Here is a 53921-nt window from a genome sequence, read left to right as displayed (position 1 = left end):
AGCCTGCTTGCCTGGAAGTCAGGCGATGCTACGGTGCCACAACGCGTAATACACCCGCCCGGACTTCTGTTCCCGGTGCAGGCGCCACGCACCCGGCAGCCCGAGGGTGGAAGGCGCGGTCTCGCTTTCAGTGTAGATCCACGCATCCGGCGCGAGCCATTGGCGTTCTTCCAGCAGGGCGCACACGGTCGGCAACAGGTTCTGGTTGAACGGCGGGTCGAGGAACACCACGTCGTATTCGCTGGCCGGCTGGGTTTCCAGGTAGCGCAACGCATCGGCGGTTTGTACCTGGCCGGTGGTGCAGCGCAGGGTGCCCAAGTGTTCCTTGAGGCTGGACACCGCGATATTGCTGGCGTCCAGCGCCTGGCCCTGGGCCGCGCCACGGGACAGCGCTTCGAGAAACAGCGCGCCGCTACCCGCGAACGGGTCGAGAACCTTGGCCCCGCCGATGTACGGCGCAAGCCAGTTGAACAGGGTTTCACGCACACGGTCCGGCGTCGGGCGCAGGCCTACGACGTCGGGGAAGCTCAGCTTGCGGCTGCCCCATTCGCCGCCAATGATGCGCAGCTGGCCCACACCGTTATGCACGTTGTGGACGGGTTTTTTCGGGCGAGATGAACTGGCCATTAATGCTCCGGAACCCCGAGCGGCTGCTCGGCGGGTTTGTCAGTGGGGGGCGGTAGTGGCTTTTGCGCAATCGTCGGGCCGGCGGTCACGATGACCATCTTGTCGGCGCTCAAGTGTTTATTCATGGCAGCCTTGACCTGCTCTACGGTCAGGGCCTGGGATTGTTTCATGAAATCCTCAAGATAGCTCAGCGGCAGGTTGTAGAAACCCATGGCGCCCAGCTGCCCGACGATGTCAGCGTTGCTGGCGGTAGACAGCGGGAAGCTGCCGGCCAGCTCACGCTTGGCGTCATCCAGTTCCTTTTGCGTCGGGCCGTTCTTGAGGTAATCGGCCAGCACGTCTTCCACCAGGCGCAGTGTACCGCCGCTCATTTCGGCGCGGGTCTGCAGGTTGATCATGAACGGGCCGCGCACTTGCATCGGCGAGAAGCCGGAGTAGACGCCGTAGGTCAGGCCGCGTTTCTCGCGCACTTCGCTCATCAAACGGGTGCCGAAGCCGCCGCCGCCGAGGATCTGGTTGCCCAGGGACAAGGCTGCGTAATCCGGGTCGGCGCGGTCGATGCCCAATTGCGCGAACAGCAGGTGCGTTTGCTTGGACGGGAATTCGATATGGCTCAGGCCTGCTTTCGGCTCGGTTGGCTGCGCGATCTTCGCCAGCGCCGGGCCCTTGGGCAGTGATGCCGACACCTTGGCGGTCATGGCTTCGGCTTCGGCGCGGGTCAGGTCGCCGACTACCGCGATCACGGCGTTGCCAGCGGCATACGCCTTGGCATGGAACGCCTGCAATTGCGCCAGGGTAATCGCCGGAACGCTGTCCGGCGTGCCTTCGCTCGGGTGGGCGTAAGGGTGGTCGCCGTACAGGCGCTTGAACAGCTCAAGGCTGGCCAGTTTGGCCGGGTTCTGTTTCTGGTACTCAAAACCGGCGAGGATCTGGTTCTTGATGCGCGCCAGTGAGTCGGCGGGGAAGGTCGGCTTGCCGATCACCTCGTCGAACAGCGCCAGGGCGGCATCGCGCTTGTCGCTGTCGCTCAGGCTGCGCAGGGAGACCAGTGCCATGTCGCGGAACGCGCCATTGCCAAAGTCCGCGCCCAAACCTTCGAAACCGCTGGCGATCTGGCTCACATCCTTGCCCGGCACGCCTTCGTTGAGCATGGCGTTGGTCAGCAATGCTACGCCGGGCGTGTTGCCGTCCTGGCTGCTGCCGGCGGCGAACAGAATGCGCATGTCGAACATCGGCAGTTCATGGGCTTCGACGAACAACACCTTGGCGCCTTCGGCGGTGGTCCAGGTTTGCACGTCGAGCTTGCGGTTGGTCGGCGCCTTGCCGTCCAGTTCCGCGAGGGATTGCAGCGTGTTGCCCGACTGGGCCTTCTCCAGCGCAGGGCTGGCGACGGACTCGCTCGGGCGCAGGAAGTACACGGCGCTTGCGGCGATCAGGGTGACGACGATCAGGCCGGGGAAGATCAGGCGGCTGCTGTTGCGATCACTCATGAGCGGTCTCCTCAGGCAAAACATGGGCGACGCTGAGACGTTCGCGGGTGAAATAGGTGCGCGCGGCTTTCTGGATGTCTTCCGGGGTCACGCTTTGCAGGTCGGCAAGCTCGGTGTCCATCAGCTTCCATGACAGGCCGACGCTTTCCAGCGAGCCGATGGCCGTGGCCTGGCTGGTGATGGAGTCACGCTGGTAGACCAGGCCGGCGATGACCTGGGCGCGGATACGCTCCAGTTCTTCGGTGGTCGGCGGTTTGGCTTTCAATTCGTCCAGCAGGCGCCACAGGCCGGCTTCGGCTTGGGCGATGGTCTTCTTCTTTTGCTGGTTCGGCGTGGCCGAGAGGGTGAACAGGCTGTCGCCACGGGTGTAGGCGTCGTAGCTGGTGGAGGCGGCGGAAACCAACTCTTCACCCCGTTCGAGCTGCTCGGAGATGCGCGCGCTGTAGCCGCCGTCCAGCAACGCCGAGAGCAGGCGCAGGGCTTGCACCGAGCGTTTGTCTTCGGCGGTGGCAAGGCCCGGTACGTTGAAACCGAGAATCACGCTCGGCAGCTGGGTTTGCACATGCATCGTCAGCAGGCGCTCGCCGGGCTCGGCCAGCTCCAGGGGGACCTTGGCCGGTGGCACGTCACGCTTGGGGACTGGGCCGAAGTAGCGCTGGGCCAGGTTCTTCACCTCGTCCGGAGTCACGTCGCCGACCACCACCAGCGTGGCGTTATTCGGCACGTACCAGGATTGGTACCAGTGACGCAGTTCTTCGACCTTCATGCGTTCAAGGTCAGCCATCCAGCCGATGGTCGGCGTGTGGTAGCCGCTGGCCGGGTAGGCCATGGCCTTGAAACGCTCAAACGCCTTGGACATCGGGTTGTCGTCGGTGCGCAGGCGGCGCTCCTCCTTGATCACCTCGATTTCACGGCTGAACTCGTCAGCCGGCAGGCGCAGGCTGGCCATGCGGTCGGCTTCCAGTTCGAAAGCAACGCCCAAGCGGTCACGGGCCAATACCTGGTAGTAGGCGGTGTAATCGTCGCTGGTGAAGGCGTTTTCTTCGGCGCCCAGGTCGCGCAGGATCAGCGAGGCTTCGCCTGGGCCGATCTTGGCGCTGCCCTTGAACATCATGTGTTCCAGGGCGTGGGACAAACCGGTCTGGCCCGGGGTTTCATAGCTCGACCCAACCTTGTACCAGACCTGTGAAACCACCACCGGCGCGCGATGGTCTTCGCGCACGACCACTTTAAGGCCGTTATCCAGGGTGAATTCATGGGTGGGTTGAGGGTCGGCAGCCAAGGCTGAAAGGGGCAGACAAACTGTGCCGAGCAGCAGGCCTGCGGCGCGGCGGGCTAGAGCATTCATTCGTTTTTTAACCTGTTGGGCTGCCCGCTTGGTCTTAGCGTCGGCGGGCGAGAGGGTGCTAGGATACTGATCGGATTTGGACACGGCCACTGCGGCTGTCATCTTGTCCCGGATCCAGTCGTAGGAATGTAGGATTTGGCGTCAGTTTTCTCCGACGATCTTCCGCTTTTCGACGATTTTATCGCTTCAGTCCTTTATTGAAACGATTCGTTAAGGCCCTTATTTACGCCTTACAAAATGTTGCGCATGAACAAGCGAGCGTTAAAGCAGTCTGTTCTGCATCGAATTTATTTACCGAAGCGCCTTGGCGCATCGCCACTTTGAGATAGCCGTCCTCCATGTTTGGTTCCAACGACGACAAGAAGAACCCAGCTGCGGCTGGCGAGAAAAAAGGCCTGTTCGGATGGCTGCGCAAAAAGCCGCAGGAAACCGTCGTCGAACAGCCGCAGGCTCAACCTGAGCCGATTCCAGAGCCGGTCATTGAAGCCGAACCCGCCGCTGAAACCCCGGCGCCGATCGTGTTGACGATGGCTGAGCCCGTATTGCAGCCGGTCGCCGAGGTTGAGCCAGAGCCTGAACCCGAGCACAAACCGTGGCTGGAACTGCCGGTGGCTGAGGAGCCTGTGGCGCTGGTGGAGGATGTACAGGCTGAGCACGTGGTGCCGCCGATTCCGTCTGTGGTCGAGCCGCTTGTAGTAATGGTGGAAGCCGCGCCGATTGTTGAAATCCCGGCACCGGTTGAGCCTGTTCCTGCTCCCGTGGTGGTTGCAGCGCCTGCCGTTATCGAGCCAGAACCCGTCGCCGTTCCTGCTGAAACCAGCAAAACCGGCTTCTTCGCCCGCCTCAAGCAAGGCCTGAGCAAAACCAGCGCCAGCATCGGCGAAGGCATGGCCAGCCTGTTCCTCGGCAAGAAAGTCATCGATGACGAATTGCTGGAAGACATCGAAACCCGTCTGCTCACCGCTGACGTGGGCGTCGAAGCCACCGCCGTGATCATCCAGAGCCTGACCCAGAAGGTCGCGCGCAAGCAGCTGACCGACGCCGACGCCTTGTACAAATCCCTGCAGGCCGAACTGGCCGCGATGCTCAAGCCTGTAGAAGCCCCACTGGTGATCACGCCGAACAAGCCGTTCGTGATCCTGGTGGTGGGCGTCAACGGCGCCGGTAAGACCACCACCATCGGCAAGCTGGCCAAGAAGCTGCAGTTGGAAGGCAAGAAAGTCATGCTCGCCGCCGGCGACACCTTCCGCGCCGCCGCTGTGGAACAGCTGCAAGTCTGGGGTGAGCGCAACAAGATCCCGGTCATCGCCCAGCACACGGGCGCAGATTCCGCTTCGGTGATCTTTGACGCCGTGCAAGCCGCCAAGGCGCGCAACATTGACGTGCTGATCGCCGACACGGCCGGTCGCCTGCACACCAAAGACAACCTGATGGAAGAGCTCAAGAAAGTGCGCCGCGTGATCGGCAAGCTCGACGCCGACGCCCCGCATGAAGTGCTGCTGGTACTCGACGCCGGCACCGGCCAGAACGCCATCAGCCAGGCCAAACAATTCAACCAGACGGTGCAACTGACCGGTCTTGCATTGACTAAGCTCGACGGCACGGCCAAAGGCGGCGTGATCTTCGCCCTGGCCAAACAGTTCGGGTTGCCGATTCGTTATATCGGCGTCGGTGAAGGCATCGACGACCTGCGCACCTTTGAAGCCGAACCCTTTGTACAGGCACTTTTCGCCGAGCGGGAGCGTTCATGATTCGATTCGAACAGGTCGGTAAACGCTACGCCAACGGGCATGTGGGCTTGCATGAGCTGAGCTTTCGAGTGCGGCGCGGCGAGTTCTTGTTTGTGACCGGTCATTCGGGCGCCGGCAAAAGTACGTTGTTGCGCCTGTTGCTGGCCATGGAACGCCCGACCACCGGCAAGCTGCTGCTGGCGGGCCAGGACCTGGCCACCATCAGCAACGCGCAGATTCCGTTCCTGCGCCGTCAGATTGGCGTGGTGTTCCAGAATCACCAGTTGCTGTTTGATCGCACAGTGTTCAACAACATCGCACTGCCGTTGCAGATTCTTGGGCTGTCCAAGGCTGAAATCGTCAAGCGTGTGGATTCGGCGCTGGAGCGCGTGGCGCTGTCGGACAAGACCGACTTGTACCCCGGCGACCTGTCCACCGGCCAGCAACAGCGCGTCGGCATTGCCCGCGCCATCGTCCACCGCCCGGCCTTGCTGCTGGCGGACGAACCCACCGGTAACCTCGACCCGCGTCTGGCGGCCGAAATCATGGGCGTGTTCGAAGACATCAACCGCCTGGGCACCAGCGTGCTGATCGCCAGTCACGACCTGGCGCTGATCGCGCGTATGCGTCACCGCATGCTGACCCTGCAACGCGGCCGCCTGATCGGTGACGGGGAGGCGGGTGTATGAGTGCTACCCGCAGCCCTAAAGTCTCCGAACGCGTGGCGCCGAAAGCCGCCGACCCGCAGCCGCAGAAAAAGAAAAAACATGACGATGACGATGGCCCGGACTTCGGCACGCTGCTGCGCGCCTGGATCGAAAGCCATCGCGCCAGCCTGCTCGACAGCCTGCGCCGCCTGGGCAAGCAGCCGATCGGCAGCTTCTTCACCTGCCTGGTCATGGCCGTGGCGTTGAGCCTGCCGATGGGTCTGTCGCTGCTGCTGAATAATGTGGAGCGCCTCGGCGGTTCCTGGCAGCGCGCAGCTCAGATTTCCCTGTACCTGAATATCGACGCCAGCTCCAAAGACGGCGAGTCGCTGCGTGATGACATCAAGAACCTGCCGGGCGTGGCGGATGCCGAGTACATCAGCCGCGATCAGGCCCTTGAGGAGTTCCAACAACAATCCGGCCTGGGCGAGGCGCTTAAAGAGTTACCGCAGAACCCGCTGCCGGGCGTGGTGCTGGTGACGCCGAATGAAGTCGACAAGCCGGCGCTTGAGGCCCTGCGACAAAAACTCGCAGAAATGCCCAAGGTGCAACAGGCACAGCTTGATCTAGTCTGGGTAGAACGCCTGGCGGCGATCCTTAAGCTGGGCGACCGCTTTGTGTTCGGCCTGACAGTGCTGTTGGTGTCTGCATTACTTTTGGTGATAGGTAATACCATTCGTCTTCATATTGAAAACCGTCGCACCGAGATAGAAGTGATTAAACTGGTCGGCGGCACGGACAGCTATGTGCGTCGTCCCTTTCTATATATGGGCGCGCTTTACGGCTTGGGTGCCGGGATTTTGTCCTGGGGCGTGTTGGCATTTGGCCTGGACTGGCTGAACGACGCGGTTGTCGGGCTCGCCGGACTCTACGGCAGTGATTTTGCCCTGGCCGGGGTGCCGGTCGCCGACGGTTTTAGCCTCTTGCTAGGCGCGGTCTTGTTGGGGTATATCGGTGCTTGGATTGCGGTCGCTCGTCATTTACGCGAGTTGGCACCGAAGTAGTTTGAAAGCGTTAATGTCAGATTAATGTGGTTTCGATTGTATTGACCGTATCAGTGGTTTAGGGAACTTGTCCTACGGTTCCCGGTCAATTTTCGCAGTGCTGAACTGCACGAGTTATGTGAGTCGGAGGTTTTTTCGTATGACCACTTCTTTGCAACCTGCTTATGCCTTGGTCCCGGGTGCGAACCTGGAGGCCTATGTGCACACGGTCAACAGCATTCCATTGCTGACGCCCGAGCAGGAGCGTGAACTGGCCGAGAGTCTCTACTATGAGCAGGATTTGGGGGCGGCTCGGCAGATGGTGCTCGCCCACCTGCGTTTTGTTGTACATATCGCCCGTAGCTATAGCGGCTACGGCCTGGCCCAGGCTGACCTGATTCAGGAAGGCAACGTCGGCCTGATGAAGGCGGTAAAGCGCTTCAACCCGGAAATGGGCGTGCGTTTGGTGTCGTTTGCCGTGCATTGGATCAAGGCGGAAATCCACGAGTTCATCCTGCGCAACTGGCGCATCGTGAAAGTGGCGACCACCAAGGCCCAGCGCAAGCTGTTCTTTAACCTGCGCAGCCAGAAGAAACGCCTGGCGTGGCTGAACAACGAGGAAGTCCACCGCGTGGCCGAAAGCCTCGGCGTGGAACCGCGTGAAGTGCGCGAGATGGAAAGCCGCCTGACCGGGCACGACATGGCCTTCGACCCGGCCGCTGAAGCGGACGACGACAGCGCCTTCCAGTCGCCGGCCAACTACCTGGAAGATCACCGGTACGACCCGGCGCGTCAACTGGAGGATGCGGACTGGAGCGACAACTCCAACCACAACCTGCATGAAGCGCTGGAAGTGCTGGACGACCGCAGCCGTGACATCCTCTACCAGCGCTGGCTGGCGGAAGACAAAGCCACGCTGCATGACCTGGCGCAGAAGTACAATGTGTCGGCCGAGCGGATTCGTCAGCTTGAGAAGAGCGCGATGAACAAGCTGAAGTTGTCGATAGCTGCTTAAAACACAGCAATAAAAAATGCCCCGATTGAAAGATCGGGGCATTTTTGTATGTGCTTAACGCGGCCCAATGTGGGAGCTGGCTTGCCTGCGATGAGGCCCTGTCAGCCAGCTTATTTGGAAACTGACCCACCGCTATCGCAGGCAAGCCAGCTCCCACAGGATCCGGGTTGTGTCAGTCGGACCATGGAGCTTTGCGCGAGTTGTTCAGCTCCACGAGGTAACCATCCCCACCCAGTTGGCTCATCTGCTGCCGAATCCACGCCGCCCGCCTTGCCACATACGCCGTCGGATGGCTGGCACTCCACACCCGCGGGTTAGGCAGCACCGCCGCCAGGTAGCTCGCCTGTTGCCGCGAAAGCCCTTTGGCACTCACCCCAAAGTGATGCCGCGCCGCTGCTTCCGCGCCAAACACCCCTTCATCCCACTCAACACTGTTGAGATACACCTCAAGAATCCGCTGCTTGGGCCACAGCACTTCAATCAAGCCGGTAAACCAGGCTTCCAACCCTTTGCGCAGATAACTGCGGCCGGTCCACAGGAACAGGTTTTTCGACACCTGCTGGCTCAACGTGCTGGCGCCGCGAATCGAGCCGCCGCGCTCGTTGTGCAGGATCGCCGCCTGGATCGCGCCGAAGTCAAAGCCCCAGTGTTGCGGGAAGCGCTGGTCTTCACCGGCCATCACCGCCACTTTAAGGTCGTCGGAGATGTCTTCCCACGGCACCCAGCTGCGCTGCAGGTCAATAGGCTCACCGTCGAACCATGATTCGACCTTGCGCTCCACCATCAAGGCGGTGAACGGCGGCGGCACGACGCGAAACAGCAGCACCAGCAGCACACTGCCGATGGCAAACCATTTCACGACGTTGAGAAAGCGTTTGAAGAGGAGACGCAGCATAGAGATGGCTTGGCCGAACCCGTTGAGCGGGCCATTATACAGACCCTGCCCCGCGAGTCTGACTGGAGTTCCACATGCTGCGTAGCTTTCTGATGCTGGCTGCCTTTTTCGGCTTTACCGGCGTTGCGCTCGGCGCTTTCGCTGCCCACGGCCTGAAAAACCGCCTGAGCGCCGAGTACCTGGCGATCTTCCACACTGGCGTTACTTACCAATTGATACACGCACTGGCGTTATTCGGCGTCGCGCTGCTGGCCGCGCACATTCCTGGCCGGCTGGTCAGCTGGGCGGGTATCTCGTTTACCGTCGGTATCCTGCTGTTCTCCGGCAGCCTGTATGTGTTGACGCTGACAGGGTTCAGCAAGCTCGGCATCATCACGCCATTTGGCGGTTTGGCCTTCCTGCTCGGCTGGTTTTTCCTCGGTCTGGCAGCATGGCGTTTGCAGGCCATCTGACCGAGGGGCTTGGGCCCGCAGCGGCAATCGGGCTAGAATGCGGGCCCCTAAAAACGATGGCGGCCCGTGGCATGCGCATTCTGTTGAACGGCGAATCCTTTGAACTGCCCGACGGTGAAACCGTTGCGGCCCTGCTGACCCGTCTGGACCTGACCGGGCGTCGTGTCGCAGTGGAACTCAACCTGGATATCGTCCCGCGTAGCCAGCACGCCGAGACCGCGCTCACCGAAGGTGACCAGGTCGAAGTGGTCCACGCCATCGGCGGCGGTTAGTCGCCCGCCTGAATTCTGCAGAACCTCACCCCATTTCGAGGATTTCCCATGAGCATCGTTCGTAGCGACAAGCCCTTCGTCCTGGCCGGTCGTACCTACCAGTCCCGCCTGCTGGTCGGCACCGGCAAGTACCGCGACATGGAAGAAACCCGCCTGGCCATCGAAGCCTCGGGTGCCGAGATCGTCACCTTTGCCGTGCGCCGCACCAACCTTGGCCAGATCGAAGGCGAGCCGAACCTGCTCGAAGTGCTGTCGCCGGACCGCTACACCTTTTTACCGAACACCGCCGGTTGCTACGACGCGATCGAAGCCGTGCGCACCTGCCGCCTGGCCCGTGAGCTGCTCGACGGCCACAACCTGGTGAAGCTGGAAGTGTTGGCCGACCAGAAAACCCTGTTCCCCAATGTGATCGAAACCCTCAAGGCCGCCGAAACCCTGGTCAAGGAAGGTTTTGACGTGATGGTCTACACCAGCGATGACCCGATCATTGCGCGCCAACTGGCGGAAATCGGCTGTATCGCGGTGATGCCGCTGGCCGGTCTGATCGGTTCCGGCCTGGGCATCTGCAACCCGTATAACCTGCAGATCATCCTCGAAGAAGCCAAAATCCCGGTGCTGGTGGATGCAGGCGTGGGCACTGCCTCCGACGCCACCATCGCTATGGAACTGGGCTGCGATGCGGTGCTGATGAACTCGGCCATCGCCCATGCCCAGCAGCCGATCATGATGGCCGAAGCCATGAACCACGCCATCGTCGCAGGCCGCCTGGCCTACCTCGCTGGCCGTATGCCGAAAAAACTCTACGCCAGCGCCTCCTCGCCGCTGGATGGTCTGATCAAGTAAGAGCCATTGATGACTGAATCAAACGAAACGCCGAACACCGTGGAAGAAGGCGACGAGTCCAAGCACCGCCGCATCAAGAGTTTTGTGATGCGCGCCGGTCGCATGACCGAAGGCCAGCAAAAGGGTCTGGAGCAAGGTACGCCGCTGTTCGTGCTGCCATTGGCCGATGCGCCGGTGGACTACGACCAGGTGTTCGGCCGTTCGGCCCCGCGCTCCCTGGAAATCGGTTTTGGCATGGGCCACTCCCTGCTGGAAATGGCCGCAGCCTCGCCGGAACAGGATTTCATTGGCGTTGAAGTGCACCGCCCAGGTGTCGGCGCGCTGCTCAACGGCGTGCTCACTCAAGGCCTGACTAACCTGCGGGTTTACGACTGCGACGCGATCGAAGTGCTCAATCGCTGCATCGCCGACAACAGCCTCGACCGCCTGATGCTGTTCTTCCCCGACCCGTGGCACAAATCCCGTCACCACAAGCGCCGAATCGTCCAGGCCTCCTTCGCGGAGCTGGTGCGCAGCAAGCTGAAAGTGGGCGGCATTCTGCACATGGCCACCGACTGGGAACCGTACGCGGAATACATGCTGGAAGTGATGGACGTCGCGCCTGGCTACCGCAACCTGGCCGAAGACGGCAAATGCGTGCCACGCCCGGCCGAGCGCCCGATCACCAAGTTCGAACGCCGCGGCGAGCGGTTGGGGCATGGGGTGTGGGATTTGAAGTTCGAGAAGGTCGACTGACAGCTGCTAGCTTGAAATGCAATCAAATGTGGGAGCTGGCTTGCCTGCGATAGCATCACCTGGGTATCACTGATACACCGAGGTGTCTGCATCGCAGGCAAGCCAGCTCCCACAGTTGTTATGCAGTGTGGTCAGGATCAGCGGCGGTCTGCCACAACGCCAATCAACACCAGCACCACCACCAACACCGGCGCCAGGCTGTAGTTATTGAACTGGCTCAAGCCCCGAACGATCCACGGCGTGGCGTAGATCAGCGCCGCACCGCTGCCGATCATGCATACCAGCGCCATCAACGGCACGCGCAATGCGCCGGCGACACTGCCCAGCCGCGCTTCGACCCAGCCTTTGATGTCCGCGCCGAACAGCACCAGCAAACAGCCGACAAGGGCCAGGGAAATTTCCGACAGGTTGCTGCGGCTCCAGCGGGATACGGTGGCGAGCAGGTCGAGTACCAAATCCATTCGAATTCCTTAAGAGCGATCAGCTCAAAAACGTCTGCAACAGGTCATTGAGAAAGAGTTGCCCACGGTCGGTGGCCGCCAGGCGTGACGGTTCGACCTGCATTAGGCCACTTTGTTCTGCCTCGCGCCGGCCTTCGTCGAGGCTCGCCAGATCGAGGCCGGTGCGCTCGGCGTAAAGCCTGGCTTCGACGCCTTCGGTGAGGCGCAAAGCGTTCATCAGGAACTCGAACGGCAGCTCTTCGTTAGTCAGCTCTTTCGCGCCAGCCTGGAAGCTTTTGGCCGGGTTGAGGTAGTCCTTTGGCGCGCGAGTCTTCCAGGTGCGCACAATACGCCCGTCCGGGTGGCTCAGCTTGCCGTGGGCGCCCGCGCCGATACCGATGAAGTCGCCGAAACTCCAGTAGTTCAGGTTATGCCGTGCCGGGCGACCCGGTTGGGCATAGGCCGACACTTCATATTGCGCGTAACCATGCTCGGCGAGCAGCGCCTGGCCGGCTTCCTGAATGTCCCACAGCGTGTCGTCTTCCGGCAGCACAGGCGGCTGGTTCCAGAATACGGTGTTGGGTTCGAGCGTCAGTTGGTACCACGACAAGTGCGTCGGCTTCAGCGCGATGGCCTGGCGCAGGTCACTCAGCGCATCGTCCAGGGACTGATCAGGTAACCCGTGCATCAGGTCCAGGTTGAAGTTATCGAACCCGGCCTGACGGGCCATTCCGGCGGCGCGCACCGCTTCATCGCCATTGTGGATGCGGCCCAAAGCCTCAAGTTTTTCCTGCTGGAAGCTCTGGATTCCGATGGACAGGCGATTAATGCCCAGCTTGCGGTATGCAACGAACTTCTCTTGCTCGAACGTCCCGGGGTTGGCTTCCAGGGTGATTTCGATGTCACTGGCAAACGGGATGCGCGCTTCCACGCCCTTGAGCAAACGGCCCAGCGCTGCGGCGCTGAACAGGCTTGGCGTGCCGCCGCCGAAGAAGATCGAACTCAGTTCACGGCCGTAAACGGCGTGCAGGTCCTGGTCCAGGTCGGCGAGCAACGCGTCCACATACTCTTCTTCCGGCAGTACTTTGCTGGCGGTGTGGGAGTTGAAGTCGCAATACGGGCATTTGCGCACGCACCACGGAATGTGGATGTACAGCGCCAGGGGCGGCAGCACAGGCAGTGCCGCCCGAGGAGTTTGCGCGCCGCCGTGAATCAGCGGCTGCGCAGAGGTGTTCTGGGTCATTTCAGTTCAGGCCCAGGCGCTGGCGCAGCAACACCATGGCGCGGGCGCGATGGCTGATCTGGTTTTTGTCGGCCGGGCTCAATTCGGCGCTGGAGACATTGCGCTCCGGCACCCAGAACAGCGGGTCATAGCCAAAGCCGTGCTCGCCACTGGCCGCGTGCAGGATGCGACCGTGCCACAGGCCTTCGCAGAGGATGGGCAGCGGGTCGTCTGCATGGCGAACCAGTGCAAGTACGCAGACGAACTGTGCGCCGCGTTCGGCGTCCGGTACATCCTTCAGGGCGTCGAGCAGCTTGGCGTTGTTTGCCGCGTCGCCTTTGCCGTCGGCATAACGCGCGGAGTAGATGCCAGGGGCGCCGCCGAGGAAATCCACTGCCAGGCCCGAATCGTCGGCCAGCGCCGGCAGGCCGGAGATGCGCGCAGCATTGCGTGCCTTGAGGATGGCGTTCTCGACAAACGACAAGCCGGTCTCTTCCGGCTCCACCTGGCTGAACTCGCCAATCGAGCGCAGTTGCACGGACTCGCCGAGCATGGCCTGGAGTTCTTTGAGTTTGCCGGCGTTATGGCTGGCGAGTACGAGTTGGGTGAGGTTCATCATTCGGCCGGAAACAGTTCTTGGACAAAACTGAAACCGTGGGCTTTGCCGCCGGTTTCAACGTTGATGGTGAAAGTCTTGAATTCCTGTTGCGGCACGGAGTAAGGCGCGAGGTAGTTGGTCGCGCCTTTTTCGGTGATTTGCTTGAACGTCAGCACTTCGCTCTTGCCGCTCAGGTCCTTGATGGTACCGGTCACTTGCGCCACCACCGGGGTGACGCCCTTGAACACCGACACGTTGATCAAACCCTTGTTCTTGCTGCGCACCACGCCGACGGCCTGGGCCGTTTCCGGTTGCAGGAAGCTGGAGGTAAAGGTGTTGTAGCGCACGGTGATGTCGCCAAATTCCTTGGTGCGGTTAGGGTCGATAACGTCGGCGGCCATGGCGTTGGCGCCAAGCAAGGTGGTCAATAGAAAAATAGCCAAACGACTCATGAGCGTCCCTCTTGAAAATGATTAGACGGCAATCTTGTGGTCGGTCAGGCCAGGGCTGCTGACCCGGTAAATACCGATTTCGCCCAACAGGTTGGGCCATAGCTTACTCGCCCAGCCGTGGCGGTGTTGTTGATCGACGGCAAGGCGATTGATGACTTTGGCTTCACGCTCGCCGCACAAGGCTTCGAAGTCTTCAAAGGTGCAGAAGTGGATGTTCGGTGTGTTGTACCAGGTGTACGGCAGGAAATCCGACACCGGCATGCGGCCCTTGGTGGCCAGGTACCAGCGGCAGCGCCAGTGGCCGAAGTTGGGGAAGGTGATGATGCACTGGCGGCCCACGCGCAGCATTTCGTCTAGGATACGGTCCGGGTAGTGCACGGCTTGCAAGGCCTGAGTCATCACTACGATGTCGAAGCTGTTGCTGGCAAAGTTGCCCAGGCCCTTGTCCAGGTCCTGTTCGATCACGTTGATGCCCTTGGCCACGCACTGGGCGATGTTGTCCGGGTCGTTTTCCAGGCCGTAGCCGGTGACTTGCTTGTTGTCGCGCAGCCAGCTCAGCAGTTCGCCATCGCCGCAACCCAGGTCGAGCACGCGGCTGCCGGCGGGGATCCAGTCTTGGATGATTTCCAGGTCGGCTCTCATGGCGTTCTCACAAAGTTATGCGGTTCATGTAGTTGCTGAAAGCCTGCAGGTAGCGCGGGATCGGAATCAGGAAGGCGTCGTGGCCTTGTGGCGCGTCGATCTCCAGGTAGCAGACGTCTTTGCGCGCGGCCATCAACGCGTCCACCAATTCACGCGAGCGCGCGGGTGAGAAGCGCCAGTCGGTGGTGAACGACATCACACAGAATTTGGCGGTGGCGTGCTCAAAGGTTTTCGCCAGGTCGTCGTCGTGGTTGGCGGCCGGATCGAAGTAGTCCAGCGCCTTGGTCATCAGCAGGTAGGTGTTGGCGTCGAAACGCCCGGAAAACTCCTCGCCCTGATAGCGCAGGTAGCTTTCCACCTGGAACTCGACGCTGTGGAAGTCGTAGTTGAGCTTTTCACTCTTGAGGCCACGGCCGAATTTCTCGCCCATGGAGTCATCGGACAGGTAGGTGATATGGCCCACCATCCGCGCCAGCATCAAGCCGCGCTTGGGGATCACACCGGCTTCCTGGAACGAACCGCCGTGGAACTCGGGGTCGGTGAGGATGGCCTGGCGTGCCACTTCGTTGAAGGCGATGTTCTGCGCCGACAGTTTTGGCGCCGAAGCAATGGCCAGGCAATGGCGCACGCGATCCGGGTAGGTGATGGTCCATTGCAGCGCCTGCATGCCGCCCAGGCTGCCGCCGATCACTGCCGCCCACTGATGAATGCCCAGCAAGTCAGCGAGGTGGGCCTGGCTGTGCACCCAGTCTTCCACGGTCAACACCGGGAAGTCGGCGCCGAACGGCTTGCCGGTTTCCGGGTTGAGGCTGCTCGGGCCGGTGGAACCGTTGCAGCCGCCGAGGTTGTTCAGGCTGACCACAAAGAATTTGTTGGTGTCGATGGGCTTGCCGGGGCCGATGCAGCTGTCCCACCAGCCGGGCTTGCGCTCGTCAACGGAGTGAAAACCGGCGGCGTGATGATGGCCGGACAGGGCATGACAAATCAGCACGGCATTGCTCGCCGTGGCGTTCAGTTGGCCGTAGGTTTCGTAGATCAGGTCGTAGGCTGGCAGCGAACGGCCGCAGGCCAGGGCCAGCGGTTCGCTGAAGTGCGCCACTTGGGGCACGACCAGTCCAACAGAATCGGGGGGGAAGGCAGCTGGCATCGACCCTGCTCTCGTTTAAATGAGGCGTAAGTCTAAAGAGCGGGGACCCTAGCGGCAAGCAAACCCGCAGATACACAATGCGGGAGTGAGCTTGTGTGGGAGCCGGGCTTGCCCGCGATGCAGGCACCTCGGTGTGCCAGTGACACCGCGGCGATGCAATCGCAGGCAAGCCAGCTCCCACACAAGCCGGCTCCCGGATTCGATTTGTGTCAGATCAAACCGAACAGCTCTTTGGGCATGTACGCAAAGTACGCCAAACGCGGAATCACCCAGCTTTGCAGCAGCTGGATCGCGATAAACGCGAAGATCGGCGAGATATCCAGACCGCCCAGGTTCGGGATCAACCGACGGAACGGCGCCAGCACCGGCTCGGTGATCTGCGCCACCAGTTCGGCGCCCGGGCTGCGGCTGCCCGGTGCGACCCACGAGAGGATCACGCTGATGATCATCGACCAGAAGATGATCTTCAAAAACAGCGAGAAAATGCCGATCAGGCCCCATGGCAACAGCAGCACGGTGTTGGCCTGGTAGCCGTTGAGCAGCAGGATCACCGCGAACAGCAGAATCTGCAGCAGCAGCGCCAGCACCAGCGACGACATGTCCAGGCCGAACATGCTCGGGATCACCCGGCGCAGTGGCTTGAGCAGCGGTTGCGTGGCCTTGACCACGAATTGGCACAGCGGGTTGTAGAAGTTCGCCCGCACCAGTTGCAGGATAAAGCGCATCAGCACGATCAGCAGGTACAGGCTGCCCAGGGTCTGGATGATGAAAATGGCAGCGTCATTGATTCCGAGCATGTTTGTTTCCTATCGGGTCCAGTTGCAGGGGACGACTATTTGCCCAGCTGTTCGGCCATCTCAGCCGAACGATGTGCCGCGGCACCCAGTGCTTTTTCCACCAGGGCTTCAAAGCCCCCGGCTTGAAACGATTCGATGGCCGCTTGCGTGGTGCCACCCGGAGAGGTCACGCGACGGCGCAACTCGGCAGCGTCCACATCGCTGGTGACCGCCATTTTCGCGGCGCCCAAAGCTGTTTGCTCGGCCAGTTGCTTTGCGATTTCCTGCGGCAGGCCCAGTTTCACACCGGCGGCGGTCATGGCTTCGATCAGCAGGAAGAAGTACGCCGGGCCACTGCCGGAGACGGCGGTGACCGCGTCCAGCTGTTGTTCCTGTTCCAGCCACAGGGCGATGCCCACGGCGGACAGCAGTTCCTGGGCCTGGTCACGCTGTGCGGCGGTGACGTCGGACGTGGCATACAAACCACTCACGCCCTGGCGCAGCAGTGCCGGGGTGTTGGGCATGCAGCGTACGATCGGCTGGGCGCCGAGCCAGTTAGTCATACTGGCGCAGGTGATACCGGCAGCAATCGATACCACGAGTTGATGCGGCTGCAGGCTTGGGCGCAGGCTTTCGCACACGGCCTTCATGGCTTGCGGCTTGACCGCCAGCACGATCACGTCAACGCCCTGAATGGCCTCGGCGTTGTCGGCAAAGGTTTCGATACCGTGTTCGGCACTGACGCGGGCGCGGGTGTCGGCGCCCGGGTCGCTGGCGCGGATCTGCCGGGCTTGCAGGCCCTTGGCCCGCAGGCCGCCGATCAAACTGGCCGCCATGTTACCGGCGCCGATAAAGGCAATACGCGTGTCGCTCATGACAGGTCCTTACTCAGATGGAAGTCAGCCATTTCACGGCTGGCCGTAGTCGCGGGCGCCAAACAGCGCGGTACCGATCCGCACCCAGGTGGCGCCTTGGGCGATGGCCGACTCGAGGTCGTGGCTCATGCCCATGGATAGTGTGTCCAGCGGCAGGTTCAAGCTGGCTTGCAGGTCGCGCACGGTGGCGAATGCTGCGTCTTGCTCGGCGCGGTCTTCAGTCGGCTCGGGGATTGCCATCAAGCCACGGAGTTTCAAACGCGGCAGGGCGCTGATCGCCTCTGCCAGGGCCGGAAGGTCGGCGGGCGTGCAGCCGGACTTGCTGGCTTCGCCACTGACGTTGACCTGGATGCAGATATTCAGCGGCGGCAGGTCGGCCGGACGTTGTTCGGACAAACGTTGTGCGATTTTCAGGCGGTCCACGGAATGCACCCAGGCGAAGTTCTCGGCGATCGCACGAGTCTTGTTCGATTGAATGGGGCCGATGAAGTGCCAACTCAAGGGCAGGTCGGTTAATTCGGCCTGTTTGCCCAAGGCCTCCTGCAGATAGTTCTCGCCAAAATCGCGCATCCCGGCGGCATACGCCTCGCGCACGGCTTGCGCCGGTTTGGTCTTGCTCACGGCCAGCAGGTGGATGCTGCTTTCGTCGCGCTGCACGGCGTGGGCCGCGGCGCGGATGCGCTGGCTAACCTGGCCAATGTTGTCTGCTATCGTCGACATTCAAGATGCACCCGTGGATATGGAGTCCGCGGCATTCTACTGGAAATGGAAAGCCCTATGGATATCACTGAATTGCTGACGGCAGGCGTGCGCCGTGGCGCGTCCGACCTGCATTTGTCGGCCGGCCTGGCGCCGATGCTGAGAGTCGATGGCGAGGTCTGGCCGCTGGATGGGCCGGTGCTGTCCCCTACGCAAGTAGCGGACTTGTTGAGCCCTCTGCTCAATCAACACCAGCAAAAGGATTTCGAAACATCTCTTGAAACGGATTTTGCCTTCGAGCTGCCGGGCGTGGGGCGTTTCCGCGCCAACGTGTTTCAGCAGGATCGCGGCATGGGGGCGGTGTTTCGCACTATTCCGTCCGAGGTCCAGAGCCTGGAAAACCTTGGGCTGGGGGAGGTTTTTCAGCGTATTGCCCAGTTGCCCCGCGGGCTGGTGCTGGTGACCGGGCCTACGGGCTCCGGCAAGTCCACGACGCTGGCGGCGATGATCGATTTTCTCAATCGGCATCGGCGCCAGCACATCCTCACGCTGGAAGACCCTATCGAATTTATCCACAAGCCGAAAACCGCGCTGGTCAACCAGCGCCAGGTGCACCGCGATACCCACAGCTTTTCAGCGGCACTGCGTTCGGCACTGCGTGAAGACCCGGACGTGATTCTGGTGGGTGAGTTGCGCGACCTCGAAACCATTCGCCTGGCGCTGACAGCGGCTGAGACCGGGCACCTGGTATTTGGCACCCTGCACACGTCGTCGGCGGCAAAGAGCGTGGACCGGCTGGTGGACGTGTTCCCGGCCGGAGAAAAAGCCATGGTGCGCACGATGCTGTCGGAGTCGCTTCAGGCGGTGGTGTCACAGGTGTTGGTGAAGAAACTCGGCGGCGGGCGGGTCGCGGCTCATGAAATCATGCTCGGCACGCCGGCGATTCGGAATTTGATCCGCGAGGACAAGGTGGCGCAGATGGTCTCGGCGATTCAGACCGGTGGGGCATTGGGGATGAAGACGCTGGATATGAGCTTGAAGGCGTTGGTCAGCGAGGGGCTGATCAGCCGGGAGGATGCGCGGGAGAAGGCGAGGGTGCCGACAGATATCTAAAGGGTATAGAGATCACTGTGGGAGCTGGCTTGCCTGCGATAGCTGTCTGTCAGCTTGCACAGATGTTGCCTGACAGTCCGCTATCGCAGGCAAGCCAGCTCCCACACTGGACTGCATTCCACATGAGGGAGCCGGGTGCTTGTCAGATCAGCGCTGAACGACTCGCAGGTTGCTCTGCTCTTTCGGCAGAACCCGCTTGGCGATCACGTAGTTCTTGTCCCAAAACGGCTTCTTCAGCGTGTCGATGCTCACCGACTTGCCACGACGCGGTGCGTGGATAAAGCGGTCGTTGCCAAGGTAGATGGCAACGTGGTTAACCTGGCGGCTCTTCAACTTGAAGAACAACAGGTCGCCCGGCTTCAGGTCTTTTCGATCAACCTTCAACCCGTGGCCGGCGGCCATGGCGTTGGAGGTGCGTGGCAAATCCACCGCTTTTACGTCGTTAAACGCATATTTCACCAAACCACTGCAGTCGAACCCTTTACTTGGGCTGCTGCCGCCCCAACGATAAGGGGTACCGAGCACGTTAACGGCGCGGCTGAGGACATTGCTGCTTTGTTTGGTGTTGACGGCCATCAGGCCTGGGGCTGTTTTACCGTGCTTGCCGTGAGTGTTGTTCACTACAGTCGGGCGGTTGACGGTCAGCTTTACCGATTTGGCGGTGCCGGGTGTGCTGTGAACCTTGGGGGTGAAACCGTTAACGTTAGGAAGACGTTGCTCACGATTGGTGGCGTGGGCGGCCAGTGGCATTAATAGGCAGATGGTTAGCCATGTCTTGAAAAATGGTCGCATTAGGCGTGGCTCTTTTAGGTTTGCGCGCAACTTTATAACAGCTTTTAGTGTCGTTCTCAGGCCGTTTGTCGACTGAACCCTGGGGTCAACTTCAGGAAAAACGCGGCGAATCGCCGCAATTGTCCGACAGAAGTCAGGTGGCATAAGGCTTTGCGGGAAGGAAGATACCATTGGCCGTACGTCGGGCGCCCGTAAAAAAGTCACAAAGAAAATGAAAAATTTTATCTATCAGGGCAAAAGAGGTAGTTCATGAACACCTATCGACAGGATTATTCGCAGCAAGACACCCACAGCAAAGTGATCGGTTACTTGCTCTGGATTTTCGGTTTTACCGGGGCGCATCGCTTCTATTACGGCAAGCCGGTGACCGGGACGATCTGGTTTTTCACCTTCGGGCTGTTTGGTATTGGCTGGCTGATCGACCTGTTTCTGATTCCGGCCATGGACCGTGAAGCAGACCTGCGTTTCACCGCCGGGCCGATTGAATACAACGTGGCGTGGATTCTGTTGGCGTTTCTGGGGGTGTTCGGGGTGCACCGCATGTACCAGGGCAAATGGATCACTGGCCTGATTTACCTGCTGACCGGCGGTTTGTTCCTGGTGGGCGTGTTGTATGACTTCTGGACGTTGAATACGCAGGTGTCGATCGGTAATTCCGAGCGCAACGCTGGGCGGTAAGCAAAGAAAATCCACCAGGTGACCTGGTTTCTGTGGGAGCTGGCTTGCCTGCGATAGCATCACCTCGGTTGTCTGACAGACCGAGGTGCCTGCATCGCAGGCAAGCCAGCTCCCACATTGACCGTGCCTACATTAGAGGTACGGTGTCATCAGGCCTGGTAGCTGATTCTTCCGTCGACCAAGGTGTACCGCACCGCCGCCGGCAAGCTATGGCCAATGAACGGGCAGTTTTCACCCTTCGACAGCCAGTGCTCACCGGCAACCGTAGAGCTGGCCAGGTCAAACAGCACCAGATCCGCCGCCGAACCCACCGCCAACTTACCCGCAGGCAAGCGCAACGCCTGGGCCGGGCCTGAACTCAGGCGCGCCAGCAGCGTCGGCAAATCCAGCAAACCGTCTTCCACCAACGTCATCGCCAACGGCAACAACAGCTCAACGCTGCTGATGCCCGGCTCTGTCGCGCCAAACGGCGCCAGTTTGGCATCGCGCTCGTGAGGCTGGTGATGGCTGGAAATCGCCGACACCACACCCGACTTCACCGCCTCACGCAAACCATCACGGTCGGCGCGGGTGCGCAGTGGCGGCTGCACGTGGTACAGGCTGGAGAAGTCGATCAACGCTTCATCCGTCAAAATCAGCTGATACAGCGCCACATCCGCCGTCACCGGCAAACCACGCGCCTGTGCCTGGGCGATCAATGCAACGCCACGGGCGCTGGTCAGTTGGCTGAAATGCGCGCGCACGCCGCTTTGTTCGACCAACAACAGGTCACGGGCCAGGGCCACGGTTTCAGCGGTTTCCGGAATGCCCGGCAAACCGAGGAAACTGGCGACGGCGCCTTCATGGGCCAGGCCGCCTTCAGCCAGGTCGCGGTCCTGGGAGTGGAAAATCACCGTCAAATCGAAGGTGGCTGCGTATTCCAGGGCACGGCACAGCGTGCGGGTGCTGCGAAAGCTTTCCAGGCCGTTGCCGAAGGCTACGCAACCGGCGTCGCGCAGGGCGATCAGCTCGGCGAGTTGTTCGCCTTCCAGGCCTTTGCTCAGGGCGCCGATGGGGAACACTTTGCAATTGCCGGCTTCGCGGGCGCGGTCGAGGATCAGCTCGGTCACGGCCGAGGTGTCGAGGATCGGCTTGGTGTGCGGCGGGCAGCACAGGCTGGTCACGCCACCGGCCGCAGCGGCGCGGGTTTCGCTGATGATATTGCCTTTGCGGCTGTAACCTGGCTCGCGCAGGGCGACGTTCAGGTCGACCAGGCCCGGCGCGGCGACCAGGCCTTTGGCGTCGATGGTTTCGCTCGCGCTGAAACCTGCCGGGGCAGCGCCGATGGCGATGATCTTGCCGGCTTCCAGGTGCAAATCGGTAACTTGATCCAGGCCACTGGCCGGGTCGATGACGCGGGCGCCGAGGATGCTGAGCTTCACTGGGCGTTCTCCTGCTCGAATTGACGTTGCGCGGTTTGCCCGCTCATGGCCATGGACAGCACCGCCATGCGGATCGCGATGCCGTACGTGACCTGATTCAAAATGACCGATTGCGGGCCGTCGGCCACTGCCGACTCAATCTCCACGCCACGGTTTATCGGGCCCGGGTGCATCACGATGGCATCCGGCTTGGCGCCGGCCAGACGCGCGGTGGTCAGGCCGAACAGGCGGTAGAACTCGCCCTCGCTCGGCAGCAGGCCACCCGACATGCGCTCGCGCTGCAGGCGCAGCATGATCACCACGTCCACATCCTTGAGGCCTTCGGCCATGTCGGTGAAGACCTTCACGCCGTACTGCTCAATGCCGACGGGCAGCAGGGTTTTCGGCGCGATCACGCGAATGTCCGGGCAACCCAGGGTTTTCAGGGCCAGCATGTTCGAGCGCGCCACCCGCGAGTGCAGGATGTCGCCGACAATGGCCACCGAGAGGTTTTCAAAGCTGCCCTTGTGCCGACGGATGGTAAGCATGTCGAGCATGCCCTGGGTCGGGTGGGCGTGGCGGCCGTCGCCGCCGTTGATAATCGCGACCTGCGGGCATACGTGCTCGGCGATGAAATGTGCGGCACCGGAGTCACCGTGGCGTACCACGAACATGTCGGCAGCCATGGCTTCCAGGTTGCGCAGGGTGTCGAGCAGGGTTTCGCCCTTGCTCGCCGATGAGGTGGACACGTTCAGCGTGATCACGTCGGCCGACAGCCGCTGCGCCGCCAGTTCAAACGTGGTGCGGGTGCGCGTCGAGTTCTCGAAGAACACGTTGCAGATGGTCTTGCCGCGCAACAGCGGGACCTTCTTTACCGCGCGGCCGCCGACTTCAAGGAACGAGTCGGCGGTGTCGAGGATTTCGGTGAGCAGTTCGCGGGGCAAACCGTCGAGGGACAAGAAGTGTTGCAGCTGGCCCTGAGCATTGAGCTGCAGCGGGCGCTTGGCATCTAGAGGCGTCATCGCGGGGACTCTGTACAAGGCGGTTTAAAGGGCAAGGTCTTGCAGTTCGAGTTCGAGCGGCGTGGGACCGGACAATTTTACCCGTTGATGGGCGTCCAGTGACAGGGTCGCGCCGACCACATCCGGGCTGATCGGCAATTCGCCGGCTTCCAGGTCCAGCAGGCACACCAGGGTCACACTGGCCGGGCGGCCGTAGTCGAACAACTCGTTCATGGCGGCGCGGATGGTGCGGCCGCTCATCAGTACGTCGTCGATCAGCACCAGGTGCTGGCCTTCGATTTCAAACGGCAGTGCCGAGGGGCGCACTTGCGGGTGCAGGCCGTTCTGGCTGAAATCGTCGCGGTAGAAAGACACGTCCAGCGTGCCCAGTGGCGAGTCGCTGCCCAGCGCTTCCAGCAAGGCCTGGGCCACCCACACGCCGCCGGTGCGGATGCCGATAAAACGCGGCTCGCTGATGGCGCGCTGTTGCAGATGGGCGGTGAGGCTCGTCGCCATCTGGCTGATCAGTTCGGCGGGGTTGGGCAGGCTCATGGTGGCTCCTTCAAGGCCTCGCGCGGCGGGGTGGCGGCAAGGTCCGGGCTCAAACGTAAAAAAACGCGGCAAGCCGCGTCAGTCAGGATTCAAATAAAGCGGTGTTTTCATCCAGCCAGCCCTGCAACAGCAAGGCGGCGGCGATGGCGTCCACGGGGTTGTCGCGGTAGCTGCCTTTTTGTCCGCCACGGTCGCGGCGCTCACCCTTGGCCTCAAAGGTGGTCAGGCGTTCATCGTGGGTATAGAAGGGCAGGTTGTAGCGGCCATTGAGGCGGCGGGCGAACTTTTCGGCGCGCAGGCACATCTCGCTGGGGGTGCCGTCCATGTTCAGGGGCAGGCCGACGACAACGGCGTCAGGCTTCCATTCTTTAATGAGGGCTTCAACCTGGTTCCAGTCCGGCACGCCGTTCTGGGCTTTCAAGGTGCACAGCTCGCGGGCCTGGCCGGTAATCACCTGGCCGACCGCCACGCCGATCTGTTTGGTGCCGTAGTCAAAACCGAGGATTAGACGCAAGGCCATCAGGCGTGCCCCGCCTGGCTGGTCAGCAGGCTGAGGTTCACCCGCAGCTTCGCGGCGGCCGCTTCCAGGCGCAGTTCGCTGGCGGTATTGAAGAGGATGTCGGCGTCGAACGGGCAGGTCAGCCAGGCGTTACTCGCCAGTTCAGCTTCCAGTTGCCCGGCTTCCCAACCGGCGTAGCCGAGGGTTATCACGCTTTGCTCAGGGCCCACGCCGTCGGCGATGGCGAACAGCACGTCCTGGGAGGTGGAGAGCGACACACCCTCAAGGTCGACCGTGGCCTGGAACTTCGGCCCGGTGGGGTGCAGCACAAAACCGCGATCGGTCTGCACCGGCCCGCCGATGTAGATCGGTACGCTCTGACAACGGGCCGGCGGATCGATCTCCGGTCGCAGCTGCTCAAGGATATCGGCCAGGTTCAGCTCTTGCGGGCGGTTCACCACCAACCCCATCGCACCATTGGCCGTGTGCTCGACGATATAGGTCAAGGTTTGCGCAAAGTTCGGGTCGGCCATATGCGGCATGGCGATCAGGAATTGGTGCTTGAGGTAGGTCGGGCTGACATTTTTCATGTCCACTAGTGTGGCGTTGGAGGGGCGAACTGACAAGCTGCGAAGGTGAAGATCGTTCCCACGCTCTGCGTGGGAATGCCGCCCTGGACGCTCTGCGTCCGCTTTTATCAATTGCTCGACAGCCGATCACCCCGGGCGAATTTCCAGGTGCGGATGATTTCCAGGCGGTCAATGTCGTTCAGGTCGCCGGTAAACGGCGCGAAAGGTGCGGCCAGGCGCACGATGCGCTGGGCGGCCTGGTCCAGCAGCGGCTGGCCGGAGGACTCCAGTACCTGCACTTCATACAGCGTGCCGTCGCGGTTGATCGACACCAAAAGACGCAAATTGCCGTAAATCTGCTGGCGCCGCGCTTCGTCCGGGTAGTTGAGGTTGCCGATGCGCTCGACCTTCTTGCGCCATTCGTCCTTATACCAGGCGCCTTTGTCGCGCATCGTCGAGGCCGCGTTCAGGCGGTAGATGCGCGGGCGCTTGGCATACAGCTGTTGTTCGTTGGCCAATTCGGCTTCAAGGCTGGAAATCTGGTCGGACAGCTGCGAGCTGTCGAAGGTTGGCGCAGGCTTGACGGGTTCGGGCGTCGGCTCGGTCTTGGTTTTTTCGCGCTGGGTCGGGGCTTTTTGCGGTTTCGGCGCGACGGTGGTCACCGCAGCTTTCGGCGCGGCCTGTTTCACTTCGGGCTTGGGTGTAGGCGGCGGGGTGACCTTATTGACCTTGTTGTCCTGGAATGGCGCCACTTCGGTGGTCTTGGGCACGGCTTTCTTGTCGAGTGTACCGCTGCCTTGCTGATTGTCCTGGGCGAGAAAGTCAGCCTTTTCGGGCTTTTTTTCGCTCTTGAACGTGGCGAGGGTGATTTCCAGGGTTTTGCTGATTTGCTTGGGTTCGGCAAAGGTGAAACCCAGGCCGAGGATCAAGGCGAGGTGAATCAATGCGGCGAGGAACAGGGTAAAACCGAGCCGATCAGCCGGGCGCACGCCGCTGTGGGAGAGTTCGGGGGGCAGTTCGGACGGGAGTGTCATGACAAAAAAACCAACATCGCGCGTTTCACAGGTGGCGCATGATAACGCAATGTTGGTTCGTGTCCGGCTGTTCTATGTCACTTGGCTTGTAGCTTGCGCTCAATGGCTGCCATCAGCATTTCGCCGATGTTCGTGCCAAATGCGTTGTCAATCTCGCGAATACAGGTCGGGCTGGTGACATTGATTTCAGTGAGGTTCTCACCAATTACGTCTAGTCCTACAAACAGCAGGCCTTTTTCCCGCAGGGTAGGGCCGACCTGGGCGGCAATCCAGCGATCCTTGTCGGTCAGTGGGCGGGCTTCACCCCGGCCACCCGCGGCCAGGTTGCCACGGGTTTCGCCCGCCGCCGGAATGCGCGCCAGGCAATAGTCCACCGGCTCGCCGTCGATCATCAGGATGCGCTTGTCGCCGTCCTTGATCGCCGGAATGTACGCCTGGCCCATGATCTGCTGGGTGCCCAGCACGGTCAGGGTTTCCAGGATCACCGACAGGTTCGGGTCGCCCGCGCGGTGGCGGAAGATCGAGGTGCCGCCCATGCCGTCCAGCGGCTTGAGGATCACATCACCATGTTTGGCGGCGAATTCACGCAGCACGTCGGCGCGGCGGCTGACCACGGTCGGCGGCGTGCACTGCGGGAACAGCGTGGCGAACAGCTTTTCATTGCAGTCGCGCAGGCTTTGCGGCTTGTTGACGATCAACACACCGGCGCGCTCGGCCTGCTCCAGCAGGTAGGTGGAATAGACGAATTCCATGTCGAACGGCGGATCCTTGCGCATCAGGATCACATCGAGGTCGGCCAGCGGGCTGTCGATCTCGTCCGCCAGTTCAAACCACTTCTCAGGGTTGGCAAACACCTGCAGCGGGCGCATGCGCGCGCGGGCTTCACCGTCGCCCTGGTAAAGGTCGCGCTGCTCCATATAGAACAGGGTCCAGCCGCGGGCCTGGGCGGCCAGCAGCATGGCCAGCGAGCTGTCCTTTTTATAGGAGATGCTGGCGATAGGGTCCATGACAATGCCGACGCGAACGCTCATGGGGGATTTCCTCTAGCAAATTAGGGCGCATAAAAGTGGCGTCAGAGTGGCGCTGCGGCTGTTGTGGGTCAAGGAAAAACCACCGGGCAGGTCGCTCGATAGATTGCACCCCGAGACTGTGCTAAAAAGACTGCCACGGCGCAGCAGCCCTTGAATTCCAAGGCTTGCGGCGTTCATCCTGTGAGACATCAGGCAGTACACACCGAAAACCGATTCGCTGTGGCGATGGTAGAGCAGATATGGAACAGCATTCCAACGCCTTGAGAGTGATGGTGATCGACGATTCAAAAACGATCCGCCGCACCGCTGAAACCCTGTTGAAGAACGCGGGCTGCGATGTCATCACGGCCATCGACGGTTTCGATGCGCTGGCCCGGATTGTTGATCATCACCCGCACATTATTTTTGTCGACATCATGATGCCGCGCCTGGATGGCTATCAGACCTGCGCCCTGGTGAAGAACAACCCGGCGTTCAAGTCGATCCCGGTGATCATGCTGTCCTCCAAGGACGGCTTGTTCGACAAGGCCAAGGGGCGCACCGTGGGTGTCGATCAGTTTTTGACCAAGCCTTTCAGCAAGGAAGAGCTGCTGAGTGCGATCAAGGCCTGCGTGCCTGCCTTCGCCGCAGTAGAACAAGCACACTGACACCGCCTCACAAGGGCCGGCGTCCACCAATGTAGTGGGGAAAACCATGGCACGTGTTCTGATCGTCGACGATTCGCCGACCGAAATGTACAAACTGACCGGCATGCTGGAAAAGCACGGCCATCAGGTTCTCAAGGCCGAAAACGGCGCGGACGGCGTGGCCCTGGCCCGCCAGGAAAAACCCGACGCCGTGCTGATGGACATCGTGATGCCGGGCCTCAATGGCTTCCAGGCCACCCGCCAGTTGTCCAAGGAGCCGGAAACCAACGGCATTCCGATCATCATCATCACCACCAAAGACCAGGAAACCGACAAGATCTGGGGTGCGCGCCAGGGCGCCAAGGATTACCTGACCAAGCCGGTGGATGAAGAAACCCTGATCGCCACCCTGAACAAGGTGCTGGCCGGCTGACGGCACGCCATCATGACCGAGTCGCAAACCGCCTTTGAGCTGCTGCTGGACATCGACCGTCGTTGCCGCCTGCTGGCGGTCGACCTGCCGTCCCAGGAAACCCGCCTGCAGCGCTGGAGCGGGATTGGTTTCCGCCTGGGGCCGCATCTGTACGTGGCGCCCATGGGCGAAGTCGCCGAGGTACTGCACGAGCCGCGCTGCACCTTAATGCCGGGCGTCAAACCCTGGGTAAAGGGCGTGGCTAACCTGCGCGGGCGCCTGCTGCCGGTGATGGACCTGGGCGGTTTTCTCGGCCTTGAGTTGTCCCGCGTGCGCAAGCAGCGGCGCGTGCTGGTGGTGGAGTTCGATGACCTATTTGTCGGGCTGTTGGTGGACGAGGTGGTGGGCATGCAGCATTTCGCACAAGACGCATTGTTGACGAGCGCCAACCCCGGCGCGCCGTTTATCCAGGGCCAGTTCGACGGCGACCCGCTGTGGCAAGTCTTCAGCCCCTTCGCGCTGGCCCAGGCCCCAGGCTTCATGGATGTTGCCGCATGACCACCGTTACCCCGACCAAACCCCAGGCCGCGTCGCGCAGCCGTTCGCAGATCATCGTGCTGTTTATTGCGCTGATCGTGTTCATCATGCTGCTGTTCGCCAACTTCGCGTACCTCAACACCCAGTCCACCTACGACAAGCAGTACATCGGTCACGCCGGTGAACTGCGCGTGTTGTCCCAGCGTATCGCCAAAAACGCCACCGAAGCCGCCGCCGGCAAGGCAGCCGCGTTCAAGCTGCTGTCTGACGCGCGCAATGACTTCGCCCAGCGCTGGGGTTACCTGAAAAAAGGCGATATCGAAACCGGCCTGCCCGCCGCGCCCACTGCGGTACGCGCCGAAATGCGTGCGGTGCAGACCGACTGGGAAGCGCTGCTGAAAAACACCGACGCGATTCTTGCCAGCGAACAGACTGTGCTGTCGTTGCACCAGGTGGCCGCGACCCTCGCCGAAACCGTGCCGCAATTGCAGATGGAGTCCGAAAAAGTCGTCGACATTCTACTGCAGCGCGGCGCCCCGGCCAGCCAAGTGGCGTTGGCCCAGCGCCAGTCGCTGCTGGCCGAGCGGATTCTCGGCGCCGTAAACACCGTGCTCGCCGGCGACGAAACGGCCGTGCAGGCTGCTGACGCCTTTGGTCGCGACGCCAACCGCTTCGGCCAGGTGCTTAACGGCATGCTCCAGGGCAACCCGGGCCTGCGTATCAGCCAGGTCGAAGACCACGACGCGCGCGCACGGCTGGCGGAAATCGCCGAGCTGTTCGAGTTTGTCTCGGGCTCCGTGGATGAAATCCTCGAAACCTCGCCGCAACTGTTCCAGGTGCGCGCCTCGGCGAGCAATATCTTCAACCTGTCGCAAACCCTGCTCGATGAAGCCTCGCACCTCGCCACCGGTTTTGAAAACCTCGCCAGCGGGCGCAGCTTCGACACCATCGGCGGCTACGTGCTGGGCCTGTTGGCGTTGGCCTCGATCATTCTGATCGGCCTGGTGATGGTGCGCGAGACCAACCGCCAACTGCATGAAACGGCCGAGAAGAACGAACGCAATCAGAATGCGATCATGCGGCTGCTGGATGAAATTGAAGACCTGGCCGACGGCGACCTCACGGTGACCGCCTCGGTGACCGAAGACTTCACCGGCACCATCGCCGATTCCATCAACTACTCCGTGGATCAGCTGCGCGATCTGGTCGCCACGATCAACCTCACCGCCGGCCAGGTTGCCGGCGCGGTGCAGGACACCCAGGCCACCGCCATGCACCTGGCCCAGGCCTCGGAGCATCAGGCCCAGCAAATTGCCGAGGCCTCCACCGCGATCAACCAGATGGCCCAGTCCATCGACCAGGTATCGGCCAACGCCGCCGAATCCTCGGCAGTGGCGGAGCGCTCGGTGGAAATTGCCAACAAGGGCAACGAGGTGGTGCACAACACCATCCACGGCATGGACAACATTCGCGAACAGATTCAGGACACCGCCAAACGCATCAAGCGCCTGGGCGAGTCGTCTCAGGAGATTGGCGACATCGTCAGCCTGATTGACGACATTGCCGATCAGACCAACATCCTTGCCCTGAACGCCGCGATCCAGGCGAGCATGGCCGGGGATGCCGGGCGTGGCTTTGCCGTGGTGGCGGATGAGGTGCAGCGGCTGGCCGAGCGTTCGTCGGCGGCCACGCGGCAGATTGAAACGTTGGTGCGGGCGATTCAGACCGACACCAATGAGGCGGTGATTTCCATGGAGCAGACCACCACCGAAGTGGTTCGCGGCGCGCGGTTGGCGCAGGACGCGGGTGTGGCGCTGGAAGAGATTGAAGGCGTATCGAAAACCCTGGCGGCGTTGATTCAGAGCATCTCGAATGCGGCGCAGCAACAGACGAGTTCGGCGGGGCAGATTTCGCTGACCATGAATGTGATTCAGCAGATCACTACGCAGACGTCGTCGGGTTCTACCGCCACCGCCGAGAGCATCGGCAATTTGGCGAAGATGGCCAGCCAGTTGCGCAGGTCGGTGTCGGGTTTCACCCTTCCGGCGCCCAAACAGGTCGATGATTGAAATACGATCTAAAGAACACCACAGTCCAACTGTGGGAGCTGGCTTGCCTGCGATAGCGATCTATCAGCTGGCACATTTATAGCTGACCTACCGCTATCGCAGGCAAGCCAGCTCCCACTTTAGATCTCCATTCAGTTTGAGATCTCTGCAACATCAGCAATTCATGAATTTTCAGCGGAGCAGTTATGGTTGATCGGCACGACTACGTGGCCCTCGAATGGGTCAAGGGCGACATTGCCGAAACCCTGAAACAGGCCCGTTCGGCGCTCGACGCCTACGTCGAAACAAGCGACGGCGAGGCCATCAGCGAGTGCCTGGCCGGCGTCCACCAAGTGCATGGCGCGCTGCTGATGGTCGAATTCTACGGCGCGGCGTTGCTGGCCGAGGAGATCGAAGAACTCGTCCTCGCCCTGCAAGCCGGGCGCGTCAGCCAGCGCGAGGAAAGCATCCGCCTGCTGCAACAGGCACTGGGCCAACTGCCGCTGTACCTCGAGCGCGTGCACAGCGCTCGCCGCGACCTGCCGCTGGTGGTGTTGCCGTTGCTCAACGACCTGCGCAGTGCGCGCGGTGAAAGCCTGCTCTCGGAAACCAGCCTGTTCAGCCCGCAACTGCTGTCGATTGCGCCGCTACCCGATGAGGTGCTGACGCAACGCGCGTCGCCCGAGTTACACGAACAATTGCGCCAATGGCATACCCTGTTGCAACAAGCCTTGGCCGGTTTGCTGCGCGAAGACCATGGCCCGAGCAACCTGGAAGACATGGCGCGGGTGTTCGCGCGCCTTGAAGCGCTGTGCCAGGGCGCGCCGCTGCTGCCGTTGTGGCAGGTCACCTCGGCGCTGGTCGAAGGCATGCTCACCGGCGTGATTGCCAATAGCCCGGCGCTGCGCAGCCTGCTCAAGGCCAGTGACAAACAACTCAAGCGTTTGCTCGTCCAGGGCATCGGCGGCATCAACCAGTCGGCGCCGGATGAGTTGCTTAAAAGCCTGTTGTTCTACGTCGCCAAAGTCACCCGGCCGACGCCGCGCATGCAAAGCCTTAAAGAGCGTTACGGCCTGGATGAAGCCTTGCCGGACAGCGCCGTGGTGGATGCCGAGCGCGCGCGGATGGCCGGGCCGGACCGCAATGCCATGGGGTCGGTGCTCGGTGCGCTTTGTGAAGAGCTGGTGCGGGTGAAAGAACGCCTCGACCTGTTCGTGCGCAGCGACCGTCAACACACCGATGACCTGGACGCCTTGCTCGCGCCGCTGCGGCAGATCGCCGACACCCTGGCGGTGCTGGGTTTTGGCCAGCCGCGTAAAGTCATCATCGACCAGCTTGCCGTGGTGCTGAGCCTGGTGCAGGGGCAGCGCGAACCCAACGATGCCGTGTTGATGGACGTTGCGGGCGCGCTGCTCTACGTCGAGGCCACGCTGGCTGGCATGGTTGGCACAGTCGAGCCGCAAAGCCGCGAAGAAAGCCGCTTGCCCACCACCGACCTGACCCAGATTCACCAATTGGTGATCCGCGAGTCCTGCCAATGCCTGCGGCAAGCCAAAGAGCTGGTCATCGATTGCATTGAGGCGGATTGGGACCGCCAGCGCCTGGAATCGCTACCGGAGCTGCTGAGCCAGGTACGCGGCGCCTTGGCGATGATTCCGCTGCCACGCGCGGCGAGCCTGATGCGCGGGTGCACCGATTACGTCGATGAGCAGTTGATGGCCAGCGACGTTGCGCCGTCCGAGGTGCAACTGGGTCACTTTGCTGATGTGATCAGCAGCCTGGAATACTACCTGGAGCGCATGCTTCAGGACTCCGATGCTGCGGGTGAAAAAGTCCTCGAACTGGCGACCCAGGGCCTTGCCGCTCTTGGCTATTTGCCCGCCGAAAAACCCTGGCGTCAGGCGCTGGCCGCACCGGAGGGCGTGCTGTCCACTGAAGTTGCGCCCAGCCAGTCCCAGTTCGACGCGCTGGCCAATCCCACTTCGCGCCTGAACCCGCCGGCCCTGCAGCGCCCCGGCAGTTTGCTGCCGCCACCGCCCGGTGAGGAGCCCATCTACGACGAACTGCGCGAAGTCTTCCTCGAAGAAACCGATGAAGTCCTCGATGTGCTGCACCGCAACCTGCCCAACAGCACCGACAAAACCGCTCAAGGCGAAATGCGCCGCGCCTTTCATACCCTCAAAGGCAGCGGCCGCATGGTCCGTGCGCTGGTGCTGGCCGAGCTGGCCTGGGCGGTGGAAAACCTGCTGAACCGTGTACTGGAACGCAGCGTGGCCCTCGGCCCGGAGGTGCAACAGGTGCTGGATGAAGCGGTGGCGCTGCTTCCGGAATTGATTGCCGACTTCGCCATCGACGACCAACGCCAGCGCAATGAAGTCGACGCCCTGGCCGCCCGTGCCCACGCCCTGGCCAGCGGTACGCAGGCCTCAGACGCCGAGCCCCACGACCCGATGCTGTTGGAGATTTTCCGTAACGAAGCCCAGAGCCATCTGGAAAGCCTCAACCATTTTCTGCAACAGGCCGCCGAGCACGTGCCGCTGCAAGTCAGCGATGAGCTGCAACGCGCCCTGCACACCCTCAAGGGCAGCGCCTACATGGCGGGCGTGCTGCCCATCGCCGAACTGGCGCGCCCGCTCGACCATCTGACCCGCGAGTACAAGGCCCACCGCCTGCCGCTGGATCTGGACGAGGTGGAGCTGCTGTTGGAAGCCGAAAGCCTGTTCCAGCGCGGGCTGCGGGACTTGGACAGTGATCCGCTGGCGCCGATCAAAGGCGCTGACGACTTGATCAGCCGCACTCAAAGCCTGCTCGACGCTCAGCTTCAAGCCCTGCTCGACGCCCCGAACACCGGCCTGCGCATCAAGCGCGACCCGCAACTGATCGCCAATTTCCTGGCCCAGGGCATGGACATCCTGCTCGACGCCGAAAGCCTGCTGCGGCGCTGGCAGCAACACCCCGGCGAGCGCCAGGAACTCACCGCGTTGCTGGATGAACTGACCACGCTGGGGGAGGGCGCACACATTGCCGAGCTGCACACCATCGACGAATTGTGCGAAGCCTTGCTCGACCTGTATGGCGCCGTGGAAGAGAGCAGCCTGGCGGTCAGCGAGCGGTTTTTCCATGAAGCCGAACAGGCCCATGAAGCGCTGATCAACATGCTCGACCAGTTGGCTGCCGGTCAGGAAATCAGTCCGGCCCCGGCGCGGGTCGAAGCCTTGCGCGAACTGCTGGACGAAGCGCTGGACCCGTCCGCCACCGGCCTGATCAAAAGCGATGGCAGCCGGGCATTGAGCATTTCTGAACTGGGCGCCGCTACGGCAAAGCTGGACCATGAAACGGCGATGGACGACGAGATCGTCGAGATCTTCCTCGAAGAAGCCGTGGACATCCTCGACAGCGCCGGGCAGTCGCTCAAACGCTGGCTGCTGGACCCCGACAACCCGGCGCCGTTGTCCTCGCTGCAACGGGATTTGCACACCCTCAAGGGCGGTGCGCGCATGGCCGAAATCGGGCCAGTGGCCGATCTGGCCCACGAGCTGGAATGCCTCTATGAAGGCTTGGTGGACCGCCGCTACAGCTACTCCGCCGAACTGTCCCAAGTGCTGATGGCCAGCCATGAACAACTGGCCTTGCAACTGGATGAACTGCAAGCCCACCAACCCCTGAGCGACAGCGCGGAGTGGGTGGCCAAGGTGCGTGCCCTGCGCCAGAGCAGCACCCCGACGGCGCCTGCCCCAGTGGCGGAAAACCCCGGTGCCGACCCTGAACTGCTGGATATCTTCCTCGAAGAAGCCGCCGATATTCTCGACAGCTCAAGCAGCGCACTGCAGCGCTGGCAGGCCGAGCCGAACAATCGCCAGGAAATCGAAACCCTGTTGCGCGACCTGCACACCCTCAAGGGCGGCGCGCGCATGGTCGAAATCGGGCCGATCGGCGACTTGGCCCACGAGTTGGAGTTTCTCTACGAAGGGCTGTCCGCCGGTTTGCTGGCGCCGTCGCCCGAGCTGTTCGCGTTGCTGCAAGGTTGCCATGATCGCCTCGCGCAGATGATCGACGCGGTGACGGAGGGTTCACCGGTGGGTTCGGTGGACAAACTCATCGAACGCATCAAACGCCTGGTGCACCCGAGCGCCGAGCCGGTGGCGCCTGTGGCGTTACCCGCGAGCAAAGCCGAGGCGGCGGTGGACCCCGGCGCCGACATGGTGAAAATCTCCGCCGACCTGCTGGATGACCTGGTCAACCTGGCCGGAGAAACCTCGATCTTTCGTGGCCGTATCGAACAACAGGTCAATGACGCGCGCATAGCGCTCAACGAGGTTGAAACCACGATCGAACGCATGCGCGACCAGTTGCGTCGCCTCGATACCGAAACCCAGGGCCGTATCCTCAGCCGTCAACAGGCCGAGGCCGAGCGCTTGGGTTATGAAGAATTCGACCCGCTGGAAATGGACCGCCACTCACAGTTGCAGCAGCTGTCGCGCGCGCTGTCCGAATCGGCCTCCGACTTGCTCGACCTCAAGGAAACCCTCGACCGCCGCAATGGGGACGCGCACAACCTGTTGCAGCAACAGGCGCGCATCAACACCGAGTTGCAGGAAGGCCTGATGCGCACGCGCATGGTGCCGTTCGAGCGCATGCTGCCGCGCCTCAAGCGCATCGTGCGTCAGGTGGCGGAAGAGCTGGGCAAGGACGTGGAATTCATCGTCGGCAACGCCGAAGGCGAAATGGACCGCAACGTGCTGGAACGCATGGTCGCGCCGCTGGAACACATGCTGCGCAATGCCGTCGACCATGGCCTGGAGTCGCGCGAGGCACGTTTGCTGGCCGGCAAGCCGGAGAAGGGGCGGATCACCCTCGACCTGACCCACGAAGGCGGCGACATCGTGTTCGACATGCGCGACGACGGCGCCGGTGTGCCGCTGGAAGCCGTGCGGCGCAAGGCGATCAAGCGCGGTTTGCTCGACCCCAACCAAGAGATCAGCGACCGCGACGTGTTGCAGTTCATCCTGCAACCGGGCTTTTCTACGGCGGAAAAGATCACGCAGATTTCAGGGCGCGGCGTCGGCATGGACGTGGTGCACGAAGAAGTGCGCCAACTCGGCGGCTCGATGGTGATTGATTCGACGCCGGGCGCGGGCGTGCACTTTCGCATTCGCCTGCCGTTTACCGTGTCGGTCAACCGTGCGCTGATGGTGCAGTGCGCGGACGACCAATACGCGATCCCGCTCAACACCATCGAAGGCCTGGTGCGTGTGCTGCCCCATGAGCTGGCGGGGCACTATCAGCAGGACCCGCCGCGTTATGAATACGCTGGCCAGCGCTACGAATTGTTCTACCTCGGGGATTTGTTGCACACCGTCAGCCGGCCGAAACTGCTGGGCCAATATCAGCCCGTGCCGGTGCTGCTGGTGCAATGCAACGAGCGGCGCGTGGCGGTGCATGTGGATGCGATGGCCGGTACGCGGGAGATTGTGGTCAAGGGCCTGGGGCCGCAGTTTTCGGGGGTTCAGGGCTTGTCCGGCGCGACCATTTTGGGCGACGGCCGCGTGGTGTTGATTATCGATTTGCTGGCGCATATCCGCGCCCGGCAACCGGCGTTGCCGGCGGCAACAGTCGACGCGCCGCTGATCCTCAACGACCCCCTGAAAAAGCGCCCGCTGCTGGTGCTGGTGGTGGACGACTCAGTCACCGTGCGCAAAGTCACCAGCCGCCTGCTGGAACGCAACGGCATGAACGTGCTCACCGCCAAAGACGGCATCGACGCCATCGCCCTGCTTGAAGAACACACCCCGGACCTGATGCTGCTCGACATCGAAATGCCGCGCATGGACGGCTTCGAAGTGGCCATCCAGGTGCGCAACGACCCACGGCTGATGCGCCTGCCGATCATCATGATCACCTCGCGCACCGGCCAGAAACACCGCGACCGCGCCATGGCCATCGGCGTCAACGACTACCTCGGCAAGCCGTATCAAGAGTCGGTGCTGCTGGAAAGCATCGCCTACTGGAGCAAGTCCCATGCTTGACCACCGCACCAGCCAACTCACCGGCCTGCTGTTGCCCCTGGCCGACCGCCACCTGGTGTTGCCCAACGTTGCCGTCGCCGAGCTGATCGACTACCAGCGAGGCGAACCGGCCAGTGATGCGCCGCCGTGGTATTTGCGGCAGGTGACGTGGCGGGATCGGCAGTTGCCTTTGATCAGTTTTGAGGCGGTGTGTGGTGAGGCGATTGTCACGGGGGAGCGTTCGCGGATTGTGGTGCTGAACGCGCTGGGTGGTCGGCCGACGTTGAAGTTTATTGCGCTGGTGATTCAGGGAATTCCGCGGTCGTACAAGCTCGATAGCCAGCTGAGTTATGTGGACGTGCCGCTGTGCCCGCTGGAACTGGCGGCGGTGCAGGTGGGTGAACACGTGGCAAAAGTGCCCGACCTCATGGGGCTAGAAGCCCTGCTGGTCGAATCCGGTTTGGCCTGAACCTCCCTTTCAAAATCCATGAAGATCAAAATGTGGGAGCGAGCAAGCCCGCTCCCACATTTGATCTTCTGTGCCCGCCAAATCCTGGCTCCTACTCAATCTGCGCAAACCGCTCGATCACTGGCTGCTCGCGATGCTCGGCCTGCCATAAGTCATAGGCACTTTGCATTGCTAGCCATAACTGCCCTGTACTCACTCCTGCTCGTTCAAGCCGCACCGCCAAGTCCGGGCTCACAGGCGCATGGCCATGCAAGATCCTTGAGAATGTCTCACGGGCAAACCCAAGGCGCCGGGCCATTTCGGTGATGGTGATGCCCAAGGCTGGAATCACGTCTTCAAGCAGGATTTCTCCGGGGTGAGGTGGGTTGTGCATACCCATATCGATACCTCTACTCAGTGGTAGTCAAGATAATCAACCAGTTCGACCTGATCGTTGAACATCCGAAAAATGATCCGCCAATTTCCACTAATACTGACGGACCAGTAGTCGATCAGGTCGCCTTTCAATTGATGGAAGCGCCAACCAGGCAAGTTCAATGCCTCCGGATGTTCGGCTTTGTCCAGAATGAACAGAACCCGGCGCAAGCGCTTGGTGTGGTTTGCGTTGATGCCTCTGGTTGAACCGGTCTCATAGAAGGTCCGGAGTCCCTTATGTTTCCAACTGACGATCATGGGGTGATTGTGATGCGATACATCACGCTCTGCAACGACCTTGCATCGGGTTGAACGGTAGGATTCATGATGTTTGCCCGTGACATGATTCGGACAGAAAAGGCTAGAGAGGCGAGTTCCGAGCAACAACCTGAAAAGCTCGTCGGAGCATTCTTTGCTATCTGTCGGAATGAGGAGTGTGGGTAGGGCCTTCGGACTTTTCCCGCAAGATTTCGAGCTGTGCATGAACTTGTTGCGGGCAGTCATGGCGGCTAGTCTTCGCTTCGTCATCGCAAAAAACGGTGACACGGACGTGCAAGTCCGGTTACATGTCGGCGCACCAGCGCCCATAGCCATTCAACGGGCGTTTTTTATGCCTGCTGTATTTGTTATGGCGGCTGTGCGTGGGAGACCCTTCGGGGTCTGCCGGGGTCCGATATGCCCGGTCTTGCACACCTGCGCACAGCTGCCACCTTATTTGCGTGCAAGCGGATGAGGGCAGTCTCCATCACATATCGGAGCTGTAAATCATGATTAAAAAACCTACTCCTAATCCGCCCGTCAGCCTCTTCACCGTAAGCCCCCACCAAGACACTGAAACCCTCCTCGTCAACGCCAGCGAAACCTTGTCTTCGCTGAACGCCATGACCTGCAACCTCGCTTTCGACCTGGAACACTCCCAACGCGCAATGTTATTGGCTATTCAGCAAATGGCAGCCTTGGGGCAGTTGCTGGTGGACAGAGCGTTGGAGCAAGTCAGCCCTTCACCCGAACCCCAAATCAGTCCCGAATAGGGACTTATCGTTCCCTTTTTGGGACTGATATTTAACAGTCGACACCGAGCAAATGTGGGAGCTGGCTTGCCTGCGATAGCGATCTGTCAGTTGAAGCTTCCTTGGCTGACCCACCGCCATCGCAGGCAAGCCAGCTCCCAGATTAGATTTTGTGCATCTGGCCGAGCGCGGTGTGCCACAGACTACTTGATCGTTCCCAAAAAGGGACCTATCGTTCCCTTTTTGGGACTCCTTGGTCGCTGCCATGCAAACCTTGCCACTCAGCACTGCACTTTTCACCGCGACCCAACAAAAAGTGCTGGGCCTGCTTTTTGGAAAACCGGACCAAAGCTTCTTCACCAATGAAATCGCTCGCTGGGCCAAGGTGGGCAAGGGCAGCCTCACCCGCGAACTGGAGCGCTTGCAGTTGGCCGGCATCTTGAGCCAGACGCGCCAAGGCAACCAGACCCATTACCAAGCCAACCCCCAGTGCCCGATCTACTCGGAATTGCTCGCCATCGTGCGCAAAACGCTGAGCCTGGACGAGCCCTTGCGCAATGCATTGGCGCCGTTCGCCGAACAACTGACCTGGGCTTTCATCTACGGCTCCATCGCGAAGGGCGATGCGCACTCATCCAGTGACATAGATCTCATGCTGATCGGCGAAAGCCTCAACTACAGTGACGTCATGGAGCAGCTCATGCCGCTTGAAGAGCAACTGGGTCGCACCATCAACCCGACGCTGTACACCCCTGAAGACTGGATCGGCAAATGGAATGCCGGGAACAGTTTTGTGCAGCGGGTGGTGCAGCAGGACAAGATCAATCTGATTGGGGGCAACCCCCTGGAAGCCACGGATGGACAGCAAGGCAAATCTGGAGAATCTGCAACGTAGTGGCGGCCTGAAGGCTGAGCCGCCGGATCGCAAGGAATGTGATGGGCTGATGCGCTCGGCCAGGGACCGGTTGAAGGATGCCAACACGCCTCTGCTCTCGTTTGCCAGCCGGTTCGACCTGGCTTACAACGCCGCCCACGCTATCGCCCTCACAGCCTTGCGTTTGCAAGGTTATCGCTCTGACAAACGCTATCTGGTCTTTCAATGCCTGATCCACACCCTTGGCGCGAGCAAGGTGCAGGTAAGGTTGTTGGCGTTGTGTCATGAGCGACGAAACCTGGCGGAATACGAAGGGTATATGGATGAGGATGAGGCGTTGCTAGGGCAATTGATTGAGAGCGCGAAGGCGCTGTTGGATAGAGTGGAAGACTTGGTGGCCACCCATCAGTGGCAATGACGCGAATATCCTGAACTACACCGAACAAATGTGGGAACGGGCTTGCTCGCGAATGCAGTGTGTCAGTCGGTACATCTGCAACTGAACCACCGCTTTTGCGAGCAAGCCCGCTCCCACATTTTTGATCTTCATTTGGATCAAGGTCTGTGTTTGCTGAAGGTCCGTTACTGCAACCGTAACGATCCGCCGCCGCGCTTGATTGATGCCCCCCTGATTCACTTCTAAGGTAAGCCCACGACACCAACCCCCCCGTGGAGCCACCATGACAACACCCATCACCCCTGACTCGCGCTGGACGCGGCGGCGCGACGAGAAGCAGCGGCGGCTCGGACTGGTCAAGCATTTCGCTGACGGGGCGGTGTTGCCCAGCGATAAAATCGTTGAAGCGCTTGAGGCCCTGATCCTCCCCGGCGATCGTGTGGTGCTGGAAGGCAACAACCAGAAACAGGCCGATTTCCTTTCGCGCTCCCTGGCCAAGGCCGACCCCGCCAGACTCCACGATTTGCACATGATCATGCCGAGTGTCGGCCGTTCCGAGCACCTGGACCTGTTTGAAAAGGGCATCGCGCGCAAGCTGGACTTTTCCTTTGCCGGCACCCAATCCCTGCGCATCAGCCAGTTGCTGGAAGACGGCCTGCTGGAAATCGGCGCGATTCACACCTACATCGAACTCTACGCGCGGCTGGTGGTGGACCTGATCCCCAACGTCGTGCTGTCCGCCGGTTTCATGGCCGATCGCGCGGGCAATATCTACACCGGCGCCAGCACCGAAGACACGCCGGCGCTGATCGAGCCCGCGGCCTTCAGCGATGGCATCGTCATCGTGCAGGTCAACCAGTTGGTGGACGATGTCACCGACTTGCCCCGCGTCGACATCCCGGCGAGCTGGGTGGATTTTGTGGTGGTGGCCGACAAGCCGTTCTACATCGAGCCGCTGTTCACTCGTGACCCGCGCCACATCAAGCCGGTGCATGTGCTGATGGCGATGATGGCGATCCGTGGCATCTACGAAAAACACAATGTGCAGTCGCTCAACCACGGCATCGGTTTCAACACCGCCGCCATTGAGCTGATCCTGCCGACCTACGGCGAATCCCTGGGCCTCAAGGGCAAGATCTGCCGCAACTGGACCCTCAACCCGCACCCGACCCTGATCCCCGCGATTGAAAGCGGCTGGGTCGAAAGCGTGCATTGCTTCGGCACCGAACTGGGCATGGAAAACTACATCGCCGCGCGGCCGGACGTGTTCTTCACCGGCCGCGATGGCACGATGCGCTCCAACCGGATGTTCTGCCAGCTCGCTGGCCAATACGCGGTGGACCTGTTTATCGGCGCCACCCTGCAAGTTGACGGCGACGGCCATTCTTCCACTGTGACCCGTGGCCGCCTCGCCGGTTTTGGCGGCGCGCCGAACATGGGCCATGACCCGCGCGGGCGTCGCCATGGCACCCCGGCGTGGCTGGATATGCGCCACGACGATGCGCCCGAAGCCTTGCTTGAACGCGGTAAAAAACTCGTGGTGCAGATGGTCGAAACCTTCCAGGAAGGCGGCAAGCCGACCTTCGTCGAGACCCTCGACGCCGTTGAAGTCGCGCGCAAAAGCGGCATGCCGTTGGCGCCGATCATGATCTACGGTGACGACGTGACTCACTTGCTCACCGAAGAAGGCATCGCCTACCTCTACAAGGCGCGTTCGCTGGAAGAGCGCCAGGCGATGATCGCTGCCGTGGCCGGGGTGACCGCCATCGGCATGCGCCACAACCCCAAAGACACCGCGCGCATGCGCCGTGAAGGCTTGATCGCCTTGCCCGAAGACCTCGGCATTCGCCGCACCGACGCCACCCGCGAATTGCTGGCTGCCAAAAGCGTGGCCGATCTGGTGGACTGGTCCGGTGGCCTGTACAACCCGCCCGCCAAGTTCAGGAGTTGGTAAATGCGCGCCCTCAAACTGCATGAACTCAGCCTCGCTGATCGCCTGGCGGACCTGGCCGTCGATGCGTTGATCGATGAGGCAGACCTGTCGCCCAAACCGGCCCTGGTGGACCGTCGCGGCAACGGCGCCCACAGCGATTTGCACCTGGGCCTGATGCACGCCTCGGCGCTGTCGTTATGGCCGATGTTCAAGGAAATGGCCGAGGCGGCGATTGAGTTTGGTGAAGTCGGATTGCCCCTGCGAGAAGCCCTCGGGCGAATCGGCCGCGAAGGTGAGCAAGCGATGCTCATCACCACCAATGGCGTGAATACCCATCGCGGTGCGATCTGGGCGCTCGGTTTGCTCACGGCAGCCGCAGCGCTGGAGCCTCGCGCTGTCACGCTGACGGCAGCAAAACTGGCGCTGCTTAACGACCGCTACGCGCCACAACCCATGAGCCACGGCGCGCAAGTGGCCCAACGCTACGGCGCACGCGGCGCCCGTGAAGAAGCCCAACTTGGCTTCCCTTCGGTTGTGCAACGCGGCCTGCCGCAACTGCGCAAAAGCCGCCAACAAAACAGCGGCGAACAGAACGCCCGGTTGGACGCACTGCTCGCCATCATGACCGACCTCGCCGACACCTGCGTGCTCTACCGCGCAGGCCCCGAAGGCATCAGCGCGATGCAACAAGGCGCCCAAGCTGTCCTCGACGCGGGCGGCAGCGCAACCCTCGCCGGGCGCCGCCAATTACACGAACTAGACCAACACTTACTGGCCCTGAATGCCTCCCCCGGCGGCGCCGCCGACCTGTTGGCCGCCTGCCTGTTTATCGACCGCCTCGACGGAGCGTTTTGATGGAAACCTTATCCTTTGAATTCCCCGCCGGGCAGCCGCCGAAAGGCCGTGCGCTGGTGGGTTGCGTCGGCTCCGGCGACCTCGAGGTGCTGCTGGAACCGGGCACGCCCGGCACGCTGACCATTCAGGTGCAAACCTCGGTCAATGGCGCCGAGCAACGTTGGCAGCATCTGTTCGATCGCATCTTTCTGGAGCAGACGCCACCGGCCTTGAAGATCGATATCCACGATTTTGGCGCCACCCCTGGTGTGGTGCGTCTGCGTCTGGAGCAGGGCTTCGAGGAGATTGGCCATGACTGACTTGCTCAACAAACACAGCTTCGTTGAACTCGGCGCGCGGCAGCGGGCCAAGGCGCTGCTGGACGCGGGCTCTTTTCGCGAACTGATCGACCCGTTCCAACGCGTCATGTCGCCGTGGCTCAGCCGCCAGGGCGTGGTGCCGCAGGCGGATGACGGCGTGGTGATCGCCAAGGGCAGCATCGACGGTTTACCGGTTGTAATCGCTGCCATCGAAGGCAATTTTCAGGGCGGCAGCCTCGGTGAAGTCGGCGGCGCGAAAATCGCTGGCGCGCTGGAGTTGGCGGCTGAAGACAACCGCAAAGGTTTGCCGACTCGCGCAGTGTTGCTGCTGGAAACCGGCGGCGTGCGCTTGCAGGAAGCCAACTTGGGTCTGGCGGCGATTGCCGATATCCATGCCGCGATTGTCGACCTGCGCCAATACCAGCCGGTGATCGGCGTGGTGGCGGGCAGTGTCGGCTGCTTTGGCGGGATGTCCATCGCGGCAGGCCTGTGCAGCTATCTCGTGGTTACCCGTGAAGCGCGTTTGGGCCTCAATGGCCCGCAGGTGATCGAGCAGGAAGCCGGGCTTGAAGAGTACGACTCCCGCGACCGACCTTTTATCTGGAGCCTTACCGGCGGCGAGCAACGTTTCAACAGTGGTTTGGCCGACCGCTATGTGGCCGACGATGTAGCGCAAGTCCAACAGACCGTCACCGCACTGCTGCAACAAGGCGTGCCGACTCAACAACGCAGCCGTCAGGCCGAGTTTTACCTCGCGCGTCTGGCTGAACTCGACGCCACGCCGCAGATCGACCCGGCCACGGTGCGCGCGCTGTATCAAGGAGAACGCTCATGAGAGGGTTGCAGTGGTTCAACGCATTGAGCGCTGGCGCAACGCCTGTTGAGGGTTTGCCGGACTCGTTGAAAGTCGCCGATGGCGTATTGGGTGAACAGGCGGTGCGCTTTATCGCCGTGGTCACTGACCCGCAGAATCGCTTCCCCCGCGCCCGTAATGGCGAAGTCGGCTTGCTCGAAGGCTGGGGCCTCGCCAAAGCGGTGGATGAAGCCATCGCCCGTGGCGACAAACGCCCGATCATCGCCATCGTCGATGTGCCGAGCCAGGCGTATGGTCGTCGCGAAGAAGCCCTCGGCATCCACCAAGCCCTGGCCGCCGCTGCCGACAGCTACGCCCGCGCTCGTCTCGCCGGGCACCCGGTGATCGCGCTGCTGGTGGGCAAGGCCATGTCCGGCGCGTTTCTCGCCCACGGTTACCAGGCCAACCGCCTGATTGCCCTGCGCGACCCCGGCGTGATGGTGCACGCCATGGGCAAGGCCTCGGCCGCGCGGGTGACCTTGCGCAGCGTCGAAGAACTTGAGGCACTCGCTGCCAGCGTGCCGCCGATGGCTTATGACATCGAGAGTTACGCCAGCCTTGGTTTGCTCTGGGAAACCTTGTCGGTCAGCCAGATTGAACAGCCCACGCCGGACGACGTGGCGCGGGTCAGCGATTGCTTGCTGAATGCGATCAAGGATGTTGATGGCCGCGATTTGAGCAGTCGTCTCGGCGCCACTAACCGCGCGGCTTCCAGCCATGTGCGCGAGTTGTTGCGGGAGCAGTGGTGAACGCGCACGACTTGCTCTGGGGCATGACCCCGGCGCATCTGCCTGCCGAGGCTCCGGCCTGGGCGGTGGAGGCGATCAGCGCCGGCCACCCGGTGGTGGTGCGTCGCGCCGTCGCCGAGCCGGGCTTTGTGGCGGTTGGCGTGCGCGGGCGTTTGCGTGAACAGCGTTTTGCCGCCGTGATGCCAGCGGCTGCCGTACAGCGGTGTGTAACGCCGCAAGCGTTACGCAGTGTTATCTCGCCTCGGGACTTACCCGCATTGCGCGCACTCGCAACGCTACGGCCAGTGCTGGCGGACGAAGACTGGGGCGTCACGGGCAGCGCAGGTTTTGAGCTGGCCACAGGCATTGAAGCGCTGCATGAACAGAGCGATCTGGATTTGATCCTGCGCACCCCTGAGCCTTTGACGCGTGGTGATGCAGAAGATCTGCTGGCAATCCTCGACACCGCGCCATGCGCCGTGGACCTGCAACTGCAAACGCCCTTCGGCGCCGTTGCCCTGCGTGATTGGGCTGGTGGATCGCGGCGAGTACTGCTGAAAACCGCCAGCGGCGCGCACCTGGTGCTCGATCCGTGGCAGGCCGTGGCATGAGCAGCCTTCTGGTGTTTCCGGGGCAGGGCGCCCAACGGCCGGGCATGCTCCGGCCGTTGAGCGCCGAGGTGCTGGATGAAGCCAGTGACGCCTTGGGTGAAGACGTTCGCGCGCTTGATTCTGCGCACGCCCTTGAGTCGACGCGTGCCGTGCAGCTTTGCCTGTTAATTGCTGGCGTGGCGAATGCCCGCTTGCTGCAACACACCCCGGATTACGTCGCGGGCCTGTCCATCGGTGCCTACCCGGCAGCGGTGATCGCAGGCGCCCTGGGGTTTGCAGACGCCGTGAAACTGGTCAGCCTGCGCGGCGAGTTGATGCAAAGCGCTTATCCACAAGGCTATGGAATGACGGCGATTATCGGTCCGGAGTTATCCACAGTCGAAAAGCTGCTGGCCGAAATCCACAGCCCCGAAACCCCGGTGTACCTCGCCAATATCAACGCCGACAACCAGACCGTCATTGCGGGGAGCGACGAAGCCATGAAGTGCGTCGCTAACCGCATCAAAGGCAACGGCGTCGCCAAGCGCTTGGCTGTGAGCGTGCCGTCCCACTGCGCGTTACTGGAGCAACCGGCCCAGGCATTGGCGCAAGCCTTCGTCACACTCAAGACGCCGCGCATCACTTACCTGAGCAGCACCCGCGCGCGGCCGATCCACAACCCCGAGCAACTGCGCGATGACCTGGCCTTCAACATGTGCCGCGTCGTCGACTGGCGCGGCACCGTGCAAAGCGCCTACGAGCGCGGGGTGCGCCTGCAAATCGAACTGCCGCCGGGCGCGGTGCTGACCGGCCTGTCACGCCGTGTGTTTGAACAAGGCACCGTAATCGCCTGCGAAGGCGCGCGCCTGGACACCTTGCAGGCCCTGCTGCAAGAGGAGGAGCGCCGCCACCGATAAAGCACCACCCAAGGCTTTCGAAGCACAAAAACAACAATTTCGAACGAGCACTTTGAGGACAACAACCATGATTATTTACGGTGTGGCATTGCTGGCGATCTGCATGTTGGCGGGCGTGATCCTGGGCGACATGCTCGGCGTGTTGCTGGGCGTCAAATCCAATGTGGGCGGGGTGGGGATCGCGATGATCCTGCTGATCTGCGCGCGCTTGTGGATGCAAAAACGCGGTGGCATGACCAAGGATTGTGAAATGGGCGTCGGTTTCTGGGGCGCCATGTACATCCCGGTGGTGGTGGCGATGGCCGCGCAACAAAACGTGGTGACCGCCCTGCACGGCGGCCCGGTCGCGGTGCTGGCGGCCATCGGTTCGGTGGTGGTGTGCGGCTGCACCATTGCCCTGATCAGCCGCACACACAAGGGCGAACCATTACCCGCTGAAGAGCCGCTGATCATCGCTGCGGGAGGTCGCTGATATGTGGCCTCTTATCCAGAAAGGCTTGGAAAATAACGGCCTCGTCACCGCGTTTGCCTTCGTCGGCGTGGTGATGTGGATTTCTGTGGTGCTGTCCAAGCGCCTGACGTTCGGGCGCATTCATGGCTCGGCGATTGCCATCGTCATCGGGCTGGTGCTGGCCTGGGTGGGCGGCACCGTGACCGGCGGGCAAAAAGGCCTGGCGGATATGGCGCTGTTCTCGGGAATCGGTTTGATGGGCGGTGCGATGTTGCGTGACTTTGCCATCGTCGCCACGGCGTTTGAAGTGCAAGCCACCGAGGCGCGCAAGGCCGGGTTGATCGGTGCAATTGCGCTGCTGTTGGGCACGGTGCTGCCGTTTATTGTGGGCGCGAGCCTGGCGTGGGCGTTTGGTTATCGTGATGCGATCAGCATGACCACCATTGGTGCCGGCGCGGTGACCTATATCGTCGGGCCGGTGACCGGTGCGGCGATTGGCGCGACGTCGGATGTGATGGCGTTGTCGATTGCCACGGGGTTGATCAAGGCGATTCTGGTGATGGTCGGCACGCCAGTGGCGGCGCGCTGGATGGGGCTGGATAACCCGCGTTCGGCGATGGTGTTTGGCGGGTTGGCCGGGACGGTCAGCGGCGTGACGGCTGGGCTGGCGGCGACGGATCGGCGGTTGGTGCCGTATGGGGCGTTGACCGCGACGTTTCATACCGGGCTGGGGTGTTTGCTCGGGCCTTCGGTGCTGTATTTCATTGTGCGTGGCTTGGTCGGCTGACGATCGTTCCCACGCTCCGCGTGGGAATGCCTCTTGTGACGCTCTGCGTCACGGGCTCAACAGCGGACGCGGAGCGTCCAGGGCTGCATTCCCACGCGGAGCGTGGGAACGATCAGTGGTCAGGTTTGGCGGTTGGCGTACATCCGGCACTCCGCCAACAGCGCCAGCAAGTTCGGGTCGCGCTCCTTGGCCTTCAAAAAGACCACCCCAATATGCTGCTGCAACCGATACCGCGGCTGCAGCGGTATCAGCTTCACGCGGTTCTCATACACCGCCGCAATCCGCCCCGGCAGCAGCGCATAACCCACGCCCGAGCTGACCATGCTCAGCAGGGTGAAGATGTCATTGACCTGCATCGCCACTTTTGGCTCGAACCCCGCCTGCTTGAACACTCGGTTGCCATCCTGGTGGGTGGCGAAGCCTTGGGTGAGGGTGATAAAGGTGGCGTCACGCATGTCGGCGAGGTCGATTTGCTGTTCGCGGTCGAAGGGTGAGTCTGCCGGCGTGGCGAGGAAGATGTCGTCGGTAAACAGCGCGATCTGCTCGCAATCAGGGTCGTTGGCGCGCTCGTCGAGGGAGATGAGGATCGCGTCCACTTCCATGTTCTTTAGCTTGTAGAGCAGGTCGAAGTTGGAACCCAGGATCAGGTCGATGTTGAGTTCGCTGCGGCGGATCTTCAGGCCCATGATCAGCTGCGGCACGGTCTTGACCGTGAGCGAGTACAGCGAGCCCAGCTTGAAGCGTTCGGCAGAGAAGCCGGCGGCTTCGCGGGTCAGGCGTACGCTGTCGACCACATCCGCCACCAGTTTCTGCGCGCGCTCTTCCAGCACATAGGCGCTTTCCAGCGGCGTGAGGTTGCGGCCTTCGTGCTTGAACAGCGGGCAGCGCAACGCGTTTTCAAGGGAGTGAATCGCGCGGTGCACGCTGACGTTGCTGGTTTGCAACTCGGCGGCGGCGCGGGCCAGGTTGCCGGTGCGCATGAACGCCAGGAAGATTTCGAGTTTCTTGAGGGTAAATTCTTCGTCGATCAGCATGGCCGTGACTCTTGTTCGAATGCCGTCGATTGTGCCCCTAAAACCAGTTCACTCCCAGCCATGTACTGCCCAGGCCCAGCAGCACGCCGACGACGATCAGCCAGATCGCGTTCAGCCGCGTGTAATACACCACGGCGGCGCTGGCCAGGGTCAGCACCAGGCTGGTGGTGTTGTTTTCCAGGCTGTTCATCAGGATGTAAGTGGAGGCGAGGATCAGGCCAATGGAAATCGGCAGCAGGCTGCGTTTAACGCGCTGCACCCACGGCGTTTGGGTGTGTTTTTCCAGCCAGCCTGCGCCGAGGTAAGCCAGCACCGAGCAGGGCACCAATTTGGCCAGCAAGGCCACCAGTGCACCGGGCAGGCCTGCCGTCTGTTGGCCGATAAACACCAGGAACATGCCATTGGGCCCCGGCAGTGCCTGGGACAGGGCGAAGAAGGCGACAAATTGTGCGTCGGTGATCCAGTGCATATCGACGACGGTGTAGCGGTGGATATCACCGATGGCCACGGTGTTGCCGCCAATCGCCATCAACGACCACAGCGCGCATTGGATCATCAGGTGCAGGAGGACGGTTTGCATCAGCCGCCTACCTTTTTCGAGTCGATGAAACTCAGCGCCAGGGAGCTGGGGATGGCGATCAGCAGCACCATCCACAACGGCAGCACCAGCACGGCCATCAATACGAACGTCAGCACAAAGGCGCTGTAATTGGCCACGTTACGCGGCATCGCCTTGAGCAAGCGCAGCGTTGTGCCGAGCATCAGGCCCGTGGCAATTGGCATCACCGCGCCGAAAATCTGCTGCACCACAACATGGCTCCACCACTTGGCGTAGGCGAACCCGGCCAGCACGGTGATGATCGAGGGGAACAGGTACAGCCCGCACACGGTCACAACCGCACCCGGCAAGCCATGCAGGCGCCGGCCGAAGATGATGCCGACGTTACCTATGTTCGGGCCGGGGAAAAACTGGCCGGTGGTCAGCAGTTCATTGAAGCCTTGCTCGGTGACCCAGCGCCTGCGGTCAACCATCATCTGCCGCGCCCAGGGCATCACGCCGCCAAAGCCGAACAGGCCGACCATGGCGAAGTTGTAAAACAACTGCCACAGAGTGGGTTGAGGCTGTTCAGGTTCGAGTGCGGGCATGGGGGGTACCGATGAGGTGTTTTTATGTGGGAGCTGGCGAATGATCTACGGACGTGTGTATTTGGGCAAATGAAGAAAGGGTGTTACCTGATAGTGAGTGAGTAGCGTCAGAATGCTCAAGGTGATAACGGTTATTCGAGGTGAGTGACACATGTATCACGGGGAACGATTCAACGCCTGGAGCCATTTGCTCGGGGCGGTTGCGGCCTGTATCGGCGCTGTGTGGATGTTGGTGGTGGCGAGCCTGGACGGCAGCCCCTGGAAGATCGTCAGCGTCGCTATTTATGGTTTTACGTTGATGGTGCTGTACAGCGCGTCAACCGTGTACCACAGCGTGCGCGGGCGGCGAAAAGAGATCATGCAGAAGGTTGATCACTTTTCGATCTACCTGTTGATTGCCGGCAGCTACACGCCGTTTTGCCTGGTGACGCTGCGCGGGCCTTGGGGCTGGTCGCTGTTCGGCGTCGTGTGGGGGCTGGCGGTCATCGGCATTCTGCAGGAGATCAAGCCGCGTTCCGAAGCTCGGATTTTGTCGATTGTGATCTACGCGGTGATGGGCTGGATCGTGCTGGTGGCGGTCAAGCCGCTGCTCGCCGCGCTGGGCACGGCGGGGTTTGTGTGGCTGGCGTCGGGCGGGGTGTTGTACACCGTGGGCATTATCTTTTTCGCCCTGGAGGACCGCCTGCGGCATTCCCATGGGATCTGGCACTTGTTTGTGATCGGCGGCAGCTTGCTGCATTTTGTGGCGATCATGCATTACGTGCTCTGACCTGTGGGAGCTGGCTTGCCTGCGATGCAGGCGACTCGGTCTATCCGTTACACCGAGGTGATGCTATCGCAGGCAAGCCAGCTCCCACATTTTTGATCCGGTTTGCAAAGGTCGGGTTTAGAAATCGCCCCAGAGCTGTTGGGCGACGGCCAGCGCCACTACGGGCGCCGTCTCGGTGCGCAGCACGCGCGGGCCGAGGCGGGCGGCGTGGTAGCCAGCCGTTTGGGCAGTTTGGACCTCACCGTCAGTCAGCCCGCCTTCAGGCCCGATCAGGAAGGCCAGGCTCGACGGCTTGGTGTGGCTGATCATCGGTTCGGCAACCGGGTGCAGCACCAGCTTCAACTGCGCTTCGGTTTGCTTGAGCCAGTCGGCCAGCAGCAGCGGCGGGTGAATCACCGGCACCGTGGAGCGGCCGCATTGCTCGCACGCGCTGATCGCCACCTGGCGCCAGTGCAGCAGGCGTTTGTCGGCGCGTTCGTCCTTGAGGCGCACTTCGCAGCGGTCGGTGAAAATCGGCGTGATCGCGTTGACCCCCAGTTCGGTGGCTTTCTGAATCGCCCAATCCATGCGCTCGCCCCGGGACAGGCCCTGGCCGAGGTGGATGTGCAGCGGTGATTCGGCCTGCCCGGCAAAGCTTTCTGTGAGTTGCACGGTGACGCGCTTCTTGCCGACTTCCAGCAGGCTGCCCAGAAATTCCTGGCCGGAACCGTCGAACAGTTGCACGGCGTCGCCTTCGGTCATGCGCAACACACGGCTGATGTAATGCGCCTGGGCTTCGGGCAGTTCATGGTCGCCAATGCTCAGCGGGGTGTCGGTGAAAAAGCGGGACAGTCTCATTTCTGTTCTCTGGAAATTGGTGTGCACAGTGGCCGCGGAGCGTCTTGGGCTGCATTCCCACGCAGAGCGTGGGAACGATCATGTGTTTAGCCTGGATCGCGGAAATCCGGGTGGAAGTTTTCCGGTACTGCCACGCTGACCTTGCTGTTGGTGGCGATATCGATCCCTTCACTGGCCACTTCAGCCAGGAAGTCGATCTGTTCCGGCGTAATCACATACGGCGGCAGGAAATACACCACGCTGCCCAACGGCCGCAACAGCGCGCCGCGTTCGAGGGCGTGTTCGAACACCTTCAAACCACGGCGTTCCTGCCACGGGTAGGCGGTTTTTGTGGCCTTGTCCTGCACCATCTCGATTGCCAATACCATGCCGGTCTGGCGCACTTCCGACACGTGCGGGTGGTCGACCAGGTGCGCGGTGGCGGTCGCCATGCGCTGCGCCAGGGCCTTGTTGTTTTCGATGACGTTGTCTTCTTCGAAAATATCCAGGGTCGCCAGGGCGGCCGCGCACGCCAGCGGGTTGCCGGTGTAGCTGTGGGAATGCAGGAAGGCGCGCAGGGTCGGGTAGTCGTCGTAGAAGGCGTCGTACACGTCATCGGTGGTGACCACGGCGGCCAGCGGCAGGTAGCCGCCGGTCAGCGCCTTGGACAGGCACAGGAAGTCCGGGCGGATGCCGGCTTGTTCGCACGCAAACATGCTGCCGGTGCGGCCAAAACCTACGGCAATTTCGTCGTGGATCAGGTGCACGCCATAACGGTCGCAGGCTTCGCGCAGCAGTTTGAGGTACACCGGGTGGTACATGCGCATGCCGCCGGCGCCCTGGATCAACGGCTCGACGATCACGGCGGCGACGGTGGAATGGTTGTCGGCCAGGGTCTGTTCCATGGCCAGGAACATGTTGCGCGAGTGTTCTTCCCAGCTCATGCCGTCGGGGCGCAGGTAGCAGTCCGGGCTCGGTACTTTAATGGTGTCGAGCAGCAGCGCTTTGTAAGTCTCGGTAAACAGCGGCACATCGCCCACCGACATCGCGGCGATGGTTTCGCCGTGGTAGCTGTTGGTCAGGGTGACGAAACGTTTTTTATTCGGAAGACCACGGTTGAGCCAGTAGTGAAAGCTCATTTTCAGCGCAACTTCGATGCACGATGAGCCGTTATCGGCGTAGAAGCAGCGGGTCAGGCCCTCCGGCGTCATCTTGACCAGACGCTCGGACAGCTCGATCACCGGCTGGTGGCTGAAACCGGCAAGAATCACGTGCTCCAACTGGTCGACCTGATCCTTGATGCGCTGATTGATGCGCGGATTGGCGTGGCCGAACACGTTGACCCACCAGGAACTGACAGCGTCGAGGTAGCGCTTGCCTTCGAAGTCTTCCAGCCACACGCCTTCACCGCGTTTGATCGGGATCAGCGGCAGTTGCTGGTGGTCTTTCATCTGGGTGCAGGGATGCCACAGCACCGCGAGGTCGCGTTGCATCCACTCGTTGTTCAGGCCCATCGTGTTATCTCCTCGAAGCGGTCCTGCAGCTGGCGCAGGCGTAACAATCGCGCAAGCCTATGCAATGGATGGCTGCGTCACAACCCATTAAGCGTGAATTGGCAGTAAACGCAGGACGATCTGTCACGTTTCTTGGGAATAGTCCTTAATCGATTGTTAACGTACTGTGCATACTCTCAAGATCGTATTTCTCGATATTTCAAAGCAAAATTTTCAGCTTTAACTCGATAGATAATTCGCTAGTCTTGGGCACAGCTCTTACGGGATTTGGGACATGCAGCTACGTAATTCAAAGGCCCGCTATGGTTGGGTCAGCATGGTGTTGCACTGGGGCGTTGCCCTGGTGGTGTTTGGTTTGTTCGCGCTGGGCCTGTGGATGGTCGGTCTCGACTACTACGACGCCTGGCGCAAAGACGCGCCGGACTTGCACAGAAGCATCGGCATTACGCTGTTCGCCCTGATGCTGGTGCGCATTGTCTGGCGCCTGGTCAGCCCGCCGCCGCCACCGCTGGCCAGCTACAGTCGTCTGACCCGTATCGGCGCTGCATTTGGCCACGCGTTCCTTTATCTGGCGCTGTTTGCCGTGATGATTGCCGGGTACCTGATTTCCACCGCAGACGGTGTCGGTATTTCGGTGTTTGGCCTGTTTGAGATTCCTGCCGTGATTTCCGGGCTACCGGATCAGGCAGACAACGCCGGCCTGGTGCATTTGTACCTCGCCTGGGTGTTGGTAGTTTTCGCCGGTTTGCACGGCGTGGCTGCGTTGAAACACCACTTTATCGATCGTGACGCGACCCTGACGCGAATGCTGGGGCGCAAAGCCTGATGTTCAACCTCGACTCACAAGGAATAGAAAGCATGTTGAAAAAGACTCTCGCCGCTCTGGCCATCGGTTCCGCCCTGCTGTCCGCAGGCACCGCGATGGCCGCTGACTACAAGATCGACAAGGAAGGCCAGCACGCCTTCATCGACTGGAAAATCAGCCACCTGGGCTACAGCTACGTCCACGGCACCTTCAAGGACTGGGACGGTACTTTCAGCTGGGATTCGGCCAAGCCTGAAGACAGCAAAATCGCCGTCGACGTGAAAACCGCCAGCCTGTGGTCCAACCACGCAGAGCGCGACAAGCACATCGCCAGTAAAGATTTCCTGGACGTTGGCAAGTTTGCCGATGCCAAGTTCGTGTCCACTTCGGTTAAATCCACCGGCGCAAAAACCGCTGACGTGACCGGCGACCTGACCTTCCACGGCGTGACCAAGCCTGTGACCTTCAAGGCCACGTTCAACGGCGAAGGTAAAGATCCATGGGGCGGCGAACGTGCTGGCTTCAACGCCACCACCACGCTGCAACTGAACGACTTCGGCATCAAAGGCCCAGGCCCGACTTCCCAGACTGTCGACCTGGACATCTCGCTGGAAGGTGTCAAAGCGAAGTAATTTTCGCCGAGCACAAAAAAACCGGATCGAGAGATCCGGTTTTTTTGTGCCTGGAACGCGGTCAAATGTGGGAGCTGGCTTGCCTGCGATAGCGGTGTGTCAGTTGAAGCATATTTCACTGATGCACCGCTATCGCAGGCAAGCCAGCTCCCACAGAAAAGCCCATTTGATTTTGCTCAATCGAAAAAAAAGCCCCGCATCTTTCGATGCGGGGCTTTTTTATACCGCGTTGAAACTAGCGGTTGCGGGTCAGCAACGCCGGTTTCTCACCACGAGGACGGCCTGGCAGTTGGTCCAACTGCTCGGGTGTCGGGAAGCGATCCGCTTTCGACTCCTTGTGGATGATCTTCGGCGCCGGGCCACCGCGCGGGTTCTGCACGGCG

At 61.4% G+C, this 53921-nt stretch carries 60 protein-coding genes (1 of these 60 only partly in view); 31 read left to right on the top strand and 29 right to left on the bottom strand.

Going from position 1 to position 53921, the window contains the following annotated elements; genetic code table 11:
* Positions 1-18: 18 nt before the first annotated feature.
* From rsmD to BFW87_RS09370, 3 genes are read right to left on the bottom strand one after another with little or no spacing between them, the layout of a single operon-like run.
* Positions 19-627: a 16S rRNA (guanine(966)-N(2))-methyltransferase RsmD gene (gene rsmD / locus BFW87_RS09380; RefSeq protein WP_078739583.1), complete on the bottom strand. Its 609-nt coding sequence runs from the start codon at positions 625-627 to the stop codon at positions 19-21.
* Positions 627-2117: a M16 family metallopeptidase gene (locus tag BFW87_RS09375; RefSeq protein ID WP_078739582.1), complete on the bottom strand. Its 1491-nt coding sequence runs from the start codon at positions 2115-2117 to the stop codon at positions 627-629. The genes rsmD and BFW87_RS09375 overlap by 1 nt, the downstream gene beginning before the upstream one ends.
* Positions 2110-3465, bottom strand: coding sequence for a M16 family metallopeptidase (locus tag BFW87_RS09370; protein WP_078739581.1), 1356 nt, complete (start codon positions 3463-3465; stop codon positions 2110-2112). Before BFW87_RS09370 ends, BFW87_RS09375 begins: the two co-directional genes overlap by 8 nt.
* Before the next feature lie 338 nt (positions 3466-3803).
* Between BFW87_RS09370 and ftsY the strand changes: the two genes are divergently transcribed.
* The 4 genes from ftsY to rpoH all read left to right on the top strand — a co-directional run bounded on the left by ftsY (position 3804) and on the right by rpoH (position 7900).
* A complete protein-coding gene (ftsY, locus tag BFW87_RS09365) occupies positions 3804-5216 on the top strand; it encodes a signal recognition particle-docking protein FtsY (protein WP_078739580.1) in 1413 nt (470 codons plus the stop codon).
* On the top strand, positions 5213-5884 hold the full coding sequence (gene ftsE / locus BFW87_RS09360) for a cell division ATP-binding protein FtsE (protein ID WP_003213784.1): 672 nt from the start codon (positions 5213-5215) through the stop codon (positions 5882-5884). Before ftsY ends, ftsE begins: the two co-directional genes overlap by 4 nt.
* Positions 5881-6906, top strand: coding sequence for a permease-like cell division protein FtsX (gene ftsX / locus BFW87_RS09355; protein WP_078739579.1), 1026 nt, complete (start codon positions 5881-5883; stop codon positions 6904-6906). Before ftsE ends, ftsX begins: the two co-directional genes overlap by 4 nt.
* A 139-nt stretch (positions 6907-7045) precedes the next feature.
* Positions 7046-7900, top strand: a complete 855-nt coding sequence (rpoH, locus tag BFW87_RS09350) for an RNA polymerase sigma factor RpoH (protein WP_016972967.1) — start codon at positions 7046-7048, stop codon at positions 7898-7900.
* A gap of 172 nt (positions 7901-8072) precedes the next feature.
* Here the strand turns inward: rpoH and mtgA are convergent, their stop codons facing one another.
* Positions 8073-8795 carry a monofunctional biosynthetic peptidoglycan transglycosylase gene (gene mtgA / locus BFW87_RS09345; RefSeq protein WP_078739578.1) on the bottom strand — a complete coding sequence of 241 codons (723 nt, stop codon included), beginning with the start codon at positions 8793-8795 and terminating at the stop codon, positions 8073-8075.
* Between the two features lie 74 nt (positions 8796-8869).
* Between mtgA and BFW87_RS09340 the strand changes: the two genes are divergently transcribed.
* The 4 genes from BFW87_RS09340 (at position 8870) to trmB (ending at position 11097) form a co-directional block, all read left to right on the top strand.
* Positions 8870-9247 (top strand): DUF423 domain-containing protein, encoded by a 378-nt coding sequence (locus BFW87_RS09340; RefSeq protein WP_078739577.1) that lies wholly within the window; start codon positions 8870-8872, stop codon positions 9245-9247.
* A 71-nt stretch (positions 9248-9318) separates the two neighbouring features.
* Positions 9319-9519 (top strand): sulfur carrier protein ThiS, encoded by a 201-nt coding sequence (gene thiS / locus BFW87_RS09335; RefSeq protein ID WP_031320180.1) that lies wholly within the window; start codon positions 9319-9321, stop codon positions 9517-9519.
* Positions 9520-9567: 48 nt separating this feature from the next.
* Positions 9568-10362, top strand: coding sequence for a thiazole synthase (locus tag BFW87_RS09330; protein ID WP_015886353.1), 795 nt, complete (start codon positions 9568-9570; stop codon positions 10360-10362).
* Between the two features lie 9 nt (positions 10363-10371).
* Positions 10372-11097 carry a tRNA (guanosine(46)-N7)-methyltransferase TrmB gene (gene trmB / locus BFW87_RS09325; RefSeq protein ID WP_017737956.1) on the top strand — a complete coding sequence of 242 codons (726 nt, stop codon included), beginning with the start codon at positions 10372-10374 and terminating at the stop codon, positions 11095-11097.
* A 137-nt stretch (positions 11098-11234) separates the two neighbouring features.
* On the opposite strand, the gene BFW87_RS09320 is transcribed toward trmB, so the two are convergent.
* The 9 genes from BFW87_RS09320 to BFW87_RS09280 form a co-directional block, all read right to left on the bottom strand.
* Positions 11235-11558, bottom strand: a complete 324-nt coding sequence (locus tag BFW87_RS09320) for a DUF3392 domain-containing protein (protein WP_078739576.1) — start codon at positions 11556-11558, stop codon at positions 11235-11237.
* Positions 11559-11577: 19 nt separating this feature from the next.
* Positions 11578-12780, bottom strand: a complete 1203-nt coding sequence (gene hemW / locus BFW87_RS09315) for a radical SAM family heme chaperone HemW (RefSeq protein ID WP_078739575.1) — start codon at positions 12778-12780, stop codon at positions 11578-11580.
* Position 12781: 1 nt separating this feature from the next.
* On the bottom strand, positions 12782-13378 hold the full coding sequence (gene rdgB, locus BFW87_RS09310; RefSeq protein WP_078739574.1) for an RdgB/HAM1 family non-canonical purine NTP pyrophosphatase: 597 nt from the start codon (positions 13376-13378) through the stop codon (positions 12782-12784).
* Positions 13375-13809 (bottom strand): DUF4426 domain-containing protein, encoded by a 435-nt coding sequence (locus BFW87_RS09305; RefSeq protein ID WP_078739573.1) that lies wholly within the window; start codon positions 13807-13809, stop codon positions 13375-13377. The genes rdgB and BFW87_RS09305 overlap by 4 nt, the downstream gene beginning before the upstream one ends.
* A gap of 21 nt (positions 13810-13830) precedes the next feature.
* Entirely contained in the window at positions 13831-14451 is a 621-nt protein-coding gene (gene metW, locus BFW87_RS09300; RefSeq protein ID WP_016972957.1) for a methionine biosynthesis protein MetW, read from the bottom strand.
* A 7-nt stretch (positions 14452-14458) separates the two neighbouring features.
* Positions 14459-15598: a homoserine O-succinyltransferase MetX gene (metX, locus tag BFW87_RS09295; protein ID WP_078739572.1), complete on the bottom strand. Its 1140-nt coding sequence runs from the start codon at positions 15596-15598 to the stop codon at positions 14459-14461.
* Between the two features lie 209 nt (positions 15599-15807).
* Complete coding sequence (locus BFW87_RS09290; protein WP_078739571.1) at positions 15808-16395, bottom strand: YggT family protein; 588 nt, start codon at positions 16393-16395, stop codon at positions 15808-15810.
* A 35-nt stretch (positions 16396-16430) separates the two neighbouring features.
* Positions 16431-17249 carry a pyrroline-5-carboxylate reductase gene (gene proC / locus BFW87_RS09285; protein ID WP_078739570.1) on the bottom strand — a complete coding sequence of 273 codons (819 nt, stop codon included), beginning with the start codon at positions 17247-17249 and terminating at the stop codon, positions 16431-16433.
* Positions 17250-17282: 33 nt separating this feature from the next.
* A complete protein-coding gene (locus BFW87_RS09280) occupies positions 17283-17969 on the bottom strand; it encodes a YggS family pyridoxal phosphate-dependent enzyme (RefSeq protein WP_078739569.1) in 687 nt (228 codons plus the stop codon).
* A 57-nt stretch (positions 17970-18026) separates the two neighbouring features.
* Between BFW87_RS09280 and BFW87_RS09275 the strand changes: the two genes are divergently transcribed.
* Positions 18027-19061, top strand: coding sequence for a type IV pilus twitching motility protein PilT (locus tag BFW87_RS09275; RefSeq protein WP_078739568.1), 1035 nt, complete (start codon positions 18027-18029; stop codon positions 19059-19061).
* 147 nt (positions 19062-19208) lie between these two features.
* Here the strand turns inward: BFW87_RS09275 and BFW87_RS09270 are convergent, their stop codons facing one another.
* Positions 19209-19853: a C40 family peptidase gene (locus BFW87_RS09270; protein WP_078739567.1), complete on the bottom strand. Its 645-nt coding sequence runs from the start codon at positions 19851-19853 to the stop codon at positions 19209-19211.
* A 249-nt stretch (positions 19854-20102) separates the two neighbouring features.
* Here BFW87_RS09270 and BFW87_RS09265 point away from each other — a divergent pair, with 249 nt between their 5' ends.
* Positions 20103-20531 carry an NINE protein gene (locus BFW87_RS09265; RefSeq protein WP_078739566.1) on the top strand — a complete coding sequence of 143 codons (429 nt, stop codon included), beginning with the start codon at positions 20103-20105 and terminating at the stop codon, positions 20529-20531.
* A 149-nt stretch (positions 20532-20680) separates the two neighbouring features.
* Here BFW87_RS09265 and BFW87_RS09260 read toward each other — a convergent pair whose 3' ends face one another.
* The 7 genes from BFW87_RS09260 to gshB form a co-directional block, all read right to left on the bottom strand.
* Positions 20681-21952 carry a dihydroorotase gene (locus BFW87_RS09260; protein WP_078739565.1) on the bottom strand — a complete coding sequence of 424 codons (1272 nt, stop codon included), beginning with the start codon at positions 21950-21952 and terminating at the stop codon, positions 20681-20683.
* A complete protein-coding gene (locus tag BFW87_RS09255) occupies positions 21949-22953 on the bottom strand; it encodes an aspartate carbamoyltransferase catalytic subunit (RefSeq protein ID WP_078739564.1) in 1005 nt (334 codons plus the stop codon). Before BFW87_RS09255 ends, BFW87_RS09260 begins: the two co-directional genes overlap by 4 nt.
* A gap of 24 nt (positions 22954-22977) precedes the next feature.
* Positions 22978-23484: a bifunctional pyr operon transcriptional regulator/uracil phosphoribosyltransferase PyrR gene (gene pyrR / locus BFW87_RS09250; RefSeq protein ID WP_078739563.1), complete on the bottom strand. Its 507-nt coding sequence runs from the start codon at positions 23482-23484 to the stop codon at positions 22978-22980.
* Between the two features lie 82 nt (positions 23485-23566).
* On the bottom strand, positions 23567-24004 hold the full coding sequence (ruvX, locus tag BFW87_RS09245) for a Holliday junction resolvase RuvX (RefSeq protein WP_003213744.1): 438 nt from the start codon (positions 24002-24004) through the stop codon (positions 23567-23569).
* Complete coding sequence (locus tag BFW87_RS09240) at positions 24004-24573, bottom strand: YqgE/AlgH family protein (protein WP_078739562.1); 570 nt, start codon at positions 24571-24573, stop codon at positions 24004-24006. The genes ruvX and BFW87_RS09240 overlap by 1 nt, the downstream gene beginning before the upstream one ends.
* A gap of 107 nt (positions 24574-24680) precedes the next feature.
* Complete coding sequence (locus tag BFW87_RS09235) at positions 24681-25586, bottom strand: energy transducer TonB (RefSeq protein WP_078739561.1); 906 nt, start codon at positions 25584-25586, stop codon at positions 24681-24683.
* Positions 25587-25663: 77 nt separating this feature from the next.
* Entirely contained in the window at positions 25664-26617 is a 954-nt protein-coding gene (gshB, locus tag BFW87_RS09230; protein WP_017253947.1) for a glutathione synthase, read from the bottom strand.
* Between the two features lie 239 nt (positions 26618-26856).
* Between gshB and pilG the strand changes: the two genes are divergently transcribed.
* The 6 genes from pilG (at position 26857) to BFW87_RS09200 (ending at position 36714) form a co-directional block, all read left to right on the top strand.
* Positions 26857-27264: a twitching motility response regulator PilG gene (gene pilG, locus BFW87_RS09225; protein ID WP_078739560.1), complete on the top strand. Its 408-nt coding sequence runs from the start codon at positions 26857-26859 to the stop codon at positions 27262-27264.
* A 46-nt stretch (positions 27265-27310) separates the two neighbouring features.
* Complete coding sequence (gene pilH / locus BFW87_RS09220) at positions 27311-27676, top strand: twitching motility response regulator PilH (protein ID WP_014720320.1); 366 nt, start codon at positions 27311-27313, stop codon at positions 27674-27676.
* Between the two features lie 12 nt (positions 27677-27688).
* The gene (locus BFW87_RS09215; RefSeq protein WP_078739559.1) at positions 27689-28213 is read left to right on the top strand and encodes a chemotaxis protein CheW; all 525 of its coding nucleotides are present in this window, start codon (positions 27689-27691) and stop codon (positions 28211-28213) included.
* Complete coding sequence (locus BFW87_RS09210) at positions 28210-30261, top strand: methyl-accepting chemotaxis protein (protein WP_078739558.1); 2052 nt, start codon at positions 28210-28212, stop codon at positions 30259-30261. The genes BFW87_RS09215 and BFW87_RS09210 overlap by 4 nt, the downstream gene beginning before the upstream one ends.
* 185 nt (positions 30262-30446) lie before the next feature.
* Positions 30447-36266 carry an Hpt domain-containing protein gene (locus BFW87_RS09205; protein ID WP_078739557.1) on the top strand — a complete coding sequence of 1940 codons (5820 nt, stop codon included), beginning with the start codon at positions 30447-30449 and terminating at the stop codon, positions 36264-36266.
* Entirely contained in the window at positions 36259-36714 is a 456-nt protein-coding gene (locus tag BFW87_RS09200; RefSeq protein WP_078739556.1) for a chemotaxis protein CheW, read from the top strand. The genes BFW87_RS09205 and BFW87_RS09200 overlap by 8 nt, the downstream gene beginning before the upstream one ends.
* 91 nt (positions 36715-36805) lie before the next feature.
* Here BFW87_RS09200 and BFW87_RS09195 read toward each other — a convergent pair whose 3' ends face one another.
* Positions 36806-37093 (bottom strand): HigA family addiction module antitoxin, encoded by a 288-nt coding sequence (locus BFW87_RS09195; protein WP_078739555.1) that lies wholly within the window; start codon positions 37091-37093, stop codon positions 36806-36808.
* Positions 37094-37107: 14 nt separating this feature from the next.
* The gene (locus BFW87_RS09190) at positions 37108-37386 is read right to left on the bottom strand and encodes a type II toxin-antitoxin system RelE/ParE family toxin (RefSeq protein ID WP_078739554.1); all 279 of its coding nucleotides are present in this window, start codon (positions 37384-37386) and stop codon (positions 37108-37110) included.
* A 512-nt stretch (positions 37387-37898) separates the two neighbouring features.
* Here BFW87_RS09190 and BFW87_RS09185 point away from each other — a divergent pair.
* The 12 genes from BFW87_RS09185 to madM all read left to right on the top strand — a co-directional run bounded on the left by BFW87_RS09185 (position 37899) and on the right by madM (position 46822).
* A complete protein-coding gene (locus BFW87_RS09185; protein ID WP_078740033.1) occupies positions 37899-38159 on the top strand; it encodes a DUF6124 family protein in 261 nt (86 codons plus the stop codon).
* Positions 38160-38403: 244 nt separating this feature from the next.
* Positions 38404-39033 (top strand): nucleotidyltransferase domain-containing protein, encoded by a 630-nt coding sequence (locus BFW87_RS09180; protein WP_078739553.1) that lies wholly within the window; start codon positions 38404-38406, stop codon positions 39031-39033.
* Positions 38996-39430 carry a hypothetical protein gene (locus tag BFW87_RS09175; protein ID WP_078739552.1) on the top strand — a complete coding sequence of 145 codons (435 nt, stop codon included), beginning with the start codon at positions 38996-38998 and terminating at the stop codon, positions 39428-39430. The genes BFW87_RS09180 and BFW87_RS09175 overlap by 38 nt, the downstream gene beginning before the upstream one ends.
* Positions 39431-39692: 262 nt before the next feature.
* The gene (gene mdcA / locus BFW87_RS09165; RefSeq protein WP_078739550.1) at positions 39693-41363 is read left to right on the top strand and encodes a malonate decarboxylase subunit alpha; all 1671 of its coding nucleotides are present in this window, start codon (positions 39693-39695) and stop codon (positions 41361-41363) included.
* The gene (locus BFW87_RS09160) at positions 41364-42197 is read left to right on the top strand and encodes a triphosphoribosyl-dephospho-CoA synthase (protein WP_078739549.1); all 834 of its coding nucleotides are present in this window, start codon (positions 41364-41366) and stop codon (positions 42195-42197) included.
* Positions 42197-42496, top strand: a complete 300-nt coding sequence (locus tag BFW87_RS09155) for a malonate decarboxylase subunit delta (RefSeq protein WP_078739548.1) — start codon at positions 42197-42199, stop codon at positions 42494-42496. Before BFW87_RS09160 ends, BFW87_RS09155 begins: the two co-directional genes overlap by 1 nt.
* On the top strand, positions 42489-43331 hold the full coding sequence (locus BFW87_RS09150) for a biotin-independent malonate decarboxylase subunit beta (protein WP_078739547.1): 843 nt from the start codon (positions 42489-42491) through the stop codon (positions 43329-43331). Before BFW87_RS09155 ends, BFW87_RS09150 begins: the two co-directional genes overlap by 8 nt.
* On the top strand, positions 43328-44098 hold the full coding sequence (gene mdcE / locus BFW87_RS09145; protein WP_078739546.1) for a biotin-independent malonate decarboxylase subunit gamma: 771 nt from the start codon (positions 43328-43330) through the stop codon (positions 44096-44098). Before BFW87_RS09150 ends, mdcE begins: the two co-directional genes overlap by 4 nt.
* Positions 44092-44688 carry a malonate decarboxylase holo-ACP synthase gene (locus BFW87_RS09140; RefSeq protein WP_078739545.1) on the top strand — a complete coding sequence of 199 codons (597 nt, stop codon included), beginning with the start codon at positions 44092-44094 and terminating at the stop codon, positions 44686-44688. Before mdcE ends, BFW87_RS09140 begins: the two co-directional genes overlap by 7 nt.
* Positions 44685-45584: a malonate decarboxylase subunit epsilon gene (mdcH, locus tag BFW87_RS09135; RefSeq protein ID WP_078739544.1), complete on the top strand. Its 900-nt coding sequence runs from the start codon at positions 44685-44687 to the stop codon at positions 45582-45584. Before BFW87_RS09140 ends, mdcH begins: the two co-directional genes overlap by 4 nt.
* Before the next feature lie 67 nt (positions 45585-45651).
* Complete coding sequence (madL, locus tag BFW87_RS09130) at positions 45652-46056, top strand: malonate transporter subunit MadL (protein WP_078739543.1); 405 nt, start codon at positions 45652-45654, stop codon at positions 46054-46056.
* A 1-nt stretch (position 46057) separates the two neighbouring features.
* Positions 46058-46822 (top strand): malonate transporter subunit MadM, encoded by a 765-nt coding sequence (madM, locus tag BFW87_RS09125; RefSeq protein WP_078739542.1) that lies wholly within the window; start codon positions 46058-46060, stop codon positions 46820-46822.
* Positions 46823-46941: 119 nt separating this feature from the next.
* On the opposite strand, the gene BFW87_RS09120 is transcribed toward madM, so the two are convergent.
* The 3 genes from BFW87_RS09120 to BFW87_RS09110 are packed head-to-tail and all read right to left on the bottom strand — an operon-like array spanning position 46942 to position 49002.
* On the bottom strand, positions 46942-47856 hold the full coding sequence (locus BFW87_RS09120; RefSeq protein WP_078739541.1) for a LysR family transcriptional regulator: 915 nt from the start codon (positions 47854-47856) through the stop codon (positions 46942-46944).
* Between the two features lie 37 nt (positions 47857-47893).
* Complete coding sequence (locus tag BFW87_RS09115; protein ID WP_078739540.1) at positions 47894-48436, bottom strand: chromate transporter; 543 nt, start codon at positions 48434-48436, stop codon at positions 47894-47896.
* Complete coding sequence (locus BFW87_RS09110) at positions 48436-49002, bottom strand: chromate transporter (RefSeq protein WP_078739539.1); 567 nt, start codon at positions 49000-49002, stop codon at positions 48436-48438. Before BFW87_RS09110 ends, BFW87_RS09115 begins: the two co-directional genes overlap by 1 nt.
* A gap of 151 nt (positions 49003-49153) precedes the next feature.
* On the opposite strand from BFW87_RS09110, the gene trhA reads away from it, so the two are divergent.
* Entirely contained in the window at positions 49154-49771 is a 618-nt protein-coding gene (gene trhA / locus BFW87_RS09105) for a PAQR family membrane homeostasis protein TrhA (protein ID WP_078739538.1), read from the top strand.
* Positions 49772-49888: 117 nt separating this feature from the next.
* Here trhA and BFW87_RS09100 read toward each other — a convergent pair whose 3' ends face one another.
* Positions 49889-50608, bottom strand: a complete 720-nt coding sequence (locus tag BFW87_RS09100; protein WP_078739537.1) for a 16S rRNA (uracil(1498)-N(3))-methyltransferase — start codon at positions 50606-50608, stop codon at positions 49889-49891.
* An 86-nt stretch (positions 50609-50694) separates the two neighbouring features.
* Positions 50695-52101: an adenosylmethionine--8-amino-7-oxononanoate transaminase gene (locus BFW87_RS09095; protein ID WP_078739536.1), complete on the bottom strand. Its 1407-nt coding sequence runs from the start codon at positions 52099-52101 to the stop codon at positions 50695-50697.
* A 274-nt stretch (positions 52102-52375) separates the two neighbouring features.
* On the opposite strand from BFW87_RS09095, the gene BFW87_RS09090 reads away from it, so the two are divergent.
* Positions 52376-52927 (top strand): cytochrome b, encoded by a 552-nt coding sequence (locus BFW87_RS09090; RefSeq protein ID WP_078739535.1) that lies wholly within the window; start codon positions 52376-52378, stop codon positions 52925-52927.
* A gap of 32 nt (positions 52928-52959) precedes the next feature.
* On the top strand, positions 52960-53538 hold the full coding sequence (locus BFW87_RS09085) for a YceI family protein (RefSeq protein WP_078739534.1): 579 nt from the start codon (positions 52960-52962) through the stop codon (positions 53536-53538).
* A gap of 235 nt (positions 53539-53773) precedes the next feature.
* Here the strand turns inward: BFW87_RS09085 and BFW87_RS09080 are convergent, their stop codons facing one another.
* Positions 53774-53921 carry the 3' end of a DEAD/DEAH box helicase gene (locus BFW87_RS09080; protein WP_078739533.1) on the bottom strand. 1757 nt of this gene lie beyond the right edge of the window, so 148 of the gene's 1905 nt are visible here — the last part of the coding sequence; its start codon lies beyond the right edge, outside the window; the stop codon is at positions 53774-53776.

Source organism: Pseudomonas fluorescens (genome assembly GCF_002022275.1).
Classification (GTDB): Bacteria; Pseudomonadota; Gammaproteobacteria; order Pseudomonadales; family Pseudomonadaceae; genus Aquipseudomonas; species Aquipseudomonas fluorescens_AJ.
The sequence above is the reverse complement of the archived record's forward strand: the minus strand, read 5'-3'. Positions and strand labels throughout refer to the sequence as shown.

Excerpts from the sequence above, each read along its gene's own strand:
- madM (WP_078739542.1), top strand. The coding sequence starts at position 46,058 with ATGTGGCCTCTTATCCAGAAAGGCTTGGAAAATAACGGCCTCGTCACC.
- BFW87_RS09200 (WP_078739556.1), top strand. The coding sequence starts at position 36,259 with ATGCTTGACCACCGCACCAGCCAACTCACCGGCCTGCTGTTGCCCCTG.
- BFW87_RS09370 (WP_078739581.1), bottom strand. The coding sequence starts at position 3,465 with ATGAATGCTCTAGCCCGCCGCGCCGCAGGCCTGCTGCTCGGCACAGTT.
- mdcE (WP_078739546.1), top strand. The coding sequence starts at position 43,328 with ATGAGAGGGTTGCAGTGGTTCAACGCATTGAGCGCTGGCGCAACGCCT.
- BFW87_RS09330 (WP_015886353.1), top strand. The coding sequence starts at position 9,568 with ATGAGCATCGTTCGTAGCGACAAGCCCTTCGTCCTGGCCGGTCGTACC.
- BFW87_RS09235 (WP_078739561.1), bottom strand. The coding sequence starts at position 25,586 with ATGACACTCCCGTCCGAACTGCCCCCCGAACTCTCCCACAGCGGCGTG.
- metW (WP_016972957.1), bottom strand. The coding sequence starts at position 14,451 with ATGAGAGCCGACCTGGAAATCATCCAAGACTGGATCCCCGCCGGCAGC.
- mtgA (WP_078739578.1), bottom strand. The coding sequence starts at position 8,795 with ATGCTGCGTCTCCTCTTCAAACGCTTTCTCAACGTCGTGAAATGGTTT.
- BFW87_RS09180 (WP_078739553.1), top strand. The coding sequence starts at position 38,404 with ATGCAAACCTTGCCACTCAGCACTGCACTTTTCACCGCGACCCAACAA.
- pilH (WP_014720320.1), top strand. The coding sequence starts at position 27,311 with ATGGCACGTGTTCTGATCGTCGACGATTCGCCGACCGAAATGTACAAA.
- BFW87_RS09195 (WP_078739555.1), bottom strand. The coding sequence starts at position 37,093 with ATGGGTATGCACAACCCACCTCACCCCGGAGAAATCCTGCTTGAAGAC.
- BFW87_RS09115 (WP_078739540.1), bottom strand. The coding sequence starts at position 48,436 with ATGCAAACCGTCCTCCTGCACCTGATGATCCAATGCGCGCTGTGGTCG.
- rsmD (WP_078739583.1), bottom strand. The coding sequence starts at position 627 with ATGGCCAGTTCATCTCGCCCGAAAAAACCCGTCCACAACGTGCATAAC.
- BFW87_RS09210 (WP_078739558.1), top strand. The coding sequence starts at position 28,210 with ATGACCACCGTTACCCCGACCAAACCCCAGGCCGCGTCGCGCAGCCGT.
- BFW87_RS09375 (WP_078739582.1), bottom strand. The coding sequence starts at position 2,117 with ATGAGTGATCGCAACAGCAGCCGCCTGATCTTCCCCGGCCTGATCGTC.
- ruvX (WP_003213744.1), bottom strand. The coding sequence starts at position 24,004 with ATGGCCTTGCGTCTAATCCTCGGTTTTGACTACGGCACCAAACAGATC.
- BFW87_RS09090 (WP_078739535.1), top strand. The coding sequence starts at position 52,376 with ATGCAGCTACGTAATTCAAAGGCCCGCTATGGTTGGGTCAGCATGGTG.
- BFW87_RS09240 (WP_078739562.1), bottom strand. The coding sequence starts at position 24,573 with ATGAAAAATGTCAGCCCGACCTACCTCAAGCACCAATTCCTGATCGCC.
- rpoH (WP_016972967.1), top strand. The coding sequence starts at position 7,046 with ATGACCACTTCTTTGCAACCTGCTTATGCCTTGGTCCCGGGTGCGAAC.
- hemW (WP_078739575.1), bottom strand. The coding sequence starts at position 12,780 with ATGACCCAGAACACCTCTGCGCAGCCGCTGATTCACGGCGGCGCGCAA.
- madL (WP_078739543.1), top strand. The coding sequence starts at position 45,652 with ATGATTATTTACGGTGTGGCATTGCTGGCGATCTGCATGTTGGCGGGC.
- BFW87_RS09270 (WP_078739567.1), bottom strand. The coding sequence starts at position 19,853 with ATGCGACCATTTTTCAAGACATGGCTAACCATCTGCCTATTAATGCCA.
- BFW87_RS09320 (WP_078739576.1), bottom strand. The coding sequence starts at position 11,558 with ATGGATTTGGTACTCGACCTGCTCGCCACCGTATCCCGCTGGAGCCGC.
- metX (WP_078739572.1), bottom strand. The coding sequence starts at position 15,598 with ATGCCAGCTGCCTTCCCCCCCGATTCTGTTGGACTGGTCGTGCCCCAA.
- BFW87_RS09265 (WP_078739566.1), top strand. The coding sequence starts at position 20,103 with ATGAACACCTATCGACAGGATTATTCGCAGCAAGACACCCACAGCAAA.
- BFW87_RS09205 (WP_078739557.1), top strand. The coding sequence starts at position 30,447 with ATGGTTGATCGGCACGACTACGTGGCCCTCGAATGGGTCAAGGGCGAC.
- BFW87_RS09120 (WP_078739541.1), bottom strand. The coding sequence starts at position 47,856 with ATGCTGATCGACGAAGAATTTACCCTCAAGAAACTCGAAATCTTCCTG.
- BFW87_RS09100 (WP_078739537.1), bottom strand. The coding sequence starts at position 50,608 with ATGAGACTGTCCCGCTTTTTCACCGACACCCCGCTGAGCATTGGCGAC.
- pyrR (WP_078739563.1), bottom strand. The coding sequence starts at position 23,484 with ATGAGCCTGCCCAACCCCGCCGAACTGATCAGCCAGATGGCGACGAGC.
- BFW87_RS09280 (WP_078739569.1), bottom strand. The coding sequence starts at position 17,969 with ATGTCGACGATAGCAGACAACATTGGCCAGGTTAGCCAGCGCATCCGC.
- BFW87_RS09155 (WP_078739548.1), top strand. The coding sequence starts at position 42,197 with ATGGAAACCTTATCCTTTGAATTCCCCGCCGGGCAGCCGCCGAAAGGC.
- BFW87_RS09150 (WP_078739547.1), top strand. The coding sequence starts at position 42,489 with ATGACTGACTTGCTCAACAAACACAGCTTCGTTGAACTCGGCGCGCGG.
- BFW87_RS09340 (WP_078739577.1), top strand. The coding sequence starts at position 8,870 with ATGCTGCGTAGCTTTCTGATGCTGGCTGCCTTTTTCGGCTTTACCGGC.
- BFW87_RS09305 (WP_078739573.1), bottom strand. The coding sequence starts at position 13,809 with ATGAGTCGTTTGGCTATTTTTCTATTGACCACCTTGCTTGGCGCCAAC.
- mdcH (WP_078739544.1), top strand. The coding sequence starts at position 44,685 with ATGAGCAGCCTTCTGGTGTTTCCGGGGCAGGGCGCCCAACGGCCGGGC.
- BFW87_RS09190 (WP_078739554.1), bottom strand. The coding sequence starts at position 37,386 with ATGATCGTCAGTTGGAAACATAAGGGACTCCGGACCTTCTATGAGACC.
- pilG (WP_078739560.1), top strand. The coding sequence starts at position 26,857 with ATGGAACAGCATTCCAACGCCTTGAGAGTGATGGTGATCGACGATTCA.
- BFW87_RS09110 (WP_078739539.1), bottom strand. The coding sequence starts at position 49,002 with ATGCCCGCACTCGAACCTGAACAGCCTCAACCCACTCTGTGGCAGTTG.
- rdgB (WP_078739574.1), bottom strand. The coding sequence starts at position 13,378 with ATGATGAACCTCACCCAACTCGTACTCGCCAGCCATAACGCCGGCAAA.
- BFW87_RS09160 (WP_078739549.1), top strand. The coding sequence starts at position 41,364 with ATGCGCGCCCTCAAACTGCATGAACTCAGCCTCGCTGATCGCCTGGCG.
- gshB (WP_017253947.1), bottom strand. The coding sequence starts at position 26,617 with ATGAGCGTTCGCGTCGGCATTGTCATGGACCCTATCGCCAGCATCTCC.
- BFW87_RS09275 (WP_078739568.1), top strand. The coding sequence starts at position 18,027 with ATGGATATCACTGAATTGCTGACGGCAGGCGTGCGCCGTGGCGCGTCC.
- ftsE (WP_003213784.1), top strand. The coding sequence starts at position 5,213 with ATGATTCGATTCGAACAGGTCGGTAAACGCTACGCCAACGGGCATGTG.
- BFW87_RS09215 (WP_078739559.1), top strand. The coding sequence starts at position 27,689 with ATGACCGAGTCGCAAACCGCCTTTGAGCTGCTGCTGGACATCGACCGT.
- BFW87_RS09290 (WP_078739571.1), bottom strand. The coding sequence starts at position 16,395 with ATGCTCGGAATCAATGACGCTGCCATTTTCATCATCCAGACCCTGGGC.
- thiS (WP_031320180.1), top strand. The coding sequence starts at position 9,319 with ATGCGCATTCTGTTGAACGGCGAATCCTTTGAACTGCCCGACGGTGAA.
- BFW87_RS09255 (WP_078739564.1), bottom strand. The coding sequence starts at position 22,953 with ATGACGCCTCTAGATGCCAAGCGCCCGCTGCAGCTCAATGCTCAGGGC.
- BFW87_RS09175 (WP_078739552.1), top strand. The coding sequence starts at position 38,996 with ATGGACAGCAAGGCAAATCTGGAGAATCTGCAACGTAGTGGCGGCCTG.
- trhA (WP_078739538.1), top strand. The coding sequence starts at position 49,154 with ATGTATCACGGGGAACGATTCAACGCCTGGAGCCATTTGCTCGGGGCG.
- mdcA (WP_078739550.1), top strand. The coding sequence starts at position 39,693 with ATGACAACACCCATCACCCCTGACTCGCGCTGGACGCGGCGGCGCGAC.
- trmB (WP_017737956.1), top strand. The coding sequence starts at position 10,372 with ATGACTGAATCAAACGAAACGCCGAACACCGTGGAAGAAGGCGACGAG.
- BFW87_RS09085 (WP_078739534.1), top strand. The coding sequence starts at position 52,960 with ATGTTGAAAAAGACTCTCGCCGCTCTGGCCATCGGTTCCGCCCTGCTG.
- ftsX (WP_078739579.1), top strand. The coding sequence starts at position 5,881 with ATGAGTGCTACCCGCAGCCCTAAAGTCTCCGAACGCGTGGCGCCGAAA.
- ftsY (WP_078739580.1), top strand. The coding sequence starts at position 3,804 with ATGTTTGGTTCCAACGACGACAAGAAGAACCCAGCTGCGGCTGGCGAG.
- BFW87_RS09095 (WP_078739536.1), bottom strand. The coding sequence starts at position 52,101 with ATGGGCCTGAACAACGAGTGGATGCAACGCGACCTCGCGGTGCTGTGG.
- proC (WP_078739570.1), bottom strand. The coding sequence starts at position 17,249 with ATGAGCGACACGCGTATTGCCTTTATCGGCGCCGGTAACATGGCGGCC.